This window comes from Paraburkholderia flava, assembly GCF_004359985.1.
GTDB lineage: Bacteria > Pseudomonadota > Gammaproteobacteria > Burkholderiales > Burkholderiaceae > Paraburkholderia > Paraburkholderia flava.
The window spans coordinates 1-57,671 of sequence record NZ_SMRO01000002.1 but is presented as its reverse complement, the minus strand read 5'-3'; the positions used below and the strand labels follow the sequence as shown (position 1 = coordinate 57,671).

General features: G+C 63.6%; 50 protein-coding genes, 1 tRNA gene and 1 rRNA gene (1 of these 52 running past the window's edge). 16 read left to right on the top strand and 36 right to left on the bottom strand.

What is annotated here, in order from left to right:
- From E1748_RS11595 to E1748_RS11575, 5 genes are all read right to left on the bottom strand, one after another.
- On the bottom strand, nt 1-133 hold the 5' portion of the coding sequence (locus E1748_RS11595; protein WP_133647391.1) for a ribonucleotide-diphosphate reductase subunit beta. 1,100 nt of this gene lie to the left of the window's left edge; 133 of the gene's 1,233 nt are visible here — the first part of the coding sequence; the start codon lies at nt 131-133; its stop codon lies off the left edge, out of view.
- A 509-nt stretch (nt 134-642) separates the two neighbouring features.
- Nucleotides 643-3,666, bottom strand: coding sequence for a ribonucleoside-diphosphate reductase subunit alpha (locus E1748_RS11590; protein WP_133647390.1), 3,024 nt, complete (start codon nt 3,664-3,666; stop codon nt 643-645).
- Nucleotides 3,667-4,168: 502 nt separating this feature from the next.
- On the bottom strand, nt 4,169-4,765 hold the full coding sequence (gene ampD, locus E1748_RS11585) for a 1,6-anhydro-N-acetylmuramyl-L-alanine amidase AmpD (protein ID WP_133647389.1): 597 nt from the start codon (nt 4,763-4,765) through the stop codon (nt 4,169-4,171).
- Nucleotides 4,762-5,079, bottom strand: coding sequence for a PP0621 family protein (locus tag E1748_RS11580; RefSeq protein ID WP_133647388.1), 318 nt, complete (start codon nt 5,077-5,079; stop codon nt 4,762-4,764). The genes ampD and E1748_RS11580 overlap by 4 nt, the downstream gene beginning before the upstream one ends.
- A gap of 7 nt (nt 5,080-5,086) precedes the next feature.
- Entirely contained in the window at nt 5,087-6,001 is a 915-nt protein-coding gene (locus E1748_RS11575) for a cytochrome C assembly family protein (RefSeq protein WP_133647387.1), read from the bottom strand.
- 81 nt (nt 6,002-6,082) lie between these two features.
- On the opposite strand from E1748_RS11575, the gene ffh reads away from it, so the two are divergent.
- Together ffh and E1748_RS11565 are read left to right on the top strand one after the other, a co-directional pair.
- The gene (ffh, locus tag E1748_RS11570) at nt 6,083-7,450 is read left to right on the top strand and encodes a signal recognition particle protein (RefSeq protein WP_133647386.1); all 1,368 of its coding nucleotides are present in this window, start codon (nt 6,083-6,085) and stop codon (nt 7,448-7,450) included.
- A 122-nt stretch (nt 7,451-7,572) separates the two neighbouring features.
- Nucleotides 7,573-8,124, top strand: a complete 552-nt coding sequence (locus E1748_RS11565; protein ID WP_133647385.1) for a hypoxanthine-guanine phosphoribosyltransferase — start codon at nt 7,573-7,575, stop codon at nt 8,122-8,124.
- 79 nt (nt 8,125-8,203) lie between these two features.
- Here the strand turns inward: E1748_RS11565 and E1748_RS11560 are convergent, their stop codons facing one another.
- Complete coding sequence (locus E1748_RS11560; RefSeq protein WP_133647384.1) at nt 8,204-8,803, bottom strand: MarC family protein; 600 nt, start codon at nt 8,801-8,803, stop codon at nt 8,204-8,206.
- Nucleotides 8,804-8,814: 11 nt separating this feature from the next.
- On the bottom strand, nt 8,815-10,551 hold the full coding sequence (locus tag E1748_RS11555) for a proline--tRNA ligase (protein ID WP_133647383.1): 1,737 nt from the start codon (nt 10,549-10,551) through the stop codon (nt 8,815-8,817).
- A gap of 246 nt (nt 10,552-10,797) precedes the next feature.
- Between E1748_RS11555 and E1748_RS11550 the strand changes: the two genes are divergently transcribed.
- Together E1748_RS11550 and E1748_RS11545 are read left to right on the top strand one after the other, a co-directional pair.
- Entirely contained in the window at nt 10,798-11,454 is a 657-nt protein-coding gene (locus E1748_RS11550; RefSeq protein ID WP_133647382.1) for an RNA pyrophosphohydrolase, read from the top strand.
- A gap of 87 nt (nt 11,455-11,541) precedes the next feature.
- On the top strand, nt 11,542-12,099 hold the full coding sequence (locus E1748_RS11545; RefSeq protein ID WP_133649323.1) for a CNP1-like family protein: 558 nt from the start codon (nt 11,542-11,544) through the stop codon (nt 12,097-12,099).
- 69 nt (nt 12,100-12,168) lie between these two features.
- Here E1748_RS11545 and proB read toward each other — a convergent pair whose 3' ends face one another.
- The 4 genes from proB to rplU form a co-directional block, all read right to left on the bottom strand.
- On the bottom strand, nt 12,169-13,287 hold the full coding sequence (proB, locus tag E1748_RS11540; protein WP_133647381.1) for a glutamate 5-kinase: 1,119 nt from the start codon (nt 13,285-13,287) through the stop codon (nt 12,169-12,171).
- A gap of 71 nt (nt 13,288-13,358) precedes the next feature.
- Nucleotides 13,359-14,462 (bottom strand): Obg family GTPase CgtA, encoded by a 1,104-nt coding sequence (cgtA, locus tag E1748_RS11535; protein ID WP_133647380.1) that lies wholly within the window; start codon nt 14,460-14,462, stop codon nt 13,359-13,361.
- A gap of 164 nt (nt 14,463-14,626) precedes the next feature.
- Nucleotides 14,627-14,890: a 50S ribosomal protein L27 gene (gene rpmA / locus E1748_RS11530; protein WP_133647379.1), complete on the bottom strand. Its 264-nt coding sequence runs from the start codon at nt 14,888-14,890 to the stop codon at nt 14,627-14,629.
- Nucleotides 14,891-14,914: 24 nt separating this feature from the next.
- Nucleotides 14,915-15,226, bottom strand: a complete 312-nt coding sequence (gene rplU / locus E1748_RS11525) for a 50S ribosomal protein L21 (protein ID WP_004194344.1) — start codon at nt 15,224-15,226, stop codon at nt 14,915-14,917.
- 219 nt (nt 15,227-15,445) lie between these two features.
- Here rplU and E1748_RS11520 point away from each other — a divergent pair, with 219 nt between their 5' ends.
- The 9 genes from E1748_RS11520 (at nt 15,446) to E1748_RS11480 (ending at nt 23,476) form a co-directional block, all read left to right on the top strand.
- Nucleotides 15,446-16,438, top strand: a complete 993-nt coding sequence (locus E1748_RS11520; protein WP_133647378.1) for a polyprenyl synthetase family protein — start codon at nt 15,446-15,448, stop codon at nt 16,436-16,438.
- 31 nt (nt 16,439-16,469) lie between these two features.
- Nucleotides 16,470-16,546: transfer RNA gene (locus tag E1748_RS11515), tRNA-Pro, on the top strand.
- 159 nt (nt 16,547-16,705) lie between these two features.
- Nucleotides 16,706-18,010 carry an HlyC/CorC family transporter gene (locus E1748_RS11510; RefSeq protein WP_133647377.1) on the top strand — a complete coding sequence of 435 codons (1,305 nt, stop codon included), beginning with the start codon at nt 16,706-16,708 and terminating at the stop codon, nt 18,008-18,010.
- 115 nt (nt 18,011-18,125) lie between these two features.
- Nucleotides 18,126-19,427 (top strand): GspE/PulE family protein, encoded by a 1,302-nt coding sequence (locus E1748_RS11505; RefSeq protein WP_133647376.1) that lies wholly within the window; start codon nt 18,126-18,128, stop codon nt 19,425-19,427.
- Nucleotides 19,424-20,665 carry a type II secretion system F family protein gene (locus E1748_RS11500; protein WP_133647375.1) on the top strand — a complete coding sequence of 414 codons (1,242 nt, stop codon included), beginning with the start codon at nt 19,424-19,426 and terminating at the stop codon, nt 20,663-20,665. The genes E1748_RS11505 and E1748_RS11500 overlap by 4 nt, the downstream gene beginning before the upstream one ends.
- 114 nt (nt 20,666-20,779) lie before the next feature.
- Nucleotides 20,780-21,634 (top strand): prepilin peptidase, encoded by an 855-nt coding sequence (locus tag E1748_RS11495; RefSeq protein WP_133649322.1) that lies wholly within the window; start codon nt 20,780-20,782, stop codon nt 21,632-21,634.
- A 2-nt stretch (nt 21,635-21,636) separates the two neighbouring features.
- Nucleotides 21,637-22,242: a dephospho-CoA kinase gene (coaE, locus tag E1748_RS11490; protein WP_133647374.1), complete on the top strand. Its 606-nt coding sequence runs from the start codon at nt 21,637-21,639 to the stop codon at nt 22,240-22,242.
- 177 nt (nt 22,243-22,419) lie between these two features.
- Entirely contained in the window at nt 22,420-23,175 is a 756-nt protein-coding gene (gene zapD / locus E1748_RS11485) for a cell division protein ZapD (RefSeq protein ID WP_133647373.1), read from the top strand.
- Nucleotides 23,176-23,281: 106 nt separating this feature from the next.
- A complete protein-coding gene (locus E1748_RS11480) occupies nt 23,282-23,476 on the top strand; it encodes a DNA gyrase inhibitor YacG (RefSeq protein WP_133647372.1) in 195 nt (64 codons plus the stop codon).
- A 29-nt stretch (nt 23,477-23,505) separates the two neighbouring features.
- Here E1748_RS11480 and E1748_RS11475 read toward each other — a convergent pair whose 3' ends face one another.
- From E1748_RS11475 to secA, 4 genes are all read right to left on the bottom strand, one after another.
- On the bottom strand, nt 23,506-23,922 hold the full coding sequence (locus E1748_RS11475) for an NUDIX domain-containing protein (RefSeq protein ID WP_133647371.1): 417 nt from the start codon (nt 23,920-23,922) through the stop codon (nt 23,506-23,508).
- Complete coding sequence (locus E1748_RS11470) at nt 23,919-24,788, bottom strand: ATP-binding protein (RefSeq protein WP_133647370.1); 870 nt, start codon at nt 24,786-24,788, stop codon at nt 23,919-23,921. The genes E1748_RS11475 and E1748_RS11470 overlap by 4 nt, the downstream gene beginning before the upstream one ends.
- A gap of 17 nt (nt 24,789-24,805) precedes the next feature.
- On the bottom strand, nt 24,806-26,047 hold the full coding sequence (gene argJ / locus E1748_RS11465) for a bifunctional glutamate N-acetyltransferase/amino-acid acetyltransferase ArgJ (protein ID WP_133647369.1): 1,242 nt from the start codon (nt 26,045-26,047) through the stop codon (nt 24,806-24,808).
- A gap of 165 nt (nt 26,048-26,212) precedes the next feature.
- Complete coding sequence (secA, locus tag E1748_RS11460) at nt 26,213-29,017, bottom strand: preprotein translocase subunit SecA (RefSeq protein ID WP_133647368.1); 2,805 nt, start codon at nt 29,015-29,017, stop codon at nt 26,213-26,215.
- Nucleotides 29,018-29,317: 300 nt separating this feature from the next.
- Between secA and E1748_RS11455 the strand changes: the two genes are divergently transcribed.
- Nucleotides 29,318-29,794, top strand: coding sequence for a DciA family protein (locus E1748_RS11455; protein ID WP_133647367.1), 477 nt, complete (start codon nt 29,318-29,320; stop codon nt 29,792-29,794).
- A 63-nt stretch (nt 29,795-29,857) separates the two neighbouring features.
- On the opposite strand, the gene lpxC is transcribed toward E1748_RS11455, so the two are convergent.
- The 18 genes from lpxC to coq7 all read right to left on the bottom strand — a co-directional run bounded on the left by lpxC (nt 29,858) and on the right by coq7 (nt 50,286).
- Nucleotides 29,858-30,775 (bottom strand): UDP-3-O-acyl-N-acetylglucosamine deacetylase, encoded by a 918-nt coding sequence (gene lpxC / locus E1748_RS11450; RefSeq protein WP_133647366.1) that lies wholly within the window; start codon nt 30,773-30,775, stop codon nt 29,858-29,860.
- Between the two features lie 265 nt (nt 30,776-31,040).
- Complete coding sequence (locus E1748_RS11445; protein ID WP_133647365.1) at nt 31,041-31,544, bottom strand: peroxiredoxin; 504 nt, start codon at nt 31,542-31,544, stop codon at nt 31,041-31,043.
- Nucleotides 31,545-31,777: 233 nt separating this feature from the next.
- Nucleotides 31,778-32,971 carry a cell division protein FtsZ gene (gene ftsZ / locus E1748_RS11440; RefSeq protein WP_133647364.1) on the bottom strand — a complete coding sequence of 398 codons (1,194 nt, stop codon included), beginning with the start codon at nt 32,969-32,971 and terminating at the stop codon, nt 31,778-31,780.
- Between the two features lie 117 nt (nt 32,972-33,088).
- Nucleotides 33,089-34,321 (bottom strand): cell division protein FtsA, encoded by a 1,233-nt coding sequence (gene ftsA / locus E1748_RS11430; protein ID WP_133647362.1) that lies wholly within the window; start codon nt 34,319-34,321, stop codon nt 33,089-33,091.
- A 129-nt stretch (nt 34,322-34,450) separates the two neighbouring features.
- Nucleotides 34,451-35,203 (bottom strand): cell division protein FtsQ/DivIB, encoded by a 753-nt coding sequence (locus E1748_RS11425; protein WP_133647361.1) that lies wholly within the window; start codon nt 35,201-35,203, stop codon nt 34,451-34,453.
- Nucleotides 35,204-35,213: 10 nt separating this feature from the next.
- Nucleotides 35,214-36,155 (bottom strand): D-alanine--D-alanine ligase, encoded by a 942-nt coding sequence (locus E1748_RS11420; RefSeq protein WP_133647360.1) that lies wholly within the window; start codon nt 36,153-36,155, stop codon nt 35,214-35,216.
- On the bottom strand, nt 36,152-37,558 hold the full coding sequence (gene murC / locus E1748_RS11415; protein ID WP_133647359.1) for a UDP-N-acetylmuramate--L-alanine ligase: 1,407 nt from the start codon (nt 37,556-37,558) through the stop codon (nt 36,152-36,154). Before murC ends, E1748_RS11420 begins: the two co-directional genes overlap by 4 nt.
- The gene (gene murG, locus E1748_RS11410; protein WP_133647358.1) at nt 37,555-38,670 is read right to left on the bottom strand and encodes an undecaprenyldiphospho-muramoylpentapeptide beta-N-acetylglucosaminyltransferase; all 1,116 of its coding nucleotides are present in this window, start codon (nt 38,668-38,670) and stop codon (nt 37,555-37,557) included. The genes murC and murG overlap by 4 nt, the downstream gene beginning before the upstream one ends.
- Nucleotides 38,667-39,941 (bottom strand): putative lipid II flippase FtsW, encoded by a 1,275-nt coding sequence (gene ftsW, locus E1748_RS11405; protein ID WP_133647357.1) that lies wholly within the window; start codon nt 39,939-39,941, stop codon nt 38,667-38,669. The genes murG and ftsW overlap by 4 nt, the downstream gene beginning before the upstream one ends.
- On the bottom strand, nt 39,938-41,452 hold the full coding sequence (murD, locus tag E1748_RS11400; protein ID WP_133647356.1) for a UDP-N-acetylmuramoyl-L-alanine--D-glutamate ligase: 1,515 nt from the start codon (nt 41,450-41,452) through the stop codon (nt 39,938-39,940). Before murD ends, ftsW begins: the two co-directional genes overlap by 4 nt.
- Before the next feature lie 18 nt (nt 41,453-41,470).
- Nucleotides 41,471-42,640 (bottom strand): phospho-N-acetylmuramoyl-pentapeptide-transferase, encoded by a 1,170-nt coding sequence (mraY, locus tag E1748_RS11395; RefSeq protein WP_133647355.1) that lies wholly within the window; start codon nt 42,638-42,640, stop codon nt 41,471-41,473.
- A gap of 16 nt (nt 42,641-42,656) precedes the next feature.
- On the bottom strand, nt 42,657-44,069 hold the full coding sequence (locus E1748_RS11390) for a UDP-N-acetylmuramoyl-tripeptide--D-alanyl-D-alanine ligase (RefSeq protein WP_133647354.1): 1,413 nt from the start codon (nt 44,067-44,069) through the stop codon (nt 42,657-42,659).
- Nucleotides 44,066-45,610 (bottom strand): UDP-N-acetylmuramoyl-L-alanyl-D-glutamate--2,6-diaminopimelate ligase, encoded by a 1,545-nt coding sequence (locus E1748_RS11385; RefSeq protein WP_133647353.1) that lies wholly within the window; start codon nt 45,608-45,610, stop codon nt 44,066-44,068. The genes E1748_RS11390 and E1748_RS11385 overlap by 4 nt, the downstream gene beginning before the upstream one ends.
- Nucleotides 45,607-47,487 carry a peptidoglycan D,D-transpeptidase FtsI family protein gene (locus tag E1748_RS11380; protein WP_133647352.1) on the bottom strand — a complete coding sequence of 627 codons (1,881 nt, stop codon included), beginning with the start codon at nt 47,485-47,487 and terminating at the stop codon, nt 45,607-45,609. The genes E1748_RS11385 and E1748_RS11380 overlap by 4 nt, the downstream gene beginning before the upstream one ends.
- Nucleotides 47,484-47,834 (bottom strand): cell division protein FtsL, encoded by a 351-nt coding sequence (gene ftsL / locus E1748_RS11375; protein ID WP_133647351.1) that lies wholly within the window; start codon nt 47,832-47,834, stop codon nt 47,484-47,486. The genes E1748_RS11380 and ftsL overlap by 4 nt, the downstream gene beginning before the upstream one ends.
- Nucleotides 47,831-48,772 (bottom strand): 16S rRNA (cytosine(1402)-N(4))-methyltransferase RsmH, encoded by a 942-nt coding sequence (rsmH, locus tag E1748_RS11370; RefSeq protein WP_133647350.1) that lies wholly within the window; start codon nt 48,770-48,772, stop codon nt 47,831-47,833. Before rsmH ends, ftsL begins: the two co-directional genes overlap by 4 nt.
- Before the next feature lie 27 nt (nt 48,773-48,799).
- Nucleotides 48,800-49,228 (bottom strand): division/cell wall cluster transcriptional repressor MraZ, encoded by a 429-nt coding sequence (gene mraZ, locus E1748_RS11365; protein WP_133647349.1) that lies wholly within the window; start codon nt 49,226-49,228, stop codon nt 48,800-48,802.
- A 425-nt stretch (nt 49,229-49,653) separates the two neighbouring features.
- A complete protein-coding gene (coq7, locus tag E1748_RS11360) occupies nt 49,654-50,286 on the bottom strand; it encodes a 2-polyprenyl-3-methyl-6-methoxy-1,4-benzoquinone monooxygenase (protein ID WP_133647348.1) in 633 nt (210 codons plus the stop codon).
- Between the two features lie 303 nt (nt 50,287-50,589).
- Here coq7 and E1748_RS11355 point away from each other — a divergent pair, with 303 nt between their 5' ends.
- Nucleotides 50,590-51,744, top strand: a complete 1,155-nt coding sequence (locus tag E1748_RS11355) for a porin (protein WP_133647347.1) — start codon at nt 50,590-50,592, stop codon at nt 51,742-51,744.
- 222 nt (nt 51,745-51,966) lie between these two features.
- On the opposite strand, the gene E1748_RS11350 is transcribed toward E1748_RS11355, so the two are convergent.
- Together E1748_RS11350 and E1748_RS11345 are read right to left on the bottom strand one after the other, a co-directional pair.
- Nucleotides 51,967-53,640 (bottom strand): long-chain fatty acid--CoA ligase, encoded by a 1,674-nt coding sequence (locus E1748_RS11350; RefSeq protein ID WP_133647346.1) that lies wholly within the window; start codon nt 53,638-53,640, stop codon nt 51,967-51,969.
- A 174-nt stretch (nt 53,641-53,814) separates the two neighbouring features.
- Complete coding sequence (locus E1748_RS11345; RefSeq protein WP_133647345.1) at nt 53,815-55,893, bottom strand: molybdopterin-containing oxidoreductase family protein; 2,079 nt, start codon at nt 55,891-55,893, stop codon at nt 53,815-53,817.
- 172 nt (nt 55,894-56,065) lie between these two features.
- On the opposite strand from E1748_RS11345, the gene E1748_RS11340 reads away from it, so the two are divergent.
- Entirely contained in the window at nt 56,066-57,256 is a 1,191-nt protein-coding gene (locus E1748_RS11340) for a M20 aminoacylase family protein (protein WP_133647344.1), read from the top strand.
- 134 nt (nt 57,257-57,390) lie between these two features.
- On the opposite strand, the gene rrf is transcribed toward E1748_RS11340, so the two are convergent.
- Nucleotides 57,391-57,504 (bottom strand): 5S ribosomal RNA (rrf, locus tag E1748_RS11335).
- Nucleotides 57,505-57,671 lie beyond the last annotated feature (167 nt).

The following is a 57,671-nucleotide window of genomic DNA, read 5'->3' as shown; positions in this document are numbered from 1 at the left end:
CCGAGGGAGCCTGATGAGCGGGACGCGCAACAGCTTGCGTACCGACGACCGTCTCCGCGGAGTGACGCAACGCATTCTGTTGCGCACCGCTCGCGGGAGTTACGGCAGTGATCTCGTCATCCCAGTTGAGCATAAATGTCACCATCAATTTAGAACGGTTTGTACCATCTTTTCACGAGCGTTAAAAGAGTTCGCTCACGAAAATTCCTGTTTTCGATTCGCGTTGCGACCTTCATACAACACTTTGTTCGTTCGACTGTGTCGCGCGCTTCGCGCGATGCAATCGCAAGAGGTGTCGATGACGTGCTTCGCGTGATCGAATTGCATCGAGTGAAGACGCTCGACGCGTTGAAAATCTGTGCTGCCGGATCGTCTGCATCGACTGCTTTGCAGAGACGATGCTTCGGGTTGTCCCTTGCTCGTTCACACTAACTCGCGACTCGACTTCGACTCTGCTGCAACCGGCTTCGATGCGCGAGAAGCAACGCGCGATGAGTGGTGTGCGTCGTTGCGCTCAGCGAGTGCAGCGCGTGAGTGGATCGAACGCGATGCGGTGTTCTGTGTTGCCGGGCGACGCGCTGCGCCGCCCGTACTGCGAGAGCAAGGCCGGCTCGTCGCCGACGCTGCTCTATATATAGAGCGTTACTGGCAAGCCTCGCACTCGTCGAAGCCCGGATCGCCCGGACGCATCACGCACACGGGACCGTCGGCCTCGAGTGAATCGGCTGCAACAACTGCCGGTGCAATCGCTGCTGCCGCATTCAGCGTGCCCGACGACGCACCGCCGCCGTTCGCACCGAAGCCACCTGCGCTGCTGCGTCCACCGCCGGCTGCACCACCACCCGACGAACCACCGTCGTCACCCGACGGCACTGCATTCAGCGCGCCGTGCGCGACCGTCGACTTCTCGACGTGCGTCGCCGCCATCGTGCGGAGGTAGTAGGTCGTCTTCAGACCGCGCAGCCACGCGAGCTTGTAGACCTCGTCGAGCTTCTTGCCCGACGCGCCGCCCATGTAGATATTCAGCGACTGCGCCTGGTCGATCCACTTCTGCCGGCGCGATGCCGCTTCGACCACCCACGTCGCGTCGAGCTCGAACGCGGTCGCGTAGATCGCGCGGAGGTCGGCCGGGATGCGGTCGATGCGCGACAGCGTGCCGTCGAAGTACTTCAGGTCGGCGACCATCACCTCGTCCCACAGGCCGCGCGCTTTCAGGTCGCGCACCAGGTAGTCGTTCACCACCGTGAACTCGCCCGACAGGTTCGACTTCACGTACAGGTTCTGGAACGTCGGCTCGATACACGCCGACACGCCGATGATGTTCGAGATCGTCGCCGTCGGCGCGATCGCGATGCAGTTCGAGTTGCGCATCCCGTACGTTGCGATGCGGGAACGCAGCGTCGTCCAGTCCATCGACTGGCTCGAATCGACTTCGACATACCCGCCGCGTGCGTCGGCGAGCAGCTTCAACGTGTCCTGCGGGAGGATGCCGCGATCCCACAGCGAGCCGCGATAGCTCGAGTAGCGACCGCGCTCTTCGGCGAGTTCGGTCGACGCGTAGTACGCGTAGTAGCAGACTGCTTCCATCGACGTGTCGGCGAACTGCACCGCTTCCTGCGACGCGTACGGCGTGCGCAGCACGTGCAGGCAGTCCTGGAAGCCCATGATGCCCATGCCGACCGGGCGATGCTTCAGGTTCGAGTTACGTGCCTTAGCGACCGCGTAGTAGTTGATGTCGATCACGTTGTCGAGCATCCGCATCGCGACGCTGATCGTGCGCTTCAGCTTGTCGTGGTCGAGTGCGTACGAGCCGTCGGCCTGCTTCGCCAGGTGGGCGACCAGGTTCACCGAGCCGAGGTTGCAGACGGCGATTTCGGTGTCGCTGGTGTTCAGCGTGATTTCCGTGCAGAGGTTCGACGAGTGGACGACGCCGACGTGCTGCTGCGGGCTGCGGATGTTGCACGGATCCTTGAACGTGATCCACGGATGGCCGGTTTCGAACAGCATCCCGAGCATCTTGCGCCACAGTTGCGCAGCCGGAATCTTCTTGAACAGCTTCAGCTCGCCGCGCGCGGCTTTGTCTTCGTAAGCCGTGTAAGCCGTTTCGAACTCGGCGCCGAACTTGTCGTGCAGGTCCGGGCAGGTGGACGGCGAGAACAGCGTCCAGTCACCGCCTTCCATCACGCGCTTCATGAACAGATCGGGAATCCAGTTCGCCGTGTTCATGTCGTGCGTGCGGCGACGGTCGTCACCGGTGTTCTTGCGCAGCTCGAGGAATTCTTCGATGTCGAGGTGCCACGATTCCAGGTACGCGCAGACTGCGCCCTTGCGCTTGCCGCCCTGGTTCACCGCGACGGCGGTGTCGTTGACGACCTTCAGGAACGGCACGACGCCTTGCGACTTGCCGTTGGTGCCCTTGATGTGCGAACCGAGCGCACGCACACGCGTCCAGTCGTTGCCAAGGCCGCCGGCGAATTTCGACAGCAGCGCGTTTTCTTTCAGTGCTTCGTAGATGCCGTCGAGGTCGTCGTCGACGGTGGTCAGGTAGCACGACGACAGTTGCGAGCGGCGCGTACCCGAATTGAACAGCGTCGGCGTCGAGCTCATGAAGTCGAAGCTGGACAGCACGTTGTAGAACTCGATCGCCCGCGCTTCGCGGTCGACTTCGTTCAGCGCAAGACCCATCGCGACACGCATGAAGAATGCCTGCGGCATTTCGATCCGCACGCCGTCGCTGTGCAGGAAGTAGCGGTCGTACAGCGTCTGCAGGCCGAGGTAGCCGAACTGCAGGTCGCGGTTCGCGTCGAGCGCGGCACCGAGACGCTTCATGTCGTACTGCAGCAGTTTGTCGTCGAGCAGTTCGGCCTGCACGCCGCGCTTGATGAACTGCGGGAAATATTCGACGTAGCGCTCGCCCATTTCGGCCTGCGTCACTTCGCCGCCGAGGATTTCGCGGCGGATCGTGTGCAGCAGGATGCGCGCGGTGACCTGACTGTACGCCGGGTCCTTCTCGATCATCGTGCGCGCCGCGAGAATCGCCGAGTCGTAGACCTGGTTCATCGGCACGCCGTCGTACAGGTTCTTCACCGTTTCCGCGACGATCGGCGCCGCGCTGACGGCGTCGCCCAGGTTCTCGCACGCGGATTCGATCAGCGACTGCAGCGCCTGCAGATCGAGCGGACGCGTGACGCCGTTGTCGATCACGTTCAGGCCGGACGCAGCCGGCGCATCCGCCGCTTCGTGCGCGACGCCGCGTTCCTGATTACGCTTCTCGCGATACAGCACGTACGCACGCGCGACGTTGTGCTCGCCGCCGCGCATCAGCGCGAGTTCGACCTGATCCTGGATGTCTTCGATATGGAACGTGCCGCCGTTCGGGCGGCTGCGCAGCAGCGCGCGCACGACGCTCTGCGTGAGCGTTTCGACCAGCTCGCGCACGCGTGCCGATGCCGCGCCCTGGCCGCCGTTCACGGCGAGGAAAGCCTTGGTCACCGCAATCGCGATCTTCGACGGTTCGAACGACACCACGCTGCCGTTGCGGCGGATCACCTTGTAGTCGGCGAAGGTCGCCTGCGGCGCGAGCGCCTGTGCGCTCGCCTGCCCGCCGAGGGGATGGCCAGCGGGGGCACCCTCGTACCGGGTCGTCACGTTGTCGGTCGTTTGCATGTGCAAAGCTCCTGATTCTGGAATGTGCGGAGAAACCGCGGATTAAGACGAACGCTGCGCCGCCGCGGGCGCAAGCGATGAAGCGGAAGAGGAGGGCCAACGAGGCCAGGTGGCCGGATGCGACAGTGCTGAATGGACCGGGGTCTGCATCATGAATGTCGCGATCACTTGCTGCGCTCCCCTCTTCGATGTGGCGGATGCCGCGGGACCCTGAAACCCGCTGCGCCGCACGAATTTTCTGGACGCTGGAAGTGCTCGCGGCGCCATGCTCGAAGAGCGGGGCGCCGCCTGACTGCCTGCTCACACCCACAAGATATAGTGGAGAACCGAGCGTCTGGCACCAAGTATAGTGAACTTTCGTACCATCTCAAATTATTTTATTTGCCCTCTCGCGCTTGACTTTTCGAGCCTCGCGCAACGACGGGCCGTTGCCTCGAAAGCAAGCGCCCATCAACGTTTCGCGCACATCGCGCGATGCCGTTATCGAGTGGCGATGACGCGATTAAGAGGCCGCGGAGAGATTCAGGTAGGGGAAATACCGAGCGGCGAGCGACGTGTCGCGCTGCAGTCGGGTCCACTCGAAATGCGGACCAGGATCGGTCTTGCGACCGGGCGCGATGTCGGCGTGACCGGCGAGCGCTTCGATCGGATAGTGCGCGACGAGCACGTTCACGAGTGCGGCGAGCGTGCGGTATTGCGCCGCTTCGAATGCGGTGTCGTCGGAGCCTTCGAGTTCGATGCCGATCGAGAAGTCGTTGCAACGCTCGCGGCCGAAGAAGCTCGATGCGCCTGCGTGCCACGCGCGCTCGTCGCACGACACGTATTGCTCGAGCGCGCCGTCGCGATGGATCACGAAGTGGGCGGAGACCTGCACGCCGCGCAGATGCGCGTCGTAGTACGGGTGCGCGTCGCAGTCGAGCCGGTTCAGGAACAGATCGGTGATCGCGCTGCCGCCGAATTCACCCGGCGGCAGACTGATGTTATGCACGACGATCAGCGTGGGCGGCGCGCGGTCGGGACGCTCTGCGAAGTTCGGCGAAGGCAGGCGCGTGGCGCCGGCTACCCAGCCGTCGGCGGCGACGGCGAAACGTGCGCTCATCGCGCGTCGGGACCCGTCCGCGCGGCGTGACGGTGCGCGTGATCCGCGCAGCAGAATGCCTGCCCGCCGACGGCGACGGAATCGCTCTTCGGCGCATGCACGCCGCACTCGACGCAGCGGATCATTGGCTCGGCGAGTTGCGGCGGACTGCGCGGCACACCCGCGCCCGCGCCTGGGTTAGCACCCGACGAAGCCTGGCCGCTACCAGCGTTACCGGCGCGTTGTTGCGCCGTGCGCGTGTCCGCGCGACGCAGCGCCTTGACCAGCCATTGGCCGACGAAGAACAGGACGATCAGCAGAAAAAGTTGTCGCATGGAAGACTCAGACCACAGGACGGTGCAGCAGCACCTCGAAGACGAAACGGCTGCCGACGTACGCGAGCAGCAGCGCCACGAACGACGCCAGCACCCAGCGCAACGCCGCGCGGCCGCGCCAGCCCGACACCTTGCGGGCAATCAGCAGCGCGCCGAACATCAGCCACGAAAGAATCGCGAATACGGTTTTGTGATCGAGCCGCAGCGCGCGGTCGATCAGTTGTTCGCTAAAGAGAATGCCCGACAGCAACGTCAGTGTGAGCAGCACGAAGCCGGCGGCGATCAGGCGGAACAGCAGCTTTTCGAGCGTGAGGAGCGGTGGCAGCGTATCGAGCCAGCCCGACAGCCAGTCACCGTCTGCCGCAGCGGAACGCTGCTGCGCGGTGCCGCGCATCTTGTGGAGACGCCGCTCGACGAGCAGCATCAGCACCGCGTGCAGCGCCGCGATCGCGAACAGTCCGTATGCGATGTTGGCGATCAGGAAGTGCAGCTTGAAGAGCGGATCGGCCGCGTACGACAGCACGCGCACGCCGCCGAACGCGAGCGGCAGCAGCGACGCGATGCATGCAAGCGGCAGCACAAGCAGGCGCAGTCCGTCGAGCGGGAAGAACAGGCTCTCGATCCAGTAGATGCCGACGCCGAGCCAGAACATCGCAGACAGCGCGAACGCGAAGCCAAACACCATCGCGTTCTGCGGGAAGATCGTGGTGTGCAGCAGCGCGCCGTGCGCGAGTAGCGCGACGACCATCAGCGCGCGGCCCGGCGTGCTCAACCCCACCGAAGCGACCGCCCCCGCACCGGCCGGCATGGCGGGCACGCTCTCCAGCAACGGACGCGCCGCCATCTGACGGTGCGCGCGCCAGCCCGCGACGGCGAGACCGCCGTACAGGAGCGCAGTGAGGGCATACAGTACAATATCCATGTTCGAAGTTTACACTAGGGTCACGGTCCGCGACGGCTTCGTCGCTGCGTGCCGCGCCGACCGCACTGCTCATCGCTCCCCATGCTCGACAATCTGACTCAACGGATGGCGCGCGTCGTCAAGACGCTGCGCGGCGAGGCCCGGCTCACCGAGGCCAACACCCAGGAAATGCTGCGCGAAGTGCGCCTCGCACTGCTCGAGGCGGACGTCGCGCTGCCCGTCGTGCGCGAATTCATCTCGCGCGTGAAGGAAAAAGCGCTAGGCGAAGATGTGATCTCCAGCCTGTCGCCAGGGCAGGCGCTCGTCGGCGTCGTGCAGCGCGAACTGACTGCGGTGATCGGTGGCGATTACGAAGGTAAGGCCGTCGAGCTGAATCTCGCGGTGACGCCGCCGGCCGTCGTGCTGATGGCGGGTCTGCAGGGCGCCGGTAAAACGACGACCGTCGGCAAGCTCGCGAAGCTGCTGCGGGAGAAGTACAAGAAGAAAGTGCTGACCGTCTCGTGCGACGTCTACCGTCCCGCTGCAATCGCGCAGTTGAAGACCGTGACCGAGCAGGTCGGCGCCGACTTCTTCCCGTCCGAGCCCGATCAGAAGCCGGTCGACATCGCGCGCGCCGCAGTCGACTGGGCGAAGCGCCACTATCACGACGTGCTGCTCGTCGACACGGCCGGCCGTCTCGGCATCGACGAAGCGATGATGAACGAAATCAGCGCGCTGCACGCCGAGCTGAAGCCGGCCGAAACGCTGTTCGTCGTCGATGCAATGCTGGGTCAGGATGCGGTCAACACGGCGAAGGCGTTCAGCGACGCGCTGCCGCTCACCGGTGTCGTGCTCACCAAGCTCGACGGCGATTCACGCGGCGGTGCGGCACTGTCGGTGCGCCACGTCACGGGCAAGCCGATCAAGTTCGTCGGCGTCGCCGAAAAGCTCGACGGCCTCGAGATCTTCTATCCGGACCGGATGGCCAACCGGATTCTCGGCATGGGCGACATTCTCGCCCTCGTCGAGGAAGCGCAGCGCGGCGTCGACACCGAAGCCGCGCAGAAGCTCGCCAACAAGGTCAAGAAAGGCGGCGACTTCGACCTGAACGATTTCCGCGCACAGCTCTCGCAGATGAAGAACATGGGCGGCCTGTCGTCGCTGATGGACAAGCTGCCGGCGCAGTTCCAGCAAGCCGCCTCGGGCGCCGACATGGGTCAGGCGGAAAAGCAGATGCGCCGGATGGAAGGCATCATCAATTCGATGACGCCGCTCGAACGCGCGAAGCCCGATCTGATCAAGGCCACGCGCAAGCGCCGTATCGCGGCGGGCGCGGGCGTGCAGGTGCAGGAAGTCAACCGCATGCTGAACCAGTACGACCAGATGCGCACGATGATGAAGAAGCTGAAGGGCGGCAACCTGCAGAAGATGATGCGCGGCATGAAGGGTATGCTACCGGGCATGCGCTGATTTCAGGTTGCGCTTCCGGCCGTCATGTCATCTCCCGGCAAGCGTAGTCGCCGGGTTTATGCGGTAGCGCACCGCCCCGCTTTCTCTCACACTATGTCTATCGTTATCGCCAGTCAGACGTCATGAACCGCGAAGAAGCCCTCCATATATTCAGTCACTCCGAAGAAATCGTGTCGGCTGCCGACGTCAACGCGTCGATCAGCGGCATGGCCTCCGCCATCCGTGCCGAAATCAGCGACGAGTTTCCGCTCGTGCTGTCGGTGATGGGCGGCGCGGCCGTGTTCACCGGCATGCTGCTGCCGCACCTCGATTTCCCGCTCGAGTTCGACTACATCCACCTGACGCGCTACCGCAACACGACCAAGGGCGGCGCCGAGATGCAGTGGCGCGTCGCGCCGGCCGAATCGGTGAAGGACCGCGTCGTGCTCGTGCTCGATGACATCCTCGACGAAGGCGAGACGATGGCCGCGATCCGCGACCGCATCGTCGACATGGGCGCGAAGCGTTTCCTGAGCGCGGTGTTGTGCGAGAAGATTCTCTCGAAAGCGAAGCCGCTGCATCCGGACTTCTGCGGGTTTGAAGTGCCGGACCGCTACGTGTTCGGCTGCGGGATGGACGCGAAGGGTTACTGGCGCAATCTGCCGACGATCCGTGCGTTGACCGACGGCGCGTGAGTTTCGCTTCTGTCTCCTCTGTAGAGACAATAAAAAAAGCGGCCCGCGGGCCGCTTTTTTGTCGCTTCGCGATTCACCTTCACAGCTGGTGAACGAAGCTCCGGATCCCGCCAAGAATCATCTCGACTGAAATCGCCGCCAGCACGAGCCCCATCAGCCGCTCGAACGCGGTGACCGTGCGCTCGCCGAGCCACATCTGAATCCGTTCCGCCAGCACCAGCACGATCGCGCACACGATCATCGTCACAGTCAGCGCGCCGACCCATTCGAGCATCTTGCCAGGCGCCTGCGACGTCAGCAGCATCACCGTTGCGAGCGCCGACGGACCGGCGAGCGCGGGGATAGCGAGCGGCACGATCAGCGGTTCGCCGCCGCGTGTGTCGCCGCCGAACGGACCGTCCGGATGCGGAAAGATCATCCGCAGCGCGATCAGGAACAGCACGATCCCACCACCGATGCGCAGCGACTGGTCGGTGAGGCTCATCATCCGCAGGAACCGGTCGCCGAAGACCATGAACACTAGCAGGATGATGAACGCGATGCCCACTTCGCGCAGGATCACGACGACGCGCCGGTGAGGCGCGACGCCGCGCAGACAGCCGATGAAGATCGGAATGTTGCCGAGCGGATCGGTGATCAGCAGCAGCAGGATCGTCGCGGACAGGAAGGTGTATTCCATGCCCGCTCCGCTCAGCCAGCCAGTGCCGCGCGGATCTTCTCGACGACGGTTTGTGCCGCGCTATCCACCGGCAGCAGCGTCGCTTCCGCGTCGCGCCGACCCTGATACTCGAGCTTGCCGTCCTTCAGCCCACGCTCGCCGATCACCAGACGATGCGGCACGCCGATCAGTTCCCAGTCGGCGAACATCACGCCCGGACGCTCGCCGCGATCGTCGAGGATCACGTCGATGCCGGCTTCGACGAGCGCCACGTACAGTTTGTCCGCGTGCTCGCGCACCGCGTCGCTGCGGTCGTAGCCCATCGGACACAGCACGATCTGGAACGGCGCAATCGACTCCGGCCAGATGATGCCCTTGTCGTCGAAATTCTGTTCGATCGCGGCGCCCAGAATGCGCGTGATGCCGATGCCGTAGCAGCCCATCTGCATCGACTGCGGCTTGCCCGATTCGTCGAGGTAGGTTGCGTTCATCGCGTCCGAATACTTGCTGCCCAGCTGGAACACGTGGCCGACTTCGATGCCGCGACAGATGTCGAGCACGCCCTTGCCGTCCGGCGACGGATCGCCCTTGCGAACGTTGCGGATGTCGGCCACGACCGGCTCCGGCAGATCGCGGCCCCAGTTCACGCCGGCGGTGTGGAAGTCCACTTCGTTTGCGCCGACGACGAAGTCGCTCATGTTCGCGACCGTGCGGTCCGCGACGACCTTGATCGGCTTCTTCGTGCCGATCGGGCCGAGGTAGCCCGGCGGCGTGCCGAACGTCGCGACGATTTCTTCTTCGGTTGCGAAGCGGAAGCCGGCGAGACCGGGCAGCTTGCTCGCCTTGATCTCGTTCAGATCGTGATCGCCGCGCAGCATCAGCAACCAGATCGTCGCTTCGGCGCCTTCGTTTTCGGTGGCGAGGATGATCGACTTGATCGTGCGCTCGAGCGGGATGTTCAGCAGTTCGGCAACCGCCTCGCACTTCGCCTTGCCGGGCGTCGCGACCTTCTGCATCGGTTCGGCGGGCGCCGCGCGCGAGGCGATCAGCGGCAGTGCTTCGGCGGCTTCGACGTTAGCGGCGAAATCGGAAGTCGGGCAGTAGGCGATCGCGTCTTCGCCGGTGTCGGCGATCACGTGGAATTCGTGCGAGCCGCTACCGCCGATCGAACCGTTGTCCGCCGCGACCGCGCGGAACTCGAGGCCGAGACGCGTGAAGATCCGCACGTACGCGTCGTACATCTTGCGATACGACTCGCGCAGACCATCCATGTCCTTATCGAACGAATACGCGTCCTTCATGATGAACTCGCGACCGCGCATCACGCCGAAACGCGGACGGATCTCGTCGCGGAACTTCGCCTGCACCTGGTAGAAGTTCACCGGCATCTGACGATAGCTCTTGATCTGGTTGCGCGCGATGTCGGTGACGACTTCCTCGTGCGTCGGCCCGAGCACGAAATCGCTCTGGCGACGATCCTTGAAGCGCAGCAATTCAGGACCGTACTTCTCCCAGCGACCCGACTCCTGCCACAGCTCGGCCGGCTGAACGACCGGCATCAGCAGCTCGATCGCGCCCGACCGGTTCATTTCCTCGCGCACGATGGCTTCCACCTTGCGGATCGAACGCAGACCGACCGGCAGATAGTTATAGATACCGCCGGCGACGCGGCGAATCATGCCGGCGCGCACCATGAGCTTGTGGCTGACGATCTCGGCGTCGGCGGGTGCTTCCTTCAGGGTGCCGATAAAAAAACGGGAGGCTTTCATTCAGAGTTTTTCCAAAAGCGGCGGCCCGGACAGGCTGCCCAAAAAGATCAAACGGTATGAGTCGCGAACCCGGCGCCGACCGGCGAGATCGCGCAGACGCAGACCAGACGGGCCGCGGCGGCGCATGTATCACGCCCTGTTTACAGGGGTAAGGCGGAGAATCGGTCCATTCGGTTCCGATCCGGTGCGTCGGGTCCGTTATCTGTTTATAATCAAAGCAATTTTAAAGGATTCGAAGGTGGTTGTATGCTGGATCGTGAAGGCTTTCGCCCGAACGTCGGCATCATCCTCTTGAACGCGCACAACGAGGTGTTTTGGGGCAAGCGGCTCCGTGAACATTCCTGGCAGTTCCCGCAAGGGGGCATCAAGTACGGCGAGACCCCCGTGCAAGCGATGTATCGGGAGTTACACGAAGAAACCGGCCTGCATCCGGAGCATGTCAAGATCATCGGTCGCACGCGCGACTGGTTGCGCTATGAGGTGCCGGACAAGTTCATCAAGCGCGAGGTCCGTGGTCACTACCGCGGCCAGAAGCAGATCTGGTTCCTGCTGCGGATGGTAGGGCGTGACTGCGATATCTGCCTGCGCGCCTGCGATCATCCGGAGTTCGATGCCTGGCGTTGGAACGAGTACTGGGTGCCGCTCGACTGTGTGATCGAGTTCAAGCGGGATGTGTATCAGATGGCGTTGACGGAGTTGTCCCGTTTTCTGCGCCGCGCAGCGCCGCGGACGGAAAAACCGGGCTCGCACCACGGGCTGCGCTATCCGCGCATTGTCTCGTCGGAGGACGGAACGATGGTTACTACGGTCACGGTCGAAACGACCGTCGTCCGCACGACGATCGAGTCCGACTGTGGCTCTGTCGAAAGCGCGATCGGCCGCGAACCCGGGCTGCACAATTAACATCCGGGCGGCAGGCTCTACGCCATGCCGCCTTTCTTTGCCGGTGCGGCACGCACGCTGCCGCGCCGGTACATCGAGGAAATCACATTGAAAGCACTTGCTCTCGTCGTGGCGTGCGCCGCCACCGGCGTCTTGCTGGCTGGCTGCTCGAGTTCGCGTCAGCCGTCCAACAAGGACGACAGCGCGTTCCATTATCTGCTCGACGAGCCTTCCAACTGGGTCGAAAACAAGGTCGACACGCTGCCATCGCTGCCGCAGCCCGCGGACCTGCTGCCGTTCGAAGTGTCGGGTAATACACCGCTGCATTTCGCACTGGACGCGAAGTCGGTCACCGTCGGTACGGACGGCGTCGTGCGTTATACGGTCGTGATCACGAGCCCGGCCGGCGCGCGCAACGTGAACTACGAAGGCATTCGCTGCGATACGTACGAGTGGCGTCTGTATGCGGGCATCGATGCCGATCACAATAACTGGGATCGCACGGTGGCGAACGACTGGACGCGGATCGAGAACGGCGAGCTGAACGCGTATCACGCGGTGCTCTATCAGGATTATTTCTGCGCGAACAAGATGCCGATGGCGTCCGCACAGCGGATCGTCGAGAACGTGAAGTACAAGCGTACGGCTACGTCGCAGATCCGTTGATTTATTGATTCACTTCGATGATGGGCGGCGTGGACTTTGGGCCACGCCGCCTATGTGGTTGTTCTCTGGTTAGAGGATCACCAGATTGTCGCGGTGAATCAGTTCAGGCTCGAGCATGTAGCCGAGCACCGATTCGATCTCGCCGCTCGGCCGCCGCTGAATCAGCTTCGCTTCCGCGCTGCTGTAGTTCGTCAGCCCACGCGCAATCTCGCGCCCAGCCGCGCTGACACACGCAATCACTTCACCACGCGCAAACGCGCCCTGCACGCCGACGACACCGATCGGCAGCAGACTCTTACCGCCTGCGGTCAGTTTTTCGACCGCGCCGTCGTCGATCACTACGTGGCCGCGCACCTGCAGGTGATCGGCCATCCATTGCTTGCGCGCCGCCATGCGGGCAGTACGCGCAATCAGCTGCGTACCGATCGCTTCGCCCGACGCAAGCCGCACGAGCACGTCCGACTCCCGGCCGCTCGCGATCACCGTATTCGCACCGCTGTGCGCCGCACGCTTGGCCGCGAGAATCTTGGTCAGCATGCCGCCGCGGCCGAGGCTCGAACCGGCACCGCCGGCCATCGATTCGAGCTCAGACGCACCGGCGTCCGCCTGCTCGACCAGTTGTGCTGCGGGATCCTTGCGCGGGTCGGCGGTGTAGAGGCCACGCTGATCGGTGAGAATGATCAGCGCATCGCCTTCGATCAGGTTCGCCACCAGTGCGCCGAGCGTGTCGTTGTCGCCGAACTTGATTTCGTCGGTGACGACCGTGTCGTTCTCGTTGATGATCGGCACGACGCCGAGACGGAGCAGCGTGAGCAGCGTGGAGCGTGCATTCAGATAGCGCTCGCGATCCGCCAGGTCGGCGTGCGTGAGCAGAATCTGCGCGGTACGAATGCCGTGTTCGGCAAAGCGGCTTTCGTAGACCTGCGCGAGCCCCATCTGCCCGACCGCCGCAGCGGCCTGCAATTCGTCGATTTCACGCGGACGCTTCGTCCAGCCGAGTCGCTGCATGCCCTCGGCGATTGCACCCGAGCTGACGAGCACCACTTCCTTGCCCTGCGTACGCAGCGCGGCGATCTGCGCGGCCCAGCGCCCGATCGCAGCATGATCGAGTCCGCGTCCATCGTTCGTGACGAGGCTCGATCCGACTTTCACTACCAATCGCCTGGAATCTGCGATGACGGAACGCATGATGCGCGGTCTCCCAAGATGACGCGTGATGTCGCGAGCGCCGAACGCGCCCGCGATGCGACCGAACGTTGTTATTCCTGCGCGGGGGCGGCGCCGCCGTCCGGGCCTTCCCGGAAGCGGACGTCGGCGGCCAGATCTTCTGCCTCGGCCGCGCGCTGCGCATCCGAATGCGCAGCGATATGGTCGAACACCGCATAGCAGAGGCTTTCGCAACCGAGCCCTGTCAGCGCGGAGATTTCGAACACGGGACCTTGCCAGCCGAAGCCCTCGAGAAACGCGGCGACACGCGATTCGCGCTCGTCGTCGGGCACCATGTCGAGCTTGTTCAGCACCAGCCAGCGAGTCTTCGCGTACAGCTGCTCGTCGTACTTGCGCAGTTCGTTGACGATCGCCTTCGCTTCGACGACCGGATCGACTGCCTCGTCGAACGGCGCGAGATCGACGATATGCAGCAGCAGACCCGTACGCTGGAGATGGCGCAGGAACTGATGCCCCAGCCCGGCACCTTCCGCAGCGCCTTCGATCAGCCCTGGAATGTCCGCGATCACGAAGCTGCGGCTCGGCCCCACACGCACGACACCAAGATTCGGCGCGAGCGTCGTGAACGGATAATCGGCGATCTTCGGCCGCGCGTTCGACACCGATGAAATGAACGTCGACTTCCCGGCGTTCGGCATGCCGAGCAGGCCGACGTCGGCCAGCACTTTCAGCTCGAGCCGGATCATCCGGCGTTCGCCGGTTTTGCCGTCGGTTTTTTGCCGCGGCGCGCGATTCGTGCTCGACTTGAAATGCAGATTGCCGAGGCCGCCTGCGCCGCCCACTGCAACCTGAACGGTCTGGTTGTGTTCGGTCAGGTCGGCGATCAGCTCGCCGGTGTCCATGTCCGTAATGATCGTGCCGACCGGCATGCGCAGCGTGATGTCGTCGCCGCCCTTGCCGTAGCAATCCGCGCCGCGGCCGTTTTCGCCGTTGCGCGCCTGATGCTTCTTCGCGTAGCGGTAGTCGATCAACGTGTTGATGTTGCGATCCGCGACCGCGTAGACGCTGCCGCCGCGACCGCCGTCGCCGCCATCCGGACCGCCGAACGGAACGAATTTTTCGCGGCGCATCGACGCGCTGCCATCCCCCCCGTCGCCGGCGATGACTTCAATCCTCGCTTCGTCAATGAACTTCATGCGTTGCTCCGTCCCGTGGCTGCTGCCACCGTGCTTGATGCTATTTTGCCGCGCCCGACTCGCGATGAACAATCGGCCGAACGGTCAGCGGCAGTAAAAAGAAAAAGGCCCCGCTAACTTCGCGGGGCCTTTTTGCCGGTCCTGAAGCCCGTGTCTGATTAAACTCAGACTGCTGCCGGGACGACGTTGACCAGTTGCTTCTTGGCTGCGCCCTTAATCGTGAACTTGACGTGGCCGTCCGTCAGCGCGAACAAGGTGTGATCCTTGCCGATGCCGACGTTATCGCCCGGGTGCATACGCGTGCCGCGTTGACGCACGATGATGCCGCCGGCGTTGATTGCCTGACCGCCGTACACCTTCACGCCGAGGCGCTTCGACTCGGAGTCGCGGCCGTTACGTGACGACCCGCCTGCCTTTTTGTGTGCCATTTGATTGCTCCTTAACCGGTGCGCTTACGCGTTGATCGCGTCGATGCGCAGTTCGGTGTAGTTCTGGCGATGGCCGCCATGCTTCTGGTAGTGCTTCCGGCGACGCATCTTGAAGATGGTCACTTTGGCGTGACGACCGTGAGACACGACGGTAGCCTTGACGGAAGCCCCACTGACCAGCGGCGTACCGAATTGAATCGATTCGCCTTCGCCTACTGCAAGAACCTGGTCGAGCGTGATTTCAGCGTCAATGTCTGCCGGTATCTGTTCTACTTTCAATTTTTCGCCGACAGCAACCTTATACTGCTTGCCGCCGGTTTTTATGACCGCGTACATTGAAAACCTCACTCTTTATTCATTTTCCCGACGCACCACGCGCGGAAACCCGTGATTATACATAGAGTTAGCTGCACGGTCAAAACCCTCTGAGAACCCTCGCGGCGAGCCGCGGCAACCAGCCCCGAACGGCGGCCTGCCGGGCGTCGCGCGGCAGGCAGAAACCCGGAGGAAGTGCGATTCGCCTTATAATTCGCGGCACTACCCCTTTTCGCCATCATGTCGTCGACCGCCACCCCCGCCCCCAACGCCGCCACCCTGCTCGCCCCGATCGCCGATGACATGGAACAGGTGAATCGTGTCATCCGGCATCGCCTGGCGTCCGAGGTGATGCTGATCAACCAGATTTCCGAGTACATCATCAGCGCCGGCGGCAAGAGACTGCGCCCCGCGTTGCTGCTGCTCGTCGCGGGTGCGCTCGGCGAAACCACCGGGTACCGGCACGAACTGGCCGCGGTCGTCGAGTTCATCCATACGGCGACGCTGCTGCATGACGACGTCGTCGACGAATCCGATCTGCGGCGCGGCCGGCAAACGGCCAACGCGCTGTTCGGCAACGCGGCGAGCGTGCTGGTCGGCGACTTCCTGTACTCGCGCTCGTTCCAGATGATGGTCGGTGTCGGCAAGATGCGGGTGATGGAGATTCTTTCCGAAGCGACGAACATCATCTCCGAAGGCGAAGTCCTGCAGTTGCTGAACATGCACGACGCCGACGTCGACGAAGCGCGCTACATGCAGGTGATCCGCTACAAGACTGCCAAGCTCTTCGAAGCCGCCGCACAACTCGGTGCCGTGCTGGCCGGCAGCGATGCCGCAACCGAAAAAGCCGCCGCCGAATTCGGCCGTCGCATCGGCACGGCGTTCCAGATCATGGACGACTGGCTCGACTACACCGGCACGCCGGAATCGATGGGCAAGAACGCCGGCGACGATCTGCGCGAAGGTAAGCCGACGCTGCCGTTGATCTGGCTGATCGAACACGGCACGCGGGCCGAAGCGGCACTCGCGCGCGAAGCGATCGAACAGGGCGGCACCGATCGCTTCGACGAAATTTTCGCGGCCATCACACGCTCCGGCGCACTCGATCACACACTCGACTGCGCGAAGCAGGAAGCAGGCGCCGCGGCCGAGGCAATTTCTTCGTTCCCCGATTCCCTTTACAAGGAAAGCCTGCTAGAATTATGCTCTTACTCGACGGCAAGACAGTCTTGATTGAGACTGAAATGCTGCCGAAGTCCAGATTCGGGGTGTAGCTTAGCCTGGTAGAGCGCTACGTTCGGGACGTAGAGGCCGGAGGTTCGAATCCTCTCACCCCGACCAGATTCTGAAAAAACCGCGTACGAGTTACGCGGTTTTTTTTCGCCTGCTTTTGGCGAGACCTCGATGCGTTGGCCCCGATAGCCCATCCGGCCAGGGGCGAGCGCCGCGAGCCCTCTGCTATATTCTCCCCATCCTTTCTGACTCTTCACTTCACGACGCGTGGAACAACTTCCCTTATGGGCGCAGATCGGCGCCGTCTTTCTGCTGCTGGTCTGCTCGAGCTTCTTTTCCATTTCCGAGACAGCCATGATGGCGTTGAACCGCCATCGCCTGAAGCACCTCGCCAATCAGGGCGCACTCGGTGCGAAGACCACACAGGGTCTGCTGACGCGCACCGACCGTCTGCTCAGCGTGATCCTGATCGGCAACAACCTGTTCAACACGATCATCCCGGTACTGACGACGTCGATCGCGCTGCATACGTTCGGCCGGAACAATCTCGTGCTGTCGATCGCGACCGGGATCGTCGCGTTTCTGATCATCGTCTTCGCGGAGATCACGCCGAAGATCGTTGGCGCAACGTATCCGGAAAAGATCGCGCTGCCGGCCAGCCTGCTGATCGCACCGCTGATGCGCGTCGCGCGGCCGTTGATCTGGTTCGTGAACCTGTTCGCGGACGGCATCCTGTGGGTCCTGCACATCAACACCAAGGGCAATCACGAGCAACGGCTGTCCACTGAAGAACTGCGCACCATCGTGCTCGAATCCGGCAGCTTCATGCCGACCAAGCACCGTAGCATCCTGCTGAACCTGTTCGATCTCGAAAACATCACCGTCGACGACGTGATGATTCCGCGCCGCCGCATCGAAGCGCTCGATTTCGATGCGCCGTTCGAACAGATCCTGCATCAGCTGGAGACCTGCTATCACAACAAGCTGATCGTCTATCAAGGCGACATCGACCGCGTGCTCGGCGTACTCCACGTCCGCAAGACGCTGTCCGCATTACACAATCAGGAGCTCGAGCGCGAAACGCTGCGCGAACTGCTTGCCGACCCGTACTTCGTGCCGACCGGCACGCCCGTGTTCCAGCAGCTTCAGTATTTCCAGGAGAGCCGTCAGCGTACGGCGCTTGTCGTCAACGAGTACGGCGAACTGCAGGGGCTCGTCACGCCCGAAGACATCATCGAAGAACTGATCGGCGAGTTCACCACGTCGATTCCGCGAAGCGCGGCGTCGCACGGCGGATGGAACGAGGACGGCGAGTGCATCGTCGCGGGTAGCATGCCGCTGCGCGAACTGAATCGCTGGCTGCATCTCACGCTGCCCACCGACGGCCCGAAAACGCTCAACGGTTTGATCCTCGAGATACTCGAAGAAATTCCGGAAGGAGACGTGTGCGTGCTTATCGGCGACGTGAAGCTGGAAGTGATGCGCAGCGACGACCAGGCGATACGCACTGTCAAACTGTTCCGTCCGGGTCCCGCACCGAAAAAGACGAAGAAGGTATCGCGCACTGCCTGACGGATCGCTCGCCAGCGGCCAGCGAGCGTTGGCCATCCGGCCGAATGGAACAGCGCCAGCCGTTCGCGGAAGATGAAGTCGTCGTGTTCTACAGGCGGCTTCCGGCCGGTTTTCGATGTCCTCGCTTTCTCGCGGTACCGCGCGCCCTGCCACTGGCTTGTCCGATGGTGATTCATCGCGGCACGCTCCAACGATCTCTCCGAACCAGCGGCCGCTGCAGGCCGCAATCGCGCCAGCCGACGAAGCCGACAACGCGCCCGCCGTCCGCCTGCTGACCGACACACTGCACGAAGCCACGCAGCGCAACGCATCCGACATCCACGTCGAACCAGCGGAACGCGGTTGGCGCATCAGGTTGCGCATCGACGGCGTGCTGCATGAAATCGCGCGGCCGCCCGCGCATCTACGCGATGCGTTCGTGAGCCGCGTGAAGGTGCTTGCGCGAATGGACATCGCCGAGCGGCGCGTGCCGCAGGACGGCCGGCTGCGTCTTGCCGTCACGAAGAATGTCTTCGAGGATTACCGCGTCAATTCGCTGCCGACGCTGTTCGGCGAAAAGCTCGTGCTGCGACGGCTCGAAGCATTGCCCGAGCAGCTCACGCTCGATGCGCTCGGGCTCGATCCGCAGCAGCGCGATACGCTCGACGCCGCGATCCGTGCACCGCACGGCCTCGTACTCGTCACGGGTCCGACCGGCAGCGGCAAGACGCTGTCGCTGTATTGCTTCCTGCAGATGCTGAACGTCGAGTCGCGCAATCTGTGCTCGGTCGAAGACCCGGCTGAAATCCAGCTGGCCGGCATCAACCAGGTCGGCGTGCGCGAGAAAGCTGGCCTGACGTTCGCGGTCGCGTTGCGCGCATTCCTGCGTCAGGACCCGGACGTCATCATGGTCGGCGAAATCCGCGACGAAGAAACCGCCGACGTCGCCGTGAAGGCCGCGCAAACCGGCCACCTCGTGCTCTCCACGCTGCACACCAACGACGCGCCCGCGGCCGTCGCACGATTGATCGACATCGGCGTCGAGTCCTACAACCTCGCCGCCGCGTTGCGACTCGTCACCGCGCAGCGTCTCGTGCGGCGACTCTGTCCGTCGTGCCGTGTGCCCGCGCCGGAATCGCCGACAGCGTTGCATGCCGCCGGCTTCGAAGCGATGGATCTCGATGGCTGGCATCCGTATGCCGCAGTCGGCTGCGCGTCGTGTCACGGCATCGGCTATCGCGGACGCGTCGGCATCCATCAGGTCATGCCGGTAACCGAGTCGATGCGCTCGCTGATCGTCGCGCGCGCGGACAGCACCGCGATCTCGGCGCTCGCGCAGCGCGAACGGGTCGGTACGCTGCGCGATGCCGCGCTCGCCCGCGTGCGCGACGGCACGACCAGCCTCGCCGAAGCACTGAGCGCGACGGAGACCCGATGAACTACGCCGCAACCGCAACCTCAGCCGAAACCGATCGCTCCGAGACTCACGAATGGCGCTTCGTCTGGCACGCGTTCGACACCAACGGTGCGCCGCGCAAAGGCACAGTCATCGCACCCGACACCGCCACTGCCCGTGCAGCATTGCGACGCGACGGCCTCTTCGCGGTCGAGTTCGCCGCACGCCGCCCCGCACCGAAGCCAAAAGCGAATGCCGCCGACGTGACGCTGTTCACCCGTCAGCTAGCAAGTCTGCTACGCGCCGGCCTGCCGCTCGCCCCCTCACTCGACCTGCTCAGCCAGGCACCCGGCCCACACGGAATGCCGCGCATCGTCGCGGCACTCGCACGCGACATCACGACCGGCCGCGATTTCTCGTCGGCACTGCAACGACACCCCGCGCAGTTCGGCGCGTTGTTCTGTCAGCTAGTCGCGGTCGGGGAAACAGCAGGCGCGCTGCCGTCGATCCTCGCGCGCATCGCTGACGACCGCGAACGCGCCTCCGCACAGCGCGCGAAGGTACGCGCCGCGCTCACGTATCCGGCGGCAATCCTGTTGCTCGCCGTGGCGATCACGGCAGCGCTCCTCGTCTGGGTCGTGCCGACGTTCGCACAGATCTTCGACAGCTTCGGTGCGAAGCTCCCCGTGCCGACCCAGATCGTGCTCGCGTTGTCCGCTGCGGCTGCGCGCTGGAGCGGCCCCGTCGCAGCCACGATCTGTGTAGCCGGCGTCATGTTCGGCCGGCTGCTGCGGCGCTCGCCCGCAGCACGCATCCGCTTCGCGCAACTGTCGCTGCGCATGCCGCTGTTCGGTCCACTGCTGCGTACGCTGTGCGCGGCCCGGTGGGCACGCGCACTCGGCACGCTGCTATCGGCAGGCACACCGCTCGCCGACGCATTCGCTTCGCTCACTCACGCAACCGGCAACGCGTACTTCGACCACGCAAGCGCCGGCATCGCGTCGCGGCTACGGCGCGGCGAGCGACTCGCCGCTGCGATGCGGGACGCCGGCTGCTTTCCGCAGGAGGTCGTACAGCCGGTCGCGGTGGCAGAGGAATCGGGCGCGCTCGACACGATGCTGCTCGACGTCGCCGCCCTCGGCGATCGTCAGGTCGACGAGAAGATCGGCGCCCTCGCAAGCCTGTGCGAACCGCTCGTGATCGTCGTCCTCGGCGTACTGGTCGGAGGCCTCGTGATTGCGATGTATCTTCCTATCATCCAACTCGGCAACGTGGTGTAGCATCGCAGCCGAATCCACCGTTTCCCCTACGTTTCCCCTATACCCGCGCACTCTCCGTTCGTGACCGAATCCCCGTTCAGCGGCCCGCTCGGCCGCTTCTCCGCAGACGTCGGCATGACGTTCGGCCTGCTGCCGCCCGGCGTCCAGATCGCGTTTGCGATCGTGCTCGGGCTGGTCATCGGGAGCTTTCTGAGCGTGGTCGTCCATCGTCTGCCGATCATGCTGGAGCGAGCATGGCGCGACGAAGTCGGCGATGCGACCGGCGAGCAACCTGCCGACGATGGCCTGCCGCCCCGCTACAACCTGTGGCTGCCGCGCAGCGCCTGCACGCAGTGCGGCCACACGCTGCGTGCGTGGGAAAACATTCCGGTACTGAGTTATCTATTGCTGCGCGGGCGTTGCTCCGCATGCGGCACGCGCGTGAGCTTCCGTTATCCGCTGCTCGAACTCGCGAGCGCGGCCTGCGCGGTCGCGGCACTCGTCTCGTTCGGCCCCTCGTTGATGGCGCTCGCGGCGTTCGGTCTGTGCGCGACGCTGCTCGCCACCAGTGCGATCGATATCGATACGCACCTGCTGCCGGACTCGATCACGCTCCCGCTGCTGTGGGCCGGATTGATCGTCAACTTCGACGGGCTGTTCACGAGCCTGCACGACGCGGTGCTCGGTGCGATTGCCGGGTATCTGACGCTCTGGTGCGTACACTGGATCTTCAAGCTGGTGCGCGGCATCGAGGGTATGGGTTACGGTGACTTCAAGCTGCTCGCGGCGCTGGGTGCGTGGCTCGGTTGGGCTGCGCTGCCGCAGATCGTGCTGATCGCCGCGGTGGCGGGCGCGGTCGTCGGGCTCGCGGCGACGTGGCGCGGTCGCATGCGCTTCGAAGAGCCGCTGCCGTTCGGGCCGTTTCTCGCAGCCGGCGGCGCGGTGACGCTGTTCGTCGGCACGCCGCTGTATCTCGCACTCGGAGGCTGACCATGTTCGCGGTGGGACTGACGGGCGGCATCGGTAGCGGCAAATCGACGGTCGCGGATCTGTTCGGCAAGCTCGGCGTCACGATTGTCGATACCGACGTGATCGCGCATCGCATCACCGCACCGCTCGGTGCGGCGATGCCGCTGATCGCACAGACGTTCGGACCGTCGTACGTCGCCGCCGACGGCTCGCTCGACCGGGCCCGGATGCGCGCACTGATTTTCAGCGACGACACCGCGCGCCAACAGCTCGAAGCAATCACGCATCCGCTGATCCGTGCGGAAACCGACCGCGAACGGCACGCTGCGTCCGGTCCGTATGTGATCGTCGTCGTGCCGCTGCTCGTCGAATCGGGTAGCTGGAAGATGCGTGTGGATCGTGTGCTGGTGGTCGACTGCAGCGTCGATACGCAGATCGCGCGCGTCATGCGCCGTAACGGATTCACGCGCGAACAGGTGCAGGCGATCATCGAGCGCCAGGCAACACGCGAGCAGCGCCTCGCCGCCGCGGACGACACGGTCGTCAACGAAGACGCGTCACTCGATGCACTACGCGCCGACGTCGACGCGCTGCATCGCCGCTATCTGTCGCTCGCCACGCAAAACTAAGAGATACCGCACGTTAGCGCACGTCGCGAGACGCTTTCTCGGGAACTCGGACCGTGTAATCGCAGACTGAACAGACAGTGCGAACATGTACGAAAAGTGTGTGATTGCGGGGGTAGTCTCACGGCATTAGAATGTCCCGCACGAACCTGTCACCGACCACGCCCGAGGCGAGCCCGCTTGATCCTTTACGAGTATCCGTTCAACGAGCGAATCCGGACGCTGCTGCGCCTCGAAGACCTGTTCGAGCGCTTCACGTTTTTCCTGACCCAGGAAGACGCCAGGGAACATCACGTCGCGCTGACCACGCTGTTCGAAATCGCCGAAGTCGCGGGTCGCGCCGATCTCAAATCGGATCTCATGAAGGAACTGGAACGGCAGCGTCAAACGCTCGCGCCGTTTCGCGGCAATCCGGGCATCGAGCAGAATGCGCTCGAAGCCGTGCTCGGGGAAATTGAGCAGACGCTGACGGGTCTGTCGCAGATGCAGGGCAAGACTGGCCAGCATCTTGCAGACAACGAATGGCTCGCGAGCATCCGCAGCCGCGCGATCATTCCGGGCGGCACCTGCAAGTTCGATCTGCCGTCCTACTACGCGTGGCAACAGACCCAGCCCGATCAGCGCCGTCATGACATCGCAAAATGGGTGATGCCGCTGCTGCCGTTGCGCGATGCCGCGACGATCGTGCTGCGTCTCGCGCGCGAATCGGGTCAGGCGTCGAAGGTGATGGCGATGCAGGGAAGCTACCAGCAGATGCTGTCGGGCCGCTCGTATCAGCTGATGCAGGTGCGCGTTGCGCCCGAGTTGCGGGTGATCCCGGAAGCGAGCGCGAACAAGTACATGCTGTGGGTGCGCTTCACCGTGCAGGACGGCGACCTGCGGCCGCGCGCGGTGGATGTCGACGTGCCGTTCCAGCTGACGTTGTGCAGCCTGTAACGCGGGCAGTAAGCGCCAGCACCGTCCACAAGCCGCACCTTTAAAGCCGGGCCAAACGCCCGCATCTACGTTATCCGTTCCGTTTCAGTCTGTCCTGCCCGACCGAATGCCTACCGTCGTCAAATGCCCCACTTGCGCAAAAGATGTCCGCTGGACCTCTGAGAACCGCTTTCGCCCGTTCTGTTCCGAGCGCTGCAAGCAGATCGACCTCGGCGCCTGGGCCGCCGAGAAATACAAGATCGGCGGCACCGACGAGGAACCGCCGTCAGACGATGCGCCTGGCGGCGAACTCCCGCATTAGCCACAACCTGAACGGCGTCCCACGCCCGCTTATTCCGCCGCGAGCCACTCCAACACCGGAATCGTCGCGGGCAGCAAAGGCTCGACGTCGGCGGGTAGCGTCTGCCACACGAACGCCTGGCCCTCACGGCCATGCGGCTCGCCATCCCACTCGGTGATCTTGCAGAAGTACAGCCGCACGTATGCATGCGGGTAGTCATGCTCGAGCGTGCGCCAGCGATGGCTCGCCTTGACGTCGATGCCCAGCTCTTCGTGCAGTTCGCGCGCGAGCGCCGCTTCGACGCTCTCGCCCGGCTCGAGCTTGCCGCCCGGAAATTCCCAGTAGCCTTCGTAGGGTTTGCCGGCCGGCCGCTGCGCGAGCAGATAGCGACCGTCGGGTTGCACCAGCACGCCGACCGCCACTTCCGTGACGGGCCGCGTACCGGACGGCGAGGTCGCGGCTGTCATGCGGCAGTCCGACGACCGGACCAGTCGCGTGCAAACTGCCACGCAACGCGCCCCGAGCGAGATCCGCGTTCGAGCGCCCACACCAGCGCATCGCCGCGCGCCGCTTCGACGCCCGCGTCGTCGCAGCCGAAATGGCGCAGCCAGTGCCCCACGATCGACAGGTAGTCGTCCTGCTTGAACGGATAGAAACTCACCCACAGGCCGAAGCGCTCGGACAGCGAGATCTTTTCCTCGACCACCTCGCCCGGATGAATCTCGCCATCGGACGTGTGCTTGTACGTCTCGTTGTCGCTCATGTACTCGGGCAGCAGATGGCGGCGGTTCGACGTCGCGTAGATCAGCACGTTGTCGGACTGCGCAGCGATCGAGCCGTCGAGCGCGACCTTCAGCGCCTTGTAGCCCGACTCGCCGTCTTCGAACGACAGGTCGTCGCAGAACACGACGAAGCGCTCGGGACGCGCGGAGATCAGATCGACGATATCGCCGAGATCGTGCAGATCGTCCTTGTCGACTTCGATCAGACGCAGGCCTTCGCTTGCGTACGCGTTCAGGCAGGCCTTGATCAGCGACGACTTGCCAGTGCCGCGCGCGCCTGTCAGCAGCACGTTGTTCGCAGGCTGGCTGCGGACGAACTGGCGCGTGTTCTGCTCGATCAGCGACTTCTGCCGTTCGATGTTCTGCAGGTCGTCGAGCGTGATCGTCGAGATGGCCGGCACGGGCTGCAGATAGCCGCGTCCCTGGCGCGTGCGCCAGCGAAATGCGACGGCCGAGTTCCAGTCGATATCGGGTGCCGAGGGCGGCAGCACCGCCTCCAGACGGCCGAGCAACGCCTCGGCGCGGGTCAAAAATTGTTCGAGCTTATCCATAAGGGAAGAAATGCGGATCAGGAGCGATAGTCGGCATTGATGCTCACGTATTCGTGGGACAGATCGCAAGTCCAGATCGTGGCTTGCGCATCGCCTCGACCGAGCAGCACGCGAATCGCGATTTCGCTTTTCTTCATTACGCGCTGTCCGTCTTCTTCGCGGTAGTCCGGATTACGGCCGCCCGCTTTTGCAACCAGTACGTCGTCGAGGTACAGATCGATCCTGCCAACGTCGAGATCGTTCACCCCCGCGTAGCCGATCGCAGCCAGGATACGGCCGAGATTCGGGTCCGACGCATAAAACGCTGTCTTCACGAGCGGCGAATGGCCGATCGCATAGGCAATCTGCCGGCATTCGGCGACGTCGCGGCCGCCTTCCACCTGCACGGTCATGAATTTCGTCGCGCCTTCGCCGTCGCGCACGATCAGTTGCGCGAGCGTCTGCGCGACGTCGGTCACCGCGTCGCGCAATGCAGCGTACGCGGGCGAGTCGGTCGACGTGATCGCCGGCAGGGTCGATTTGCCCGACGCGATCAGGATGAACGAGTCGTTCGTCGACGTATCGCCGTCGATCGTGATGCAGTTGAACGAGCGATCCGCGACGTGCTTGACGAGCGCGTCGAGCACCGGTTGTGCGACCGCGGCATCGAACGCGAGGAAGCCGAGCATCGTCGCCATGTTCGGCTTGATCATGCCGGCACCCTTGCTGATGCCGGTCAGCGTGACCGTGTGACCGTCGATCGTCACCTGGCGTGACGCCGCTTTCGGCAGCGTGTCGGTGGTCATGATCGACTGTGCCGCGTCGTGCCAGTGAGCCGCCGCGCGATTCGCGAGCGCAGCCGGCAGGCCTGCCTTCAGACGATCGACCGGCAGCGGTTCGAGAATCACGCCGGTCGAGAACGGCAGCACCTGTTGCGGTTCGATGCCCGCGAGCTGCGCGAGTGCGTCGCAGGTCGCGCGCGCATGGGCGAGGCCCGGCTCGCCGGTGCCCGCGTTCGCATTCCCCGTGTTGATGACCAGCGCACGGATCGCGGGACCACCCGCACGCACGCGTTCGAGATGCTCGCGGCACACCGTGACGGGCGCCGCGCAGAAACGGTTCGACGTGAACACGCCCGCGACCGTCGCGCCTTCGTCGACGGAAATGACGAGCACGTCCTTGCGGTTCGGCTTGCGGATGTTCGCCTCTGCCCAGCCGAGCGTAACGCCGGCGATGGGATGCAGTTGAGCGGGATCGATCGAGGGGAAGTTGACAGCCATGGTCGCGACCTGTCGTAGCGGAAAATGCCGGCAGGAAGCCGGCATGAGGGAATGGAACCGATGGGCCGGCAGATGGCCGGCTCACCGCGAAATCAACGAGCCGTCGTCGTCGACGGCCAGTGCAAAACGAAAGCAGTGCGCACTACAGCGTGCGCGCCGCCGACATTATGCGATCTTGCCGTGACACTGCTTGTATTTCTTGCCGCTGCCGCACGGGCAGGGATCGTTGCGCCCGACCTTCGGCACGCTGCCGGCCGGCATCGCTTCGCCCGTGCCGCCGTGGCTCATCGCGCTGCCGATCATCGTCGCGGCCGCGTCCACCGCGACCGGTGCGGCAACCGCTGCGCCCGCTTCTGCGAATTCGGCGTGACGGAACTCCACGTGATCGAGGAGGTTGCCGTCTTCCTCGATCTGCTCGGTGGCCTGTTCGAGTTGCTCCGGCGATCCGATCTGCACGTTCATCACGAAACGCGTGACCTCGAGCTTCACAGAGTCGAGCATCGCGGCGAACAGTTCGAACGCTTCGCGCTTGTACTCCTGCTTCGGGTTCTGCTGCGCGTAGCCGCGCAGATGGATACCCTGACGCAGGTGATCGAGCGCGGCAAGGTGTTCGCGCCAGCTGCGATCGAGCGTCTGCAGCATGATCGAGCGTTCGAATGCGCTGAACTGCTCGCGGCCTGCCAGTTCGACCTTCGCTTCGTACGCTTCGTCGGCGGCGCCGGTCACGGCTTCGAGAATGTCTTCCACGCTGATCGACTGCGACTCGTTGATCATCTCCTGAATCGCGAGATCGAGCTGCCAGTCTTTACGCAGCGCTTCTTCCAGCTCCGGCACATCCCATTGCTCTTCGATGCTGCCGACCGGCACGAACTGATGAACGATATCGGCGACCACACCGTGGCGCATCGCGCCGATCGTTTCGGTGATGTCGTGCGCTTCGAGCAGTTCGTTGCGCTGCTGGTAGATCACCTTGCGCTGATCGTTCGACACGTCGTCGTATTCGAGCAGCTGCTTGCGGACGTCGAAGTTGCGCGCTTCCACCTTGCGCTGCGCCGATTCGATCGAGCGCGTGACGATACCCGCTTCGATCGCCTCGCCTTCGGGCATCCGCAGACGGTCCATGATCGAGCGCACACGGTCGCCGGCGAAGATACGCAGCAGCGAATCTTCCAGCGACAGATAAAAGCGCGACGAACCCGGATCGCCCTGACGGCCCGCACGGCCGCGCAACTGGTTGTCGATCCGGCGCGACTCGTGACGCTCGGTGCCGATGATGTGCAGACCGCCCGCGGCCTTCACCTGATCGTGCAGCGCCTGCCATTCGTCATGCAGCTGCTGGATGCGGCGTTGCTTTTCATCGTCGGAAAGCGACTCGTCGGCTTCGAGGAAGGTTGCCTGTTTCTCGGCGTTGCCGCCCAGCACGATGTCGGTACCGCGACCGGCCATGTTGGTCGCGATCGTCACGCGCTGCGGACGGCCCGCTTCCGCGACGATCTCCGCTTCGCGCGCGTGCTGCTTCGCGTTCAGCACTTCGTGCGGCAGGCCGGCCTTGTTCAGCAGGTTCGACAGCAGTTCGGAGTTTTCGATCGACGTCGTGCCGACCAGCACCGGCTGACCACGCTCGTAGCAATCGCGGATGTCGCGGATCACTGCGTCGTAGCGCTCCTTCGCGGTCTTGTAGATCTGATCCTGCTTGTCGATCCGCTTCGGCGGACGGTTGGTCGGGATCACAACCGTTTCGAGACCATAGATCTCGTTGAATTCGTATGCTTCGGTGTCGGCCGTACCAGTCATGCCGGACAGCTTCGCGTACATGCGGAAGTAGTTCTGGAACGTGATCGATGCGAGCGTCTGGTTCTCGCTCTGGATCTTCACGTGTTCCTTCGCCTCGACCGCCTGATGCAGACCGTCCGACCAGCGGCGACCGGACATCAGCCGGCCGGTGAACTCGTCGACGATCACGACTTCGCCGTTCTGCACGACGTAGTGCTGATCGATATAGAACAGCGTATGCGCGCGCAATGCGGCGTACACGTGGTGCATCAGCGTGATGTTCTGCGCCGCGTACAGGCTTTCGCCTTCGCCGATCAGCCCCCACTCGGCGAGCAGCCGCTCGGCCTTCTCGTGGCCCGATTCGGTGAGGAACACCTGACGCGCTTTTTCGTCGAGCGTGTAGTCGCCCGGCTTCTCGACACCGGTGCCGTCGGCCTTCTCTTCGCCGATCTGCCGTTCCAGCAGCGGCGGCAATGCGTTCATCCGGACGTACAGCTCCGTGTGATCTTCAGCCTGGCCGGAGATGATCAGCGGCGTACGCGCTTCGTCGATCAGGATCGAGTCCACTTCGTCGACGATCGCGAAATTCAGCACGCGCTGCACCCGCGAGTCGGTCTCGTAGACCATGTTGTCGCGCAGGTAGTCGAAGCCGAATTCGTTGTTGGTCCCGTACGTGATGTCCGCGGCGTACGCTTCCTGCTTCATGCCGTGGTCCATCTGCGACAGGTTGATGCCGACCGACAGCCCGAGGAAGTTGTACAGCCGCGCCATCCATTCGGCGTCGCGCTGCGCGAGATAGTCGTTCACCGTCACGACGTGCACGCCACGGCCCGACAGTGCGTTCAGATACGCAGCGAGCGTCGCGACGAGCGTCTTGCCTTCGCCGGTACGCATTTCGGCGATCTTGCCGTAATGCAGCACCATCCCGCCGATCAGCTGGACGTCAAAGTGGCGCATCTTCAGCACGCGCTTGCTCGCTTCGCGACACACGGCGAACGCTTCGGGCAGCAGCTTGTCGAGCGATTCGCCGCTCGCGACGCGCTGGCGGAATTCACCCGTTTTGGCGCGCAACTGGTCGTCCGTCAATTGCTCGATCTGCGGCTCGAGCGCATTGATCGCTATGACGGCCCTTTGGTATTGCTTGACGAGCCGCTGGTTGCGGCTGCCAAAAATCTTCTGGAGAAAACCGGTGGTCATCGGGTCGGTATCTGCGTCGCGGCTTCGGCGAGGCGTCAGGCGTGGTGTTCGCGCGCTGCGCGCCCAATGTCGGTGGGGCCCCGGCGACTTAGTCCAAGAGTGAATTCGAATCGGGGATTTTAGCACGCGCCCCCGCCAGCGCCTGTGTCAGCGACGAGACCGTGCGACGCCATCCACCGGCCGCGCCGGCGTGCTCCACAGGCGCGAAAGGCGGCCGGCCATCACCCGGACACGCGGTACAATTTGCAAACCCTGCAGACCCGCCGCGCTCGACGCGCCAGCGTGCCCACACCATCGCACATGAGCCGTTTCACTTCGTTTTCAAGACCGTTCAATCCCCGCCGGCCACAGCCGGTGTCGGAGCTGCTCGGCCGCACCGACGCGTTTGCAGCGCTACGCGCGGGCGTCGAGCAGATTGCCGCGCTGGAACGCGATCTGAAAACGATGTTGCCCGACTACCTCGCGACGAGCGTCGAACCCGGATTCATCAAGGACGGCGTGCTCGCGCTCTTTGCTGCGCACAACGCGCTCGCCGCTCGATTGCGGCATCTCGAACCCCGTCTGCTCGCCGACTTGCAGCAGCGAGGCTGGGCGGTGAATGCGCTGAAGATCCGCGTACGTCCGCAGTCGGTGAAGGAATCCGCGCCGCCGAAGCAGGCGCTGATGACCGATGTGGGCGCGGCCGCGCTGCAGGCGCTTAGCGAGTCGCTGGAAGCGTCGCCGTTGCAAGAAGCGCTAGCGAGAATGGCGAAACGACACCTGAGAAAGCAGGGCTAAAACGAAAAGGGCCGGAGAATCTCCGGCCCTTTTTCATTCAGCGAAGTAACTTACGCAAACGCGTCACGCAAACGCGGTTTGCGCGTCGAACCCGAAGCCGCGCGGGGCTTGCTGCAGGTCTTCGAAGGTGACGACTTCGTACGCATCTTCGTGGGCGAGCAGTTCGCGCAGCAGCGCGTTGTTCAGCCCGTGACCCGACTTGTACGCGGTGTACGACGCCAGCAGCGGATGACCGACCACATACAGATCGCCGATCGCATCGAGCATCTTGTGCTTCACGAACTCGTCGTCGTAACGCAGGCCGTCGTTGTTCAGGATGCGGTATTCGTCGAGTGCGATCGCGTTGTCCATGCTGGCACCACGCGCAAGACCCAGTTCGCGCAGCATTTCCACTTCATGCGCGTAGCCGAACGTGCGTGCCCGCGCGATCTCGCGCACGTAGGAAGTATTCGCGAAGTCCACTTCCAGCGCCTGGCCGGTCTTGTCGACGGCCGGGTGACGGAAATCGATCGTGAACTTCAGCTTGAAGCCGAAGAACGGGTCGAGGCGCGCAAACTTGTCGCCGTCGCGGATTTCGACCGGTTTCGTGACCTTGATGAATTTCTTCGCCGCGTTCTGTTCCTCGACGCCCACCGACTGGATCAGGAACACAAACGTCGCGGCACTGCCGTCCATGATCGGGATTTCTTCCGCGGTCACGTCGACGTACATGTTGTCGATGCCGAGACCCGCGCAGGCCGACATCAAATGCTCGATGGTGGAAACACGCACGCCATCCTTCTGCAGCACGGAGGCAAGGCGCGTGTCGCCGATCGCCGTCGTGGCCGCAGGAATTTCCACCGGAGTCGGCAAGTCCACTCGCGTGAACACGATACCGGTGTCGGGACCGGCCGGCCGGAGCGTCAACTCGACCTTGCGGCCCGAGTGCACGCCGATGCCGACCGTCTTCACGATCGATTTGATTGTGCGCTGCTTCAACATGATGGTTTTCTACTCGATTGAAAATCCCAATCGGGACTTTTTATTTCATAGCCGAGATTATACTCCATCCGCTCTAAACCCGTTTTAGCCGGAACGTATCAATCTGTTTCGTGCAGTTACCCCGTGGCCAGCCGGGGAGAAAGCGGGACGGGCCGATGTCCGGAACGGAGGCGTTTCCGGTCATCGGCCCGCGTAACGGCCTGTCACAACGACGTCATCTCGCCGTTGCCCTCGTACAACGAAGGGCGGGCGGACGCCGCTGCGTCTAGCTCAACGTCGCGAGCATACTCCGCGCATCGCTGACTTCGAACTTGCCGGGTGCCTCGACGTGCAGCGTCTTGACCACGCCGTCGTCGACCACCATCGCGTAGCGCTGGGAACGGATCCCCATGCCGCGTGCCGACAAATCCTGCTCCAGACCAAGCGCCCGCGTGAACAACGCACTGCCGTCCGCCATCATGCGCACCTTGCCCGAGGTGTGCTGATCGCGTCCCCACGCGCCCATGACGAAAGCATCGTTGACGGAGACGCACCAGATCTCGTCGACACCGGCAGCGCGCAACTGCGCGTCGTGTTCGACGTAACCCGGTACGTGCTTCGCCGAACAGGTCGGCGTGAATGCGCCCGGCAATCCGAAGATCACCACGCGCTTTCCCGCCGTCTGCTCGCGCACGTCGAAGCTGTTCGGTCCGATCGTGCAACCCGCGCGGTCGTCTTCGACAAATTCGAAGAGCGTCGCGTCGGGCAGCTTGTCGCCAGTTTTAATCATGCTCGGTCCTTCACATCGATGCACAGCCTGCCCGCACGTTTTCGTGACGTCATGGAAACGCGTTGCAGCGACAGTCGCCCGATCCGCTTCGTAAATCGCGGAGGGCAGTTGCCCCTGCCGCGCGCCTGAAGAAGCGCGGCTCTACCTGTGCCGTTCCATCCGTCACGCCCGTGCATTCGCGAGCGGCGCTGCAATCATGCAGCCGCGCCGCGGCGAAGGCCTGCCCGTGCGTGTCAGTCAGCCTGCTTGCGCAGGAACGCCGGGATATCGTACGTGTCGACGCCCTTTTCCTGCAGCGCCTGCACATGCGATGCCGCGGTATCGCGCGACGTGCGCCACACAGCCGGCGTATCCAGCGCGCCGTAGTCCGCCGTACCCGCTTGCTGCGGCGTGTACGCGTGCTGCATCGTGCCGATCGGCTGGTTGTCCGTGCCGGTGCGCAGCAGCGTCATCGGTGCGGACTGCTGCTTCTTCGCCGCCCGGCCAAGGCCCGTTGCAACCACCGTCACGCGCAGTGCGTCGCCCATCGCGTCGTCGTACACCGCACCGAAGATCACCGTCGCATCTTCCGCAGCATAGCTCTTGATGGTGTTCATCACTTCGCGCGTTTCCGACAGACGCAGCGAACGGCTCGACGTGATGTTGACCAGCACGCCACGCGCGCCCGACAGATCGACCCCTTCCAGCAGCGGGCTCGCCACGGCCTGTTCCGCCGCGAGGCGCGCGCGATCGACACCGGCTACCGTCGCCGTGCCCATCATCGCCTTGCCCTGCTCGCCCATCACCGTCTTCACGTCTTCAAAGTCGACGTTCACCAGACCGTCGACGTTGATGATTTCAGCGATGCCGGCAACTGCGTTGTTCAGAACGTCGTCTGCGCACTGGAAGCACTTGTCCATCTCGGCGTCATCGCCCATCACCTCGAACAGCTTGTCGTTCAGAACGACGATCAGCGAGTCGACGTGATCCTCCAGTTGCTGCGAACCTGCTTCGGCGACGCGCATCCGCTTGCCGCCTTCGAATTCGAACGGCTTGCTGACCACGCCGACCGTCAGAATCCCCATCTCTTTCGCGATCTGCGCAACGACCGGTGCCGCGCCCGTCCCCGTGCCGCCACCCATGCCCGCGGTGATGAACACCATGTGCGCGCCGCGCAGTGCGTCCGAGATGCGCTCGCGCGCTTCTTCCGCAGCCGAACGGCCCATTTCAGGCTTCGCACCTGCACCCAGACCCGTGTTACCGAGCTGGATCACCGCCGTCGCGCGCGAACGCGACAGCGCTTGCGCGTCCGTGTTCATCACGATGAAGTCGACGCCCTGCACGCCCTTGTTGATCATGTGCTGAACGGCATTGCCGCCAGCACCACCGACACCCACCACCTTGATGATGGTGCCGTTGGTTTCCGTTTCCAGCATCTGGAATTCCATGTTGCCTCCGTCAAGAAAAAATGTACCCACACTCGGCCGTTATCCGGCAGGAGATCGGGCAACCTCCTGTCGCGCGCCGGCCGCCGGCACCAGCGCGTATTCGTAAATCTGTCGTGCCTAGAAGTTGCCGAGGAACCAGTCCTTCATCCGCGTGAAGACCTGTCCCATCGACCCCGACTGCACTGCAACCTTGCGACCGCGCATCCGCTGCGCGCGCCCTTCGACGAGCAGCCCCATCGCCGTCGAATAGCGCGGATTGCGCACCACATCTGCGAGACCGCCCGCATATTCCGGCACGCCGATGCGCACCGGTTTCAGGAAAATGTCCTCGCCTAGCTCGACCATGCCCGGCATCATCGCCGCGCCGCCCGTCAGCACGACGCCCGAGCTCAGCAATTCTTCGTAACCCGACTCGCGGACGACCTGCTGCACGAGCGAAAACAGTTCTTCGACACGCGGCTCGACGACCGCCGCGAGCGCCTGGCGCGACAGCGTGCGCGGACCGCGCTCGCCAAGCCCCGGCACTTCGATCATTTCGTCCGGATCCGCGAGCGCCTGCTTCGCGATGCCGTAGCTCACCTTGATGTCTTCGGCGTCCGGCGTCGGCGTGCGCAGCGCCATCGCGATGTCGCTCGTGATCTGATCGCCGGCGATCGGAATCACCGCCGTGTGACGGATCGCGCCTTCGCTGAAAATCGCGATGTCGGTCGTACCGCCGCCGATGTCGACCAGCACCACGCCCAGTTCCTTCTCGTCTTCCGTCAGCACCGCCAGCGACGACGCAAGCGGCTGCAGGATCAGATCGTTCACTTCGAGTCCGCAACGGCGCACGCACTTCACGATGTTCTGCGCCGCGCTGACCGCACCCGTCACGATGTGCACCTTCACTTCAAGCCGGATGCCGCTCATCCCGATCGGTTCGCGCACGTCTTCCTGCCCGTCGATGATGAATTCCTGCGTGAGGATGTGCAGCACCTGCTGATCGGTCGGGATGTTGATCGCCTTCGCCGTTTCGATCACGCGCGCGACATCCGCCTGCGTGACTTCCTTCTCCTTGATCGCGACCATGCCGCTCGAGTTGAAGCTGCGGATGTGGCTGCCCGCGATCCCGGTGAACACGTTCGTGATCTTGCAGTCGGCCATCAGCTCCGCTTCTTCGAGCGCACGCTGAATAGACTGCACCGTGGCCTCGATGTTCACCACGACGCCTTTTTTGAGCCCCTTCGATTCGCTCTGGCCGAGCCCGATCACCTCGTAGTGACCTTCGCCCTTCAACTCGGCAACGATGGCCACGACCTTCGCGGTCCCGATGTCGAGGGCGACCAGCAGATCTTTATAGTCTTTACTCATAGCGTGCTCATTGCGTGTGATGTCCTGTGAAACGTCGGGCCGCACCAGGTTTTCCGCCTCGCGGGAAGCCTCCTTGCGGGATCGCTCCCGTCGAGGATCCGATGCGAAGCGTCAGGTTCGATGCACTCATTACTTCTTGCCCTTGTCGGGTTCGCTGAGAAAGCGCATGCCTGCCGCACGAATCGCGAAACCGTTCGGATAGCGCAAGTCCGCATACTCGATATCCTTCCCCCACCGTTGCGTCACCGCCGACCACGCCGCCGTCAGCCGGCGCGAGCGATCGAACAGCGTGTCCTGATTGCGTTCGCGCCCAAGCTCCACCTGCGTGCCGTTCGACAGCTTGACGGTCCATGCATAGCGCGGCGACAGCGTCACTTCGTCGGGCGTCGCACCGAGCGGCGCAAACCACTTCGTGAAGTCGCGATAGCGCGCCACCACTTCTTTCGCCGTGCCGTCCGGGCCATCGAACGCGGGCAGTTCGTCTTCCAGTTCGCCCTGGTTCGCAGTGAACAGTTCGCCGTCCACACTGACCAGTTGATCGCTGCCCCACGTTCCCAGCGGTTTGTACTCTTCGAGCGTGACAGCCAGCGCGTTCGGCCAGACGCGCCGCACGCTCGCGTGGCGCACCCATGGCATCTGCTCGAAAGCCTGCCGCGCGACATCGAGATCGACGGTGAAGAAGTTGCCCTTCAACCGACCGACCACACCCGCACGCACCGTCGGCGAATTGATGTGTTCGACGTCGCCGTCGATACGGATCTCGCGCAGCGCGAAATTCGGCCGCTGGATCGCCCAGTACCCGCCCGCCGCCAGCAGCACGAGCGCCAGCAACGCGTGCAGCGCGTTGGCGGCGAAATTGAGCTGGCGAACGTTGTTCCACATGGTGTTTCGTTCAATCCTTCAGCGTCAGCGACAACACGTTCACGACGAGATCCTGGTAGCTAATGCCGACCGCGCGCGCCGCTTTCGGCGGCAGCGAGTGATCGGTCATGCCCGGCGCCGTGTTCACTTCGAGGAAATACGGGTTGCCGTCTGCGTCCAGCATGAAATCGGCGCGTCCCCAATCGGTACAGCCCAGTACGTCAAACGCGCGGCGCGCCAGAATTTTCAGACGCGCTTCCGCTTCCGGCGTCACGCCGCACGGAATCAGGTACTGCGTCGTATCGACGATGTACTTCGCGTCGTAGTCGTAGAACTCGCCGGCCGGCACGATCCGGATCAGCGGCAGATCGAGATCGCCCGCGACGCACGCGGTGTACTCGCCGCCGCCTTCGATGCTCTTTTCCGCCAGCACGATGCGGTCGTACTTCGCCGCTTCGGCGAGCGCTGCCGGCAGCGCATCCGCGCTCTTCACCTTGATCACCGCGACGCTCGATCCTTCGCTCGCCGGCTTCACGAACAGCGGCAGTCCGAGCTTCGCGACGATCTCCGTTGCGCGCGCCGCGTAGTCGTCGCCGCGCATGACCGTTTCGAACGGCGGCGTCGGAATGCCCAGCTGCTGCCACACGAGCTTCGTGCGGAACTTGTCGAGCCCGAGCGCCGAGCCGAGCACGCCGCTGCCCGTATAACGGATGCCATAGAAATCGAGTGCGCCCTGGATCTGGCCGTTCTCGCCGTAGCCGCCGTGCAGCGCGTTGAACGCGCGCACAAAACCTTCTTCCTTCAACGCCGCGAGCGGACGCTCGGCGGGATCGAACGGATGCGCGTCGATGCCCGCGCCGCGCAATCCCTGCAGCACGAGACGGCCCGAGTTGAGCGACACTTCGCGCTCGGCGGACACACCGCCGAGCAGCACCGCGACCTTGCCGAATTGCTTCGGATCGACACTGCTCATTTCACACCTTCCGTTTGCGCGAGCCGACCCGGCACGCCGCCGATCGAACCCGCTCCCATCGTGATCACCACGTCGCCGTCGCGGACCACCGCGGCGAGCGCATCCTGTACTTCATCGACCGTTTCGACGAACACCGGTTCGACCTTGCCCGCGACGCGCAGCGCACGCGCGAGCGCGCGGCCGTCGGCGGCGATGATCGGTGCTTCTCCTGCTGCATAGACCTCGGTCAACACGAGTGCATCGACCGTCGACAGCACCTTGACGAAATCCTCGAAGCAATCGCGTGTGCGCGTGTAACGGTGCGGCTGGAACGCGAGTACGAGACGTCGGTCGGGGAATGCGCCGCGCGCCGCTGCCACTGTCGCAGCCATTTCGACCGGGTGATGTCCGTAGTCGTCGACCAGCGTGTACGTGCCGCGCGTTTTATCGTCCGCTGCGACAGGCACTTCGCCGTAGCGCTGGAACCGGCGGCCCACGCCGTTGAAATCGGCGAGCGCGCGCTGGATGTCCGCATCCTTCACTTCGAGTTCGGTCGCGATCGCGATTGCTGCGAGCGCGTTCTGCACGTTGTGCGTCCCCGGCAGGTTCAGCACGATGTCGATCGCCGCTGCGTCCTCGCGCATCGCGGTGAAGTGCATCTTGCCGTCGCGTGCGACGACGTTCACCGCGCGCACCTGCGCATCGGGCGCGAAGCCGTAGCGGATGATCGGCTTCGACACGAACGGCAGGATTTCCTTCACGTTCGGATCGTCGACGCACAGCACGGCGATGCCATAAAACGGCAGACGATGCGTGAACTCGATGAACGCCTGCTTGAGTCGCGCGAAGTCGTGGCCGTAGGTGTCCATGTGATCGGCGTCGATGTTGGTAATGACCTCGATCACCGGGAAAAGATTCAGGAACGACGCGTCCGACTCATCCGCTTCCGCGACGATGAAGTCGCCGGTGCCGAGCCGCGCATTCGCGCCCGCGCTGATCAACCGGCCGCCGATCACGAAGGTCGGATCGAGCCCACCTGCGGCAAGCACGCTCGCGACGAGCGACGTGGTCGTGGTCTTGCCGTGCGTGCCGGCGATCGCGATGCCTTGCTTCAGGCGCATCAGTTCCGCGAGCATCACCGCACGCGGCACGATCGGAATCCGCCGATGCCGCGCGGCGAGCACTTCGGGGTTGTCGCCGCGTACCGCCGTCGACACGACGACCGCGTTCGCGCCGTCGATGTTCGCGGCGTCGTGGCCGATCGCGATCTTCGCGCCGAGTGCGGCAAGCCGGTCGGTCACCGCGTTGCGCGTGAGGTCCGAGCCGCTCACCTGATAGCCGAGGTTCACGAGCACTTCGGCGATGCCGCTCATCCCGGCGCCGCCGATCCCGACGAAGTGAATGTGTTTAACGATGTGTTTCATTGCTGTCCTTCCAGGCTCGTGCTCGGGATCGCGCCGGCGACGGTCGCACAGATCGTCGCGACCTGTTCGGTGGCATCCGGTTTCGCGAGCGAGCGCGAACGCTCCGCCATCGCCGCGAGACTGTCGCGGGTCTGGCTGCGCAACCAGGCGGCGAGACTGTCCGCCGTCAGATCGCGCTGCTGTACGACGAGCGCCGCGCCGGGTCCGGCGAGGAACGCTGCGTTAGTGGTTTGATGATCGTCGACCGCGTACGGGAACGGCACGAAGAATGCGGCAACGCCGACTGCCGCGATCTCCGCGACCGTCATCGCGCCCGACCGGCAGATCACCAGATCGGCGTTCGCATACGCGGCCGTCATGTCGTCGATGAACGGGACGAGTTGCACGTCGTCGCCGGCAGCGAGGCCCGCGTCCGCGTAGTTCGTCCGCAGTGCGTCGATGTGTTTCGCGCCGGCCTGATGGACGACGCGCGGACGTTCGTCCGCTGCGAGCTGCGCGAGCGCGCGCGGCACGACTTCGTTCAGCGCAGCCGCGCCGAGACTGCCGCCCACAACCAGCACGTTCAGCCGACCGCTGCGCGCCGCGTAGCGCACCTGCGGCGCCGGCGTGTGCGCGAGTTCGTCGCGGATCGGATTGCCGGTCCACTCGGCGTTCGGCAACGCGCCCGGGAACGCGACGAGCACGCGTTTCGCGACCTTCGCGAGCACCTTGTTCGCGAGGCCCGCGATCGAATTCTGTTCGTGCAGCACGAGCGGCCGACCGGTCAACGCGGTCATCAGGCCCGCCGGGAACGTGATGTAGCCGCCCATCCCGAGCACGACGTCCGGCTTCACGCGACGCAGCACCGACAGACTCTGCGCACACGCGCGCAGCAGATTCACCGGCAGCATCAGACGCGTCTTCAAACCCTTGCCGCGCAGTCCGCCGAAGCGCACGTATTCCATCGCGATGCCGTGCTTCGGCACGAGCGTCGCTTCCATCCCGGCCGGATTGCCGAGCCATACGACGCGCCAGCCCCACGCCTGCATCCGGTGCGCGACCGCGAGCCCCGGGAACACGTGTCCCCCGGTGCCGCCGGCCATCACCATCAGCGTGCGCGCGCTTGCGGTCATACCTTCCCTCCGCGCATCAGCACCCGGTTTTCGTAATCGACGCGCATCAGCACCGCGAGCGCAACGCAGTTCAACAAAATGCCCGAGCCGCCGTAGCTGACGAGCGGCAGCGTCAGGCCCTTGGTAGGCAGCAGGCCGAGATTCACGCCCATGTTGATGAACGTCTGCGCGCCGAACCACAGGCCGATGCCCTTCGCGACGAGACCCGCGAACGTGCGGTCGAGTGCGAGCGCCTGACGGCCGATCTCGAACGAACGCCGCACGATCCAGTAGAACAGCAGGATCACGATCAGCACGCCGACGAAACCGAGCTCCTCGCCGATCACCGCGAGGATGAAGTCGGTGTGCGCTTCCGGCAGATAGTTGAGCTTCTCGACGCTGCCGCCGAGCCCGACGCCGAACCATTCGCCGCGACCGAACGCGATCAGCGAGTGAGTCAGCTGATATGCCTTGCCCTGTGCGTAGCGGTCGTCCCACGGATCGAGATACGCGAAGATCCGCTCACGCCGCCACGGCGATGCCCAGACCAGCAAGCTAAACGTACCGACCGCCGTCGCAACGAGACCGCCGAACAGCTTGCCGTTCACGCCGCCGAGGAACAGCACGCCCATCGCGATCGCCGCGATCACCATGAACGCGCCCATGTCCGGCTCGAGCAGCAGCAACGCGCCGACCACGCCGACGGCGAACGCCATCGGCATGAAGCCCTTCGCGAAGCTGTGCATGTATTCCTGCTTGCGGACCGTGTAGTTCGCGGCGTAGATCGTCACCGCGAGCTTCATGATTTCCGACGGCTGCATGTTGGTGATGCCGAGTGGAATCCACCGACGTGCACCGTTCACGCCCTTGCCGATGTGCGGGATCAGCACGATCACCAGCACGAATAGCGCGAGCAGAAAGAGCTTCGGCGCGTACTTGTCCCACGTCGAGATCGGGATCCGGAACACGATGATTGCCGCGACCGTGGCCACGGTGACCGACACGAGGTGGCGCACGAGGAACGCGTAGTCGCGGTAGGACGCGTACTTCGGCGAATCGGGCATTGCGATCGACGCCGAGTACACCATCACGACGCCAAGCCCGAGCAGCGCGATCACGACCCACAGTAGCGAGTGGTCGTAGTCGAGCATGCGCGAGCGCAACGGCCGCACGCCGTTGACCGCGCTCGCGAGACCGCCGGTGCGTGTGCGCGCGCCGCCCGCCGCCATCTCGCCGCCGGCGGAACCGCGTTGCTTGCCGAGACGCGAGCCGAAACGTTCGGACCAGTTCATAGCATCGTCCCCCGTTCTGCAGCGATGTCTTCGACCGTGCCGCGAAACACCGCCGCACGATGCGCATAGCCCTTGAACATGTCGAAACTCGCGCACGCCGGCGACAGCAGCACGGCGTCGCCTGGTTGTGCGAGCGCGCTCGCGGCCTGGGTTGCGGCTTCGAGCGTCGGGTGATCGGCGAGCGGGATGCCGGTGTCGGCAAGCGCCACGCGAATCTGCGGTGCGTCGCGGCCGATCAGCATTACCGCGCGGCACCAGCGCGTCACCGGTGCGGCCAGCGGCTCGAAGTCCTGACCCTTGCCGTCGCCGCCCGCGATCAGCACCGCGCGCTGCGCGAGGCCATCGAGCGCGGCAACCGTCGCGCCGACATTCGTGCCCTTGCTGTCGTCCACGTAGTCGACCCCTTCGATCGACGCGATCAATTCCACCCGATGCGGCTCGCCGCGATACTCGCGCAGGCCGTGGAGCAGCGGTGCGCCCGGCAGACCGATCGAACGCGCGAGCGCGAACGCGGCCAGCGAGTTCGCTGCGTTGTGCAGGCCGCGAATGCGCAGCGCGTCGGCGGGCATCAGACGTTTCAGGCCGATATCGGCGGGCGTCGCGGTTTCGTTCTTGCGGCGGCGGGTCGGTTGTACTTCGTCGGTCGCGTCGCGGTCGTGCGCCTCGACGAGCCACAACATCCCGTTATCGCGCAGCACGCCGTAGTCGCCGTCGCGCACCGGTTCGTTCAGGCCGAACGTCACCGTGCGCGCGGTGCTGTCGGCGGCCGGTTTGAGCGCCATCACGCGCGCGTCGTCGCGGTTCAGCACACGGACCGTTTGCGGCCCGAAGATGCGACCCTTCGCGGCGGCGTACGCGTCGAGGCCACCGTGCCAGTCGAGGTGATCCTGCGTGATGTTCAGCACGGCGGCTGCATCGGGTGCAAACGTGTGCGCGGTTTCCAGCTGGAAGCTCGACAGCTCAAGCACCCAGATATCCGGCAGTGCGGTCGCGTCGATCGCTTCGGTGAGTTTGTCGAGCGCGGCCGGGCTGATGTTGCCCGCGACCGCAACCTTCTTGCCCGCGCGTTCGCACAGCAGGCCGGTGAGGCTCGTCGTCGTGGTCTTGCCGTTGGTGCCGGTGATCGCGATCACCTTCGGCGCGTAGCCGCTCTCACCGAGCGTCTTCAACGCTTGTGCGAAAAATTCGAGTTCGCCCCACACGGGGATGTCGCGTTCGCGCGCGGCGGCGATCAGCGGAATGAGATCGGCGGCAAGCGGCGACAGGCCAGGACTGATCGCGACCAGTTCGACGCCTTCGAGCAGCACCGGCGAAAACGCGCCGCCGACAAAGTCGGCGTCGATGCCGTGCGCTTCGAGCCCGGACAGGTTCGGCGGCACTTCGCGCGTATCGGCAACGCGCAGCCGGCACCCGTGCCGCGCGCACCAGCGCGCCATCGCGAGCCCGGATTCTCCGAGCCCCAGCACGAGCACCATCGGCTTCTGCCGATCCCGAAACTTCTCGCCAAACATCGCTTTCCTTTGTGCTGCTTACCGCAGTTTGAGCGTGGACAGACCGAACAGGCACAGCATCAGCGTGATGATCCAGAAGCGGACCACGACCTGCGTCTCCTTCCATCCCGACAGCTCGAAATGGTGATGCAACGGCGCCATCTTGAAGATGCGCCGCCCTTCGCCGTAACGCCGCTTCGTGTACTTGAACCAGGTGACCTGCAGCATCACCGACAGCGTTTCGGCGACGAAGATCCCGCCCATGATGAACAGCACGATTTCCTGCCGCACGATCACCGCGACCGTGCCGAGCGCGCCGCCGAGCGCGAGCGCGCCGACGTCACCCATGAACACCTGCGCGGGGTGCGTGTTGTACCAGAGGAACGCGAGCCCGGCCCCACCCATCGCGGAACAGAAGATCAGCAGTTCACCCGCGCCGGCAATGTGCGGAAACAGCAGGTACTTCGAATAAACCGAGCTGCCCATCACGTAAGCGAACACACCGAGCGATGCGCCGACCAGCACGACCGGCATGATCACGAGGCCGTCGAGGCCGTCGGTCAGGTTCACCGCGTTGCTCGCGCCGACGATCACCAGATACGTCAGCACGATGAAGCCCCACACGCCGAGCGGATAGCTGATCGACTTGACGAACGGCAGCATCAGGTCGGCGCGTGCGGGCAGCCCCATCGACAGGCCGCTGCGCACCCACGCCATGAACAGATCGAACACGCGAACGTTGCTCGCTTCGGACACGCTGAACGCGAGGTACACCGCAGCGAACAGGCCGATCACCGACTGCCAGAAATACTTCTCGCGCGACGACATGCCGCGCGGGTCCTTGTAGACGACCTTGCGGTAGTCGTCGACCCAGCCGATCACACCGAAGCCGAACGTGACGAGCATCACGATCCAGATGAAGCGGTTGGTCAGGTCGGCCCACAGCAGCGTCGATACCGCAATGCCGATCAGGATCAGCACGCCGCCCATCGTCGGCGTGCCGGATTTGACGAGATGCGATTGCGGGCCGTCCTTGCGTACGGCCTGGCCGACCTTCATCGAAGCCAGCTTGCGGATCACCCACGGACCGCAGACGAGTCCGATCAACAGCGCGGTGATGGTGGCCATCACCGCGCGGAAGGTCAGGTAACTGAACACGCGCAGGAAGCTTGCGTCATTCTGCAGCCATTGCGCCAGCGCCAGTAGCATGCTTTCGGTCCTTCTATCAGTGCGCGCCGGGCGCATGGCCCGGTGCGTCGGGTTGTGGACTCGTGACGGCGTCCACCACGCGTTCCATCCGCATGAAACGCGAGCCTTTGACGAGAATCGTGGTGCCGGCGTCGAAGCCGGCCTGCTGCAATTGCGCGAGCAGCGCGGCGACATCGACGGCGTGATGCGCGCCTGTGCCGTACGCCGTGCATGCGTCGCGCGTTGCGTCGCCGGTGGCGAACAGCGCGTCGATGCCGCGTTCGCGCGCATACGCGCCGACTTCGCGATGAAACGCCGGACCGTTGTCGCCGACTTCGCCCATGTCGCCCATCACGAGCACGCGCGGCGACGGGCGTGCGGCGAGGACATCGATCGCGGCGCGCATCGAATCGGGATTCGCGTTGTACGTGTCGTCGATCACCATCGCGCCGTCGAACGTACCGCCGCTCGCGCGCTTCACCTGCAGACGGCCTTTCACCGCGCCGAATGCTTCAAGTCCACGACGCACGGCGTCGAGCTCGACACCAGCGGCAAGCGCGGCAGCCGTCGCGGCGAGTGCGTTGCGCGCGTTGTGATCGCCGAGTACCTGCAGCGTCACGTCGACGTGGCCTGCGGGCGTATCGATCGAGAGACGGTTGCCGTCGAACGTGCCGGTTACTGCGGCCGGCGTCGTGCGGGTCGCGTCGTTCAGCGCGAAATCGACGATGCGGTTGCCGGTCGCGGCGACGCGCCAGATGCTCGCGTACGCATCGTCGGCGGGGAACACGGCGATGCCTTCCGGCGACAGCACGTGAATCACGCTCGCATGTTCGAGCGCGACCGCTTCGACGGTCGCCATGAATTCCTGATGCTCGCGCTGCGCGTTATTGACGACGGCGACCGTCGGTTCGGCGAGCTTCGCGAGCAGTTCGGTTTCACCCGGATGATTCATGCCGAGCTCGACGACCGCGAGCTTGTGCGCGCCCGTCAGACGGAACAGCGTCAGCGGCAGGCCGACGTCGTTGTTGAAATTGCCAGCGGTGGCGAGTCGTGCGTCGGCGCCGACCGCAGCCGCGAAGATCGACGCGATCATTTCCTTCACCGTCGTCTTGCCGTTGCTGCCGGTGACCGCGACGAGCGGCATCGCGAAGCGGCGGCGCCAGCCGCGTGCCAGCTGACCGAGCGCGACGCGCGTATCGGCGACGCGGATCGCGGGCGTCTGCCAGTCGGCCGGGCTGCGTGCGACGAGCGCAGCCGACACGTTACGCGCGGCGACGTCGGCGAGGAAATCGTGCGCGTCGAAGCGCTCGCCTTTCAGCGCAACGAACAGATCGCCGGGGCCGGCGGTGCGGCTATCCGTCGACACGCGTTCGAACGCGATGTCGGCATCGCCGGTCACGGTGGCGCCGGGAATCAGCGCGGCGGCTTCGCGTAGCGAGAAGAGCGTCATTCGCCGCCTCCGCGTGCCTGGGTTGCGCGTGCGGCCAGTGCGAGTCGTGCGTGGTCCTGATCGGAGAACGCGCGTTTCTTGCCCATGATTTCCTGCGTCGATTCGTGGCCCTTGCCGGCCAGCACGATCACGTCTTCGCGCGCGGCGCTGCGGATTGCCTGCAGGATCGCGCTCGCGCGGTCTTCGATACGGCGCGCTTTCGACGCGTCGCTCATGCCGGCGACGATCTGGTCGATGATCGACTGCGGATCTTCGCTGCGCGGGTTGTCGCTGGTGACGACGACGCCATCCGCGAGCCGTTCGGCGATGCCGCCCATCAGCGGACGCTTCGTCGCATCGCGATCGCCGCCGCAGCCGAACATGCAGACGAGTTCGCCGCCGCGCGCCTGCGCGATCGGGCGCAGCGCGTCGAGTGTTTTTTCGAGTGCGTCGGGCGTGTGTGCGTAGTCGATCACGACGAGCGGTTCGTCGTTCTGCAGCCGGCCGCCGAGCCGCTGCATCCGGCCGTTCACCGGTTCGAGCTTTGCGACTTCGGCGAGCGCGGCGTCGAACGGCATGTCGGCGGCAAGCAACGCGCCAAGCACGCCGAGCAGATTGCTCACGTTGAATGCGCCGAGCGTCGCGACCTCGACGTCCGCATCGCCCCAGTCGGACGACAGATGGAACGCGGTGCCTGTCGCAGTCGCGCGCACGTTCGATGCGAGCAGCAGCGCATCGGCTTCTACCGTCTGCGCACCCGCCGTATCGAGCCCGTACGCAATCACGCGCGCGTGGCCGCGTACCGACGCGATCAGACGACGGCCTGCTTCGTCGTCGCGGTTGAGCACCGCGCAACGCAGCCCCGGCCACGCGAACAGACGCGCCTTCGCAGCTTCGTACGCTTCGAACGTGTGGTGATAATCGAGATGGTCCTGCGTGAGATTCGTGAACACGGCGATGTCGAACGACGTGCCGTTCACGCGCCCCTGATGCAGCGCGTGCGACGACACTTCCATCGCCACCGCCTGCGCGCCTGCGTCGCGCAACTGCGCGAGGCTGCGCTGCAGTTGCGGCGCATCGGGCGTCGTGAAACCGGTGTACACGAGTTGACCCGGCAAGCCGCTGCCGAGCGTCCCGATGATCGCGCAGCGCGTACCGAGTGCGGTCAACGCGGTGGAAATCCATTGGCTGCACGACGTCTTGCCGTTCGTGCCGGTCACGCCGACGACGAGCATCGCGTCGCTCGGATCGCCGTACCAGCCGCTCGCGATCGAGCCCGCCAGTTCGTTCAGCGCCGGCACTGCATGCGCGACGGCAGCATTGGGTTGGCCCGCGAAGTTTTCCGGTTGATACAGCACAGCGGCCGCGCCGCGTTCGAGCGCGTTATCGATGAACGGCCGGTTGTCCGCGCCGTCTACCGCGTACGCGCAGAACACGTCGCCGGTCACGAGCGAGCGCGTGTCGGCGTGCAGATGCGCGGCCGGCTGTGCGTGCGCATGCAGCCAGGCGAGCGCATCGGCGATCTGCCGGTGTGCCGGATGCGACGACCGCAGCGCGCTCATCGCACGACTCCGGGCCGGTTTTTCGCGTTGTCCGCAACCGTCATACGTTTCGCGGTCGTGCCGGTCGCGAGTTTCTTCACTTCGGCAGCGGGGGCAGCGGGCGCCGTTGTTCCATTAGGCGAGGCCGTATCGTCGGACACGACCAGCTGCTTCACCGGCATATCGGGCGGCACGTTCAGCGAGCGCAACGTATCGCCGACGATCGCCGAGAACACCGGCCCCGACACCTGACCGCCGAAGTGGCTGCCGGCCGTCGGTTCGTCGACCGATACGGCGACGACGATGCGCGGATTCGGCATCGGCGCCATGCCGACGAACGACGCGCGGTACTTCGATTTGTCGTAGCCACGGCCGAAATGTTTGTACGCGGTACCGCTCTTGCCGCCGACACGGTAGCCGGGCACGGCCGCATCCGGCGACGTGCCGCCAGGTGCCGTCACGGTTTCGAGCATGGCGCGGACTTCGCGCGCGGTGGTCGGCGAGAAGACCTGCGGGCCAGTTACCGGTGCGTCACCCGGCGTGCGGAAGATCGACACCGGCAACACCTGGCCGTCGTGTGCGATCGCGGTGTAGGCACGGGCAAGCTGGAACAGCGAAGCGGACAGACCGTAGCCGTACGACATCGTCGCCTGCTCGATCCGGCGCCAGCTCTTCCACGGACGCAGCCGGCCCGCGGCCGCCCCAGGGAAGCCGACCTTCGGCGCCTGGCCGAGACCGATGCTGGTATACATATTCCACATCTCTTCGGGCTTGAGCTGCATCGCGATCTTCGTCGCACCGATGTTGCTCGACTTCTGGATCACACCGCCCACGGTGAGCACGCCGAATGCACTGTCGTCGGTGATCTGCGCACCGTCGAGCATGAAGCGGCCGGGCCCCGTATCCACCAGTGTAGTCGGCGAAACGCGGTGCAGATCGAGCGCGAGCGAGATCGTGAACGGCTTCATGATCGAGCCGGGCTCGAAGACGTCGGTGAGGATGCGGTTGCGCAGCTGGTCGCCGGTCAGGTGCGAGCGGTCGTTCGGGTTGTAGGTCGGGTAATTGACGAGCGCGAGCACTTCGCCCGTGCGCACGTCGATCACCATCGCCGCGCCGGCCTTCGCCTTGAACTTCTCCACGGCCGCTTTCAGGTTCGTGTACGCGATGTACTGGATCTTGCTGTCGATCGACAGGTCCACGTCCGTGCCGTTGTGCGGCACGACCTGCTCGTCGACGTCCTCGACGATGTGCCCCATCCGGTCCTTGATCACGTGACGGATGCCCGGCATGCCCGCGAGCAGCTTCTGGTCGCTGAGTTCGACGCCTTCCTGGCCTTCGTCCTCGACGTTCGTGAAACCGATCAGGTGAGCGGTGATCTCGCCTTCCGGATAGAAGCGTTTGTATTCGTTGCGCTGATAGATGCCGGGGATGTCGAGATCGGCAACCTGCTGCGCGACGTCGACCGGCACCTGACGCTTCACGTAGACGAAGTTTTTATCTTCCGACAGCTTCGCGCGCAGTTCCTTCTGCGTCATGCCGAGCAGCTTGCCGAGCGACGCGAGCTTGTCCGCGCCGAGATCGTCCGGCACGGCCTCGGGAATCGCCCAGATCGCGCGAACCGGCAAACTCGTCGCGAGCACGAGCCCGTTGCGATCGAGAATCTTGCCGCGCGTAGCGGGCAATTCGAGCGTGCGCTGATAGCGGCTCTCACCCTGCTTCTGATAGAACGCGTTGCCAGGCCCTTGAATCCAGAACGCGCGCGCGGTCAACGCGACGAACGCCATGAACAGCATGAACACGACGAGCTTCGAACGCCACATCGGCAGACGCACCGACAGGATCGGGTTCGCCGAAAACGCGACGCTCTTGCGGCTCGACGATTGCTTCGACTGCTTCATTGCGCGCCTCCGCGACGGGTCGTGGTGGGCGTAGAAGCCGGGTCGGAGGTCGGGATCGGTGCGTCCTCGGCTTTGACAGCGCCGGGATCGAGCGTCAGATATTGCGTGCGGCCGGTCGTGACGGGCTGCATTTTCAGCGACGTCGTGGCGAGCTGTTCGATCCGCGACGTCTTCGACAGCGCGCTCTGCTGATATTGAAGCTGCGAGTAGTCCTGCTGCAGCTGGCGCTCCTGCGATTGGGCGCGCTGCAACTGGATGAAGATCTGCCGCTGCTGATTCGTGGCGTTGACAACCGACAATGCGCAACCCATCACGACAATCAGCAGGAAGATGTTGAGACGGTTCATGGTGCGATCCGCTCCGCGACACGCATCACAGCGGAACGGGCGCGCGGGTTGGCGGCGACTTCGGCGTCGCTCGCGAACAGGCGGCCGCGCAGCTTGAGCGGCGGACTCGGCAGATCGGCGGCACGGATCGGCAGGCGGCGGTCGACCGCAGGCGCACTCGCGTGCGCCTGCATGAATCGTTTGACGATCCGGTCTTCGAGCGAATGAAAGCTGATTACCACCAGCCGCCCCCCTTGCTCCAGCAACGACAATGCAGCTTCTAAAACGACTTGCAGCTCCGCAAGCTCTTGATTGACGTGAATCCGTATAGCCTGAAAGGTGCGGGTTGCCGGATCCTTACCCTTCTCGCGGGTTTTGACGACATGACCCACGATTTCGGCAAGCTGGCCCGTACTGACGAGAGGCCCAAGACGGTCGGACTCTGCCCGGCGAGCAACAAGCGCCTTTGCAATCTGAAAAGCAAACCGTTCTTCCCCATAATCTCGTATTACCTCCGTCAGTTCCTGCACTGTGGCCCGCGCGAGAAAGTCAGCTGCAGACTCGCCGCGCGTCGGGTCCATTCGCATGTCGAGCGGGCCGTCGGCGCGGAAACTGAAACCCCGCTCCGGGTCGTCGATTTGCGGCGACGACACGCCCAGATCCAGCAACACTCCCGACACACGCCCTACGCCGCGCGACTCAACCGCGTCGCGCAGTGATGCAAAACTCTCGTGCACGATCTCGAAACGCGGATCGGCAATCTGCTGCGCGGTAGCGATGGCGAGCGGGTCTTTATCGAAAGCGATCAGACGACCGCCCTCTCCCAGCCTGGCCAGCACCGCGCGACTATGGCCGCCGCGACCGAACGTACCGTCCACATAGACGCCATCCGCGCGCATCAGCAACGCATCGACCGCTTCGTCCAGCAGCACCGTGCGATGCTGCAACTCGTTTCCCATCGCAGGCGCCATATCAGTCAGCCGCGATCAGAACGTGAAATTCTTCAGCGCATCGGGCATGCCCTGCGACATCGCCGCCTGCTCCTTGGCGGCGTAAGTCTGCGCATCCCACAACTCGAAGTGACTACCCATGCCGAGCAACATCACTTCCTTTTCAAGCGCGGCAGCCAGCCGCAATTCCGGCGACACGAGCACACGACCTGCGCCGTCGAGATCGACATCCGATGCATTGCCGAGAAAAATCCGGCGCCACCAGTGGGCGTCCATCGGCAACGCGGCGATCTTGGTACGGAAAACTTCCCATTCCGGGCGCGGAAACAGCAACAGGCAGCCGTCCGGGTGCTTGGTAATCGTCACCCGTCCTTCTGCCTGTCCTTGCAGCGCATCCCGATAGCGAGAGGGAACCGACAACCGCCCTTTCGCATCGAGCGTCAGCGCCGACGCCCCTTGGAACACTTCGTTCTCCCCTCAACCGGCGATCGTCGCCGTCTGCCTGATCTCAAAAATCCGCCCCGAAAAACCCGGGAAATTCACACAAAAATGCACTTTCTCACACTGTCTCCCACTTTAGAGGAACGCTAAACACGGGTCAAGGGAGATGCACGCTTTTTTGACGAAATTTGTTTGTTAGAACAAGGACTTAGCGACACTCCTTCATGTCGCCCTTAAAAAGGGAAAATCGTTATAAATGAATGAGCTAGTGCAACTTGTGAAGGTGATACGTGAAAAGAAGGAGGGAAGCGGCGGGCGGGAAGGAGGTTCTGCGGAGGGAAACAACGAAGAGAAACAGCGCGGGCACAGCCAGTCGACAGATTTTTTCGAGACAGCGCGAACACGCGCTGTCCCACTGCGAGTACTTCAATCGATCACGCTTCAGTCGATCACACGTAGTACGCGGTGCGCGTCATCACCTTCGACGCCGCGCGCATCAGTGCGCGCGCCGGAAACGGCAGCTCGACGCCGCCCGCATCGACGGCCGCCTTGCCGTGCGCGGCTTCGTCGGCGCGCATCTGCTCGACGACCGCACGCGATTCGCGATCGGCATCGGGCAACGCATCGAGATGGCTGTTCAGATGCTGCTCGACCTGGCGTTCGGTTTCCGCCATGAAACCGAGACTCACTCGGTCGCCGAACCGGCCGGCAACCAGACCGATCGCCAGGGCGCCCGTGTACCACAGCGGATTGAGCAGACTCGGACGCGACTCGAGCGCTTCGAGTCGTCGCGCGGTCCACGCGAGGTGATCTTCTTCTTCGCGCGCGGCGTGATCGAATGCGTTCTTTAGCGTCGACGAACGCGTGGCCAGTTTCTGCGCCTGATACAACGCCTGCGCGCACACCTCGCCGACGTGATTGACGCGCATCAGCGCCGCGGCATGCGAGCGCTCGGCAGGCGACATTTCCACTGCGGGCTCAGATGATTCCGGTGCGACAGGCATCGGACGGGTCATTCGGGAGACCCCGGTCATTGAGCGTAAACCCCGATCGAACTCGCTAATCCATTCGTCCAGCAACATCAGACTCTCCTGCTTATCGAATCAACTGACAATTACCTGAAAGGCCTGTGCAGCAAGGGTTTGCGGCAAGAATTCAGGCGCATTTCAATAGCAATTTTCAGCGTATTAAACGGTCAATTTCTGATTTTAGACCATGTTGCGTAAACGAAACAGGGACCGACCGGGCGGTCTGCTTTCTCTTTGTGCAGATAATCCGTTTTGTTACATTACGTGGCAACTTCTCGCGAAGTTGAAGGCAAGGCCGCAACACACAACTAATCGCCTTGTAACAAGAATTTCGTAGCAATCCTTGGAGATCATTCGATGAAAAAGTCGCTTCTCGCGCTGGCAGCGCTGGGCGCGTTTGCTGGCGTCGCTCACGCACAAAGCAGCGTCACCCTGTACGGCATTATTGATGAAGGTTTCAACATCAACACGAATGCCGGTGGCAAGCACCTGTACAACCTGTCGAGCGGCGTGCTGCAAGGTAGCCGTTGGGGTCTGCGCGGTACGGAAGATCTCGGTGGCGGCCTGAAGGCTGTCTTCGTGCTGGAAAACGGTTTCGACGTGAACACCGGTAAGCTCGGTCAAGGCGGCCTGATGTTCGGTCGTCAGGCTTACGTCGGTCTGTCGAGCCCGTACGGCACGGTCACCGCCGGTCGTCAATACGACTCCGTGGTCGACTATGTCGGTCCGCTCGAAGCAGGCGACCAATGGGGTGGCTACATCGCCGCTCACCCGGGCGACCTCGACAACTTCAACAACGCGTATCGCGTGGACAACGCAGTCAAGTTCACGAGCGCGAACTACGGCGGCCTGACGTTCGGCGGTCTGTATAGCTTCGGCGGCGTTGCCGGCAGCTTCAGCCGCAATCAGACGTTCTCGCTCGGCGCTGGCTACAACAACGGTCCCCTCGTGTTGGGCGTTGGCTACTTGAACGCGCGTAACCCGTCGTCGGCAACCGGTCTGTTCGGCAACAACACGACGTCGACCGCGGCTAGCGTTACGACGCCGGTCTACGCCGGCTACGCTTCGGCCAACACGTACCAGGTCATCGGTGCCGGCGGTGCGTACACGTTTGGTGCTGCGACGATCGGCGCGACGTACTCGAACATCAAGTTCATGAACTTCACGGCCGGCGCGTTCGCGAACCAGACCGCTACGTTCAACAACGCAGAACTGAACTTCAAGTATCAGCTGACCCCGGCTCTCGTGCTCGGCGCTGCTTATGACTTCACGAAGGGCAGCTCGATCTCCGGTGGCTCCGCAGCGAAGTACCACCAGTTTTCGTTGGGCTCGGACTACTTCCTGTCGAAGCGCACGGACGTCTACCTGATCGGTGTCTTTCAGCACGCATCTGGCGACACGCTCACGGCGGACGGCAAGGTCATCGAAGCGGACGCTGCGATCAATGGCCTGTCCCCGTCGTCGAACCGGAACCAGCTGACGGCTCGTGTCGGTATCCGCCACAAGTTCTAATAAGTCGTAAAAAAAAGCAGTTCACCTCAAAGGCGCCTTCGGGCGCCTTTTTTCTTGGCTTGTGCGGCAGCACTCGAATTGCAATGTGAGTCCGACTGCGCAATGACGATGGGCAAAGAAAACGGCCCGGCAGGTTCTCCTGTCGGGCCGTTCTGGTATGGTCATTGTGCCGCGATGGTCGGCGTAGCTTGCTGTACGAGAAACCTGCCTATCGCATCCCGCTCACGCGCGCCCGTCGCGCAACTCGCGCCGGAGAATCTTGCCCACGTTGCTCTTCGGCAGTTCGGTACGGAACTCGATCTGCCTCGGTCGCTTGTAGCCGGTGAGCTGCTCCTTGCAGTACGCGAAGAGCGCCGCATCGGTGAGCGTCGGGTCCTTCTTCACAACGAACAACTTCACCGCCTCGCCCGAATGCTCGTCCGGCACACCTACCGCGGCCACTTCGAACACGCCCGGATGCCGTGCAACAACGTCCTCGATCTCGTTCGGGTACACGTTGAAACCGGATACGAGAATCATGTCCTTCTTGCGATCGACGATCTTCACGTAGCCGCGCTCGTCCATGAAACCGACGTCGCCTGATTTGAAGAAACCGTCCGCGGTCATGACCTTGGCCGTTTCGTCCGGACGATTCCAGTAGCCAGCCATCACCTGCGGCCCACGGATGCAGATTTCGCCGGGCTGGCCGAGCGGCACTTCGTTACCATCGTCGTCGAGGATCGACACCTCGGTCGACGGCAACGGCAGACCGATCGTGCCGCTGTACTCGGTTGCTATCGACGGATTGCACGTCGCACATGGCGATGTCTCCGACAAACCATAGCCTTCGACGATCGGTGCATGCGTTCTCTCGTACCAGCGTTTCGCGACTGCCTCCTGCACCGCCATACCGCCGCCGTTCGCTACCAGCAGGTTCGAGAAATCGAGCTTGTCGAAATCAGGATGATTGAGCATCGCGTTATAGAGCGTATTAACTGCCGGAATCGTCGTGATCGCGAAGCCCTGCAACGCCTTGATCATGCCGGCGATATCGCGAGGATTCGGAATCAGCACACCAAGACCGCCGGTGCGGATCGTCAACAGACCGCAGACCGTCAACGCGAACACGTGATAGAGCGGCAGCGCGACAACCGTGATGAACTGCTGGATATCGGGCCGCTTCGAGCGCGCGGCATCCAGCCACACCTCCGACTGCAGCACGTTGGCGATCAGGTTGCGATGCAGTAGCGTCGCGCCCTTCGCCACTCCCGTCGTGCCGCCCGTGTACTGAAGGAAAGCGATGTCCCCGGGGCCTTGCTTCACTCTCTGGAGTTCATGGCGCGCGCCTTCGGCGAGCGCCTGATTGAATTTGACGTGCCCCGGCAGACTCCATACGGGCACCATCTTCTTCACCCGCCGCACGACGAAATTGACGATCATCCCCTTCGGCCCAAGCATCTCGCCAAGCGATGCGACGACCACGTGCTTGATCGACGTATTGCCGATCACCGCCTGCAGCGTCGCGGCAAAATTCTCGAGCAGGATGATGGCCTCGGCACCACTGTCCTTCAGTTGATGCTCAAGTTCGCGCGGCGTATAGAGCGGGTTGACGTTCACGACCACGTATCCCGCGCGCAGAATCGCCGCGAGTGCGACCGGGTACTGCAACACGTTCGGCATCATGATCGCGATGCGTGCGCCGCGCGCGAGTCCCTTCGACTGCAGCCATCCGCCGAGCTTCACCGAGTACGCGTCGAGTTCACCGTACGTGATCTGCTTGCCCATGCAGGTGAATGCCGGCTTCGCGCGATGCTTCCGGAAGCTGTCTTCGAGCAGGTCCGCGATGGATTCGAACAGCCCAGGATTAATCTCTGCCGGGACACCGGGCGGATAGGATTTCAGCCAGATTTTTTCCACGCGACGTCTCCCTGTATATTTTCGAATGGTCGTGCTAAAAGGCGCATCGTAGCATGCAGCTCGTGCAGGGAAACGCGAAAAGCGCCCCGGTTAGACACTGCCCTCGAACTGTCGGCCGGCCGTCGACGGTGGGCCGTTTGGATTCCGGCGCGCTGCAGCTTTTGCAGCGCACTCTCATGCACGCTCCACCTCGACGAGGCAATCGTAAAAGGTAGCAGAGCCGCCGAGATCAGTCAGCCGTTGACTCGTAACCTGATTCGCGTTGCGGCCGTCAGGAGACAGCTTCTTCCACCAGATCGACAGGCCGACGACCAGCCCTTCTCTTGCCCTGTCCGTGACGCGGGCACGAGCGCGCATCGAGCCGCGATCATTGAAGATGCGCACCTCGTCGCCGTCGGCGATGCTTCGCGGCTGTGCGTCGGCAGGATGGATGTCCAGATGCGGATGTCCCTCGGTCGACCGAAGGCTTTCGACATTGACGAACGTGCTGTTGAGGAAATTGCGCGCCGGCGGCGAGATCATCGCGAGCGGATAACGTGCGGCGAGTTCAGGCGAACCGTCGGCGGATTCATAGGGCGGCAGATAATCCGGTAACGGATCCAGCCCCTGCTGAGCAAGGCGCTCACTGAAGAATTCGCACTTGCCCGAAGGCGTCCGAAAGCCGCCGCTTGCAAGCGGCGCGTCCGGCAGCTGCAGGCGAGCCCAACCTGTTTGCTTTAACGTGTCCCAGTCGGTCCCCGCCAGCACAGGATCGCTCCAGCGGAAAGCGTTCGCGGCGATCGAGTCGTCGCTTTCATATAGCGCCGGCTCCTGTAGCCCCATCGCACGAGCGATGCCACGAAAAATCTCCGTGTTCGATCGCGCGTCGCCAATGGGCTTAAGCGCGGGAAGATTCGCCATCACGTGCGTGTGGCCGTATGACTTGTGGACGTCGAGATGTTCGAGCTGTGTCGTCGCCGGCAGCAGCAGGTCGGCGAAATCGGCGGTATCAGTACGGAAATGTTCGAGCACGATCGTGAACAGGTCTTCGCGCGCGAAGCCTGCGGCCACGCGATCCGAATCCGGGGCCACCGCAACAGGATTCGAGTTGTAGACCACGATCGCTTCGATCTTCGGGCCGAATGCTGCATCGCCTGGATGCAGCAACGCATCGCCGATCGCATTCATGTTGATCGCGCGCGGCTGGTTCGCGGGCCACCCCGGCATCAGATCGGGACGTTCGAGCGCGTGCGAATTGACCGGCGCCCACCCCGACGACGACAGCAGCAGACCGCCCGCGCGATCGCGCCACGCACCGGTGAGCGACGGCAGACACGCGATCGCCCGCACGGCGTTGCCGCCGCCGCGTACCCGTTGCATGCCGTAGTTCACACGGATCGCGGCCTTCTTCGTGCTGCCATACAGACGCGCCAGATCGACGACGATCTGTTCGTCTATTCCACAGATTTGCGCGACACGCGCGGGGGTGTAGGTCAGCGCACGCGCCTTCAATGCGTCGAAGCCCAGCGTGTGATCGGCAATGTAAGCGGGATCGAGCAGATTTTCGACGATCAGCACGTTCATCATACCGAGCGCAAGTGCACCATCGGTGCCGGGTTTCAGCGCAATGTGCTGGTGGCATTTTTCGGCAGTGAGCGAACGGTATGGGTCGATCGCGATCAGGCGCGCGCCGCGTCGCTTGGCTTCCTGCGCTCGCGTCCAGAAATGCAGGTTCGATGCGATCGGATTAGCCCCCCACATCAGGATGACCTCGCTCTCCTCGAAGAACTCGGTCAGCATGCCGAGAGCCGCGCCGTATGTGTATTTGAGCCCAGCTGCACCCGCCGCGGCGCAGATCGTGCGGTCCAGTCGCGACGCGCCGAGCGCATGGAAGAGGCGTTGCGAGATGCTCTCGCCTTGCACGAGTCCCATTGTTCCGGCGTAGCTGTACGGCACGATTGCTTCGGGCGCACGCGTCGCGATAGCGGACAGACGGGTAGCCGCGAGTTCCAGCGCTTCGCTCCAGCCAATCGGCTCGAACCGACCTTCGCCCTTCTTGCCGACGCGCTTCATTGGCGTCGTCAAACGATTCGGATGATGCACGCGCTCGGCGTAGCGGCTCACCTTCGTGCAAAGCACGCCTTGCGTCGGCGGATGATCCGGATCGCCGGTGATTTTGATCGCCCGCCCATCCTCAACCGTAACGCGCATCGCGCAGGTGTCCGGGCAATCGTGGGGACAAACGGCACGTGCAATATCGGCGGGAGCGTTCATGGCGCGTTGAGAGACTGACGAGCAGGAAGATGAGCGATTTTATTACGTCTGCCGAAAGCGGACTGACGTCATGGCGTCAAAAATTCCGTTGGGCGTAGAATGGATCGCCTCCGTGCCCGAGTCACCTAGGCGGCTCCGGGCAACGTCACGCACCACGAAGCCACATCACATCATGAAACTGATCCCGGAAATTCAGGCCGCCCGCGGCGAAATCCAGACCCTCCGACGAACGATCCACGCTCACCCCGAATTGCGGTACGAGGAGACTCAGACGGCCGATCTGGTTGCAAAAACCTTGGCTAGCTGGGGAATAGAAGTTCACCGCGGGATGGGGAAGACCGGCGTGGTTGGCGTGCTGAAGCGCGGGAACAGCGCACGATCGATCGGGTTGCGCGCCGATATGGACGCGCTGCCGATACAAGAACTGAATTCGTTCGACCATCGCTCGCGCAACGACGGAAAGATGCACGCGTGCGGGCACGACGGTCATACGGCGATGCTCCTCGGCGCGGCCCAGCATCTGGTGAAGCACGACGATTTCGATGGCACCATCGTCTTTATTTTTCAGCCAGCCGAAGAAGGCGGTGCCGGCGCGCAAGCGATGATCGACGATGGTCTGTTCACACAATTCCCGGTCGATGCGGTGTTCGGCATCCACAACTGGCCCGGCATGCCAGCTGGCAGTTTCGGTGTAACTGAGGGGCCGATCATGGCCTCGAGCAACGAATTCCGGATCGACATCGTCGGCATCGGATCTCACGCAGCATTACCGCATAACGGACGTGATCCGGTATTCACCGCCGTGCAGATCGCCAACGGATTGCAAGGCATCATCACGCGCAACAAAAAGCCGCTCGACACCGCGGTTTTGTCGATCACACAGATCCACGCCGGTGACGCGGTGAATGTCGTCCCCGACGAGGCGTGGATTGCCGGAACGGTCCGCACCTTCACAACAGAGACACTGGATCTGATTGAAAACCGGATGCGGAAGATCGCGGAATCGACTGCGGACGCTTACGATTGCTCAGTGAAAATCCGCTTCCATCGGAACTATCCGCCGACGGTAAACAGCAGCGAGGAAACGCGGTTTGCGGCAACGGTCATGAAAGAGATTGTCGGCGCGGAAAACGTCAACGACTCAGTTGAACCAACGATGGGCGCCGAGGATTTCTCGTTCATGCTGCTGGCTAAACCGGGCTGCTATGCGTTTTTGGGCAACGGGGAAGGCGGTCATCGCGACGCAGGTCATGGAGCGGGACCCTGCATGCTTCACAACGCCAGCTACGACTTCAATGACGAGCTGCTGCCGATTGGCTCGACATACTGGGTTCGATTGGCGCAGCGTTTTTTATCGCGCTAATGATGTGATGTTGGGCGAGGCAAGATGACGTTTCCAGCTGTGCGCAGCGCAGCTGCGTGCGCAGAAACAGTCGCACAAACACAAAGCCCCCAACCGGGGTTAGCGGTTGGGGGCTCTGAGCTGAAGCATAAGGAGCCTGACGATTACCTACTTTCACACGGGCAATCCGCACTATCATCGGCGTGGAGTCGTTTCACGGTCCTGTTCGGGATGGGAAGGGGTGGTACCGACACGCTATGGTCATCAGGCATGACTTGTTGTCGTGTTGAGGGATACTCAACACAACCAATCGGGAAGAAGTAGCTGAGAGGATGCCTCTCGTGTGGGTTGTGATGGTTGAGGCACAACACTGATCTCAACCGTGCGTCTGCCTGAGACCCTGCGCTGTGCGCAGGGTGGGGCATCCCTGAAGTGC

Excerpts from the sequence above, each read along its gene's own strand:
- E1748_RS11445 (WP_133647365.1), bottom strand. The coding sequence starts at position 31,544 with ATGATTAAAACTGGCGACAAGCTGCCCGACGCGACGCTCTTCGAATTT.
- E1748_RS11560 (WP_133647384.1), bottom strand. The coding sequence starts at position 8,803 with ATGGAATACACCTTCCTGTCCGCGACGATCCTGCTGCTGCTGATCACC.
- E1748_RS11590 (WP_133647390.1), bottom strand. The coding sequence starts at position 3,666 with ATGCAAACGACCGACAACGTGACGACCCGGTACGAGGGTGCCCCCGCT.
- murD (WP_133647356.1), bottom strand. The coding sequence starts at position 41,452 with ATGTTTGGCGAGAAGTTTCGGGATCGGCAGAAGCCGATGGTGCTCGTG.
- ftsW (WP_133647357.1), bottom strand. The coding sequence starts at position 39,941 with ATGAACTGGTCCGAACGTTTCGGCTCGCGTCTCGGCAAGCAACGCGGT.
- rpmA (WP_133647379.1), bottom strand. The coding sequence starts at position 14,890 with ATGGCACACAAAAAGGCAGGCGGGTCGTCACGTAACGGCCGCGACTCC.
- ftsZ (WP_133647364.1), bottom strand. The coding sequence starts at position 32,971 with ATGGAATTCCAGATGCTGGAAACGGAAACCAACGGCACCATCATCAAG.
- E1748_RS11580 (WP_133647388.1), bottom strand. The coding sequence starts at position 5,079 with ATGCGACAACTTTTTCTGCTGATCGTCCTGTTCTTCGTCGGCCAATGG.
- E1748_RS11340 (WP_133647344.1), top strand. The coding sequence starts at position 56,066 with ATGAAACTGATCCCGGAAATTCAGGCCGCCCGCGGCGAAATCCAGACC.
- secA (WP_133647368.1), bottom strand. The coding sequence starts at position 29,017 with ATGACCACCGGTTTTCTCCAGAAGATTTTTGGCAGCCGCAACCAGCGG.
- E1748_RS11345 (WP_133647345.1), bottom strand. The coding sequence starts at position 55,893 with ATGAACGCTCCCGCCGATATTGCACGTGCCGTTTGTCCCCACGATTGC.
- cgtA (WP_133647380.1), bottom strand. The coding sequence starts at position 14,462 with ATGAAGTTCATTGACGAAGCGAGGATTGAAGTCATCGCCGGCGACGGG.
- murG (WP_133647358.1), bottom strand. The coding sequence starts at position 38,670 with ATGACCGCAAGCGCGCGCACGCTGATGGTGATGGCCGGCGGCACCGGG.
- E1748_RS11455 (WP_133647367.1), top strand. The coding sequence starts at position 29,318 with ATGAGCCGTTTCACTTCGTTTTCAAGACCGTTCAATCCCCGCCGGCCA.
- E1748_RS11355 (WP_133647347.1), top strand. The coding sequence starts at position 50,590 with ATGAAAAAGTCGCTTCTCGCGCTGGCAGCGCTGGGCGCGTTTGCTGGC.
- coq7 (WP_133647348.1), bottom strand. The coding sequence starts at position 50,286 with ATGTTGCTGGACGAATGGATTAGCGAGTTCGATCGGGGTTTACGCTCA.
- rplU (WP_004194344.1), bottom strand. The coding sequence starts at position 15,226 with ATGTACGCGGTCATAAAAACCGGCGGCAAGCAGTATAAGGTTGCTGTC.
- E1748_RS11555 (WP_133647383.1), bottom strand. The coding sequence starts at position 10,551 with ATGAAAGCCTCCCGTTTTTTTATCGGCACCCTGAAGGAAGCACCCGCC.
- ftsA (WP_133647362.1), bottom strand. The coding sequence starts at position 34,321 with ATGAGTAAAGACTATAAAGATCTGCTGGTCGCCCTCGACATCGGGACC.
- lpxC (WP_133647366.1), bottom strand. The coding sequence starts at position 30,775 with ATGTTGAAGCAGCGCACAATCAAATCGATCGTGAAGACGGTCGGCATC.
- argJ (WP_133647369.1), bottom strand. The coding sequence starts at position 26,047 with ATGGCTGTCAACTTCCCCTCGATCGATCCCGCTCAACTGCATCCCATC.
- murC (WP_133647359.1), bottom strand. The coding sequence starts at position 37,558 with ATGAAACACATCGTTAAACACATTCACTTCGTCGGGATCGGCGGCGCC.
- E1748_RS11425 (WP_133647361.1), bottom strand. The coding sequence starts at position 35,203 with ATGTGGAACAACGTTCGCCAGCTCAATTTCGCCGCCAACGCGCTGCAC.
- rsmH (WP_133647350.1), bottom strand. The coding sequence starts at position 48,772 with ATGGGAAACGAGTTGCAGCATCGCACGGTGCTGCTGGACGAAGCGGTC.
- coaE (WP_133647374.1), top strand. The coding sequence starts at position 21,637 with ATGTTCGCGGTGGGACTGACGGGCGGCATCGGTAGCGGCAAATCGACG.
- E1748_RS11505 (WP_133647376.1), top strand. The coding sequence starts at position 18,126 with ATGTCCTCGCTTTCTCGCGGTACCGCGCGCCCTGCCACTGGCTTGTCC.
- E1748_RS11575 (WP_133647387.1), bottom strand. The coding sequence starts at position 6,001 with ATGGATATTGTACTGTATGCCCTCACTGCGCTCCTGTACGGCGGTCTC.
- E1748_RS11480 (WP_133647372.1), top strand. The coding sequence starts at position 23,282 with ATGCCTACCGTCGTCAAATGCCCCACTTGCGCAAAAGATGTCCGCTGG.
- E1748_RS11550 (WP_133647382.1), top strand. The coding sequence starts at position 10,798 with ATGCTGGATCGTGAAGGCTTTCGCCCGAACGTCGGCATCATCCTCTTG.
- E1748_RS11565 (WP_133647385.1), top strand. The coding sequence starts at position 7,573 with ATGAACCGCGAAGAAGCCCTCCATATATTCAGTCACTCCGAAGAAATC.
- ftsL (WP_133647351.1), bottom strand. The coding sequence starts at position 47,834 with ATGAACCGTCTCAACATCTTCCTGCTGATTGTCGTGATGGGTTGCGCA.
- E1748_RS11380 (WP_133647352.1), bottom strand. The coding sequence starts at position 47,487 with ATGAAGCAGTCGAAGCAATCGTCGAGCCGCAAGAGCGTCGCGTTTTCG.
- E1748_RS11470 (WP_133647370.1), bottom strand. The coding sequence starts at position 24,788 with ATGGATAAGCTCGAACAATTTTTGACCCGCGCCGAGGCGTTGCTCGGC.
- E1748_RS11475 (WP_133647371.1), bottom strand. The coding sequence starts at position 23,922 with ATGACAGCCGCGACCTCGCCGTCCGGTACGCGGCCCGTCACGGAAGTG.
- ffh (WP_133647386.1), top strand. The coding sequence starts at position 6,083 with ATGCTCGACAATCTGACTCAACGGATGGCGCGCGTCGTCAAGACGCTG.
- mraY (WP_133647355.1), bottom strand. The coding sequence starts at position 42,640 with ATGCTACTGGCGCTGGCGCAATGGCTGCAGAATGACGCAAGCTTCCTG.
- E1748_RS11420 (WP_133647360.1), bottom strand. The coding sequence starts at position 36,155 with ATGAGCAGTGTCGATCCGAAGCAATTCGGCAAGGTCGCGGTGCTGCTC.
- E1748_RS11385 (WP_133647353.1), bottom strand. The coding sequence starts at position 45,610 with ATGAGCGCGCTGCGGTCGTCGCATCCGGCACACCGGCAGATCGCCGAT.
- E1748_RS11495 (WP_133649322.1), top strand. The coding sequence starts at position 20,780 with ATGACGTTCGGCCTGCTGCCGCCCGGCGTCCAGATCGCGTTTGCGATC.
- proB (WP_133647381.1), bottom strand. The coding sequence starts at position 13,287 with ATGCGTTCCGTCATCGCAGATTCCAGGCGATTGGTAGTGAAAGTCGGA.
- E1748_RS11390 (WP_133647354.1), bottom strand. The coding sequence starts at position 44,069 with ATGACGCTCTTCTCGCTACGCGAAGCCGCCGCGCTGATTCCCGGCGCC.
- E1748_RS11500 (WP_133647375.1), top strand. The coding sequence starts at position 19,424 with ATGAACTACGCCGCAACCGCAACCTCAGCCGAAACCGATCGCTCCGAG.
- ampD (WP_133647389.1), bottom strand. The coding sequence starts at position 4,765 with ATGAGCGCACGTTTCGCCGTCGCCGCCGACGGCTGGGTAGCCGGCGCC.
- E1748_RS11520 (WP_133647378.1), top strand. The coding sequence starts at position 15,446 with ATGTCGTCGACCGCCACCCCCGCCCCCAACGCCGCCACCCTGCTCGCC.